Raw genomic sequence first — 57671 nt, 5'->3', positions numbered from 1 at the left:
GCCAACCCACGCCACCCTTGCAGAAAAAACTGGATTCCCTGGGAATGGGTGCGATCAGTGTGGATCAACTGGAAACCATCAATGACGGCAAGCAAGATGTATTGCACATTTCACGCACGCAAGCGGGCAAGGCACTTGATGAATCGCTGAACAAAGCGCTCGAAGCTGCCACCACCAAGCTGCCCATTCCAAAAGTAATGAGTTACCAGCGCCCCGATGGCAGCACCGTGCATTTTGTACGCCCTGCCCACCGCTTGATTTGCCTGCATGGCAACCACGTAGTGCCCGCGCAAGTGCTGGGTTTGGAAAGCGACCGCATCACCTTGGGTCACCGTTTCCTGAGCAGCGGCGTGGTGAACATTGCCAGCGCCGACAGCTATGAAGCGCAACTTGAAACCGAAGGCAAAGTAATGGCCAGTTTCGAGAAACGCAAAGCCGCCATTGAAAAAGCCCTGAATGATCAAGCTGCAGGCGACAAAGTGGTGCAGCCCGAAGACTTGGTCAACGAAGTGTGTGCTCTGGTTGAATGGCCCGTGGTGTACGAAGCCGGTTTCGAAAAAGAATTTCTGGAAGTGCCGCAAGAGTGTTTGATTCTGACCATGCAGGCCAACCAGAAGTACTTTGCCATTACCGACCAGAATGGCAAGATGAAAAACCGCTTCTTGCTGGTTTCAAACCTGCTGACGCACACCCCCGAACTGATCACAACAGGCAACGAACGCGTGTTGCGCGCACGTTTGGCCGACGCGAAATTCTTCTTCGATCAAGATCGTAAAAAATCACTGGAAAGCCGCTTGCCCGGCTTGGCCAACGTGGTGTACCACAACAAGCTGGGTACACAGAAAGACCGCAATGGCCGCCTGGTTGAACTGGCTGCAGCGCTTGCCCCAGTGTGCGGCGCCAATGTGGAGCAAGCCAAGCGCGCAGCAATGCTGTGCAAAGCCGACCTGCTGACCGACATGGTTGGCGAGTTCCCCGAACTGCAAGGCAATATGGGCGAACATTACGCCCGGCACGATGGCGAACACGCCGATGTAGCCCAGGCAATTGCTGACCATTACAGCCCCCGCTTTGCTGGCGACCAATTGCCCCGCAACCCGGTGGGTGTGGCTGCTGCGCTGGCCGACAAACTGGAAACCCTCGTGGGCATTTACAGCATCGGCTTAATCCCCACTGGGGACAAAGACCCCTTTGCATTACGTCGCCACGCCTTGGGCGTGATTCGAATGGTGATCGAAAAAAATCTGAAACTGGATTTAATTGATGCACTGAACAAGGCCAGCAGCCTGTTCACAGAATTTCCCGACTTCAAACAAAGCGTGGAAGGCATTGCCGGCTTTATTCAAGACCGACTGCGTGGCTACCTGAAAGACCAGGGCTACTCCACCGCCGAGGTTGAGTCGGTGCTTAGCCAGAATCCAAGCCAGTTTGCCGACTTGCCCAAACGCCTGGAAGCTGTGCGTGCTTTCTCGCAACTACCGGAATCGCAGGCATTGGCAGCTGCCAACAAGCGAATCACCAATATTTTGAAGAAGACAGAAGTCACTTCTTCCAAGGTGGACGCAACCCTGTTGCAAGTCGATGCCGAAAAAGCACTGGCCGCACAAGTCAAAGAAGTGGAACCAAGCGCCACCAAGGCATTCGAGCAAGGGGACTATCAACAGGCACTGCTGGTTCTCGCGCCCTTGAAGGCCAATGTAGACGCCTTCTTTGAAAACGTGATGGTGATGGACAACAATGAAGCACTAAAAAACAACCGCCTCGCCTTGTTGAAACACATGCATGGTTTGATGAACCGCGTGGCCGACATTTCACAATTGGCCGCTTAAGACCTGAACACTGAGCAAGGACAAGCCCATGAAACTCATCGTGCTGGATCGGGATGGCGTCATCAACGAAGACTCGGATGAATACATCAAATCAGTGGATGAGTGGATCCCCATTCAAGGCAGCATGGAAGCCATCGCACGGTTGAACCGCGGCGGTTATCGGGTGGTGGTAGCCACCAACCAAAGTGGTATTTCGCGCGGTATGTTCGATCTTGAAACCCTGTCAGCCATGCACAAAAAAATGCATGATCTCGCAGGCCAGGCAGGCGGCCATATCGAGGGCATATTCTTCTGCCCGCATGGCCCTGACGACAAATGCAACTGCCGCAAACCCAAACCCGGGCTGTTTCAGGAAATTCAGGCACGCACTGGTTTTAATCTTGAAGGTGTGCCTTGCGTGGGCGACTCGCTACGCGACCTGCAAGCAGGTAGCAGCCAGGGCTGCAGCACATTCTTGGTAAAAACAGGCAAAGGAAAAAAAACCCTGGAAAAAAGCAAAGAAGAATTGCCCAAAGGCACCTTGGTGTTCGACAATCTGACAGCTGTCGCCGAGCACTTGGTGCCTGACGATCCTTTCGCAAACAATCGATAACAATTAAAACTTTTCGGAGGCCTGTGGTGAGATCCGTCATTGGTTCTATCCTGTTTTTCGTCTACGTGGTGGTGTACACGCCCATTCATGCGACCTTGCTGCTGCTGGTTTCACCATTTATCTCAATTCGCAACCGCTATGTGTTTGCCTGTTGGTGGAATGCCTTGAACATTGAAATGTTGCGCCTGCTGTGCAACATTCAATACAAAGTAGAGGGCATGGAACACCTGCCCAATACCGGCGCAATCATTCTGGCCAAACACCAGTCGGCCTGGGAAACTTTTGGCATCCCCGCACGCCTGTTGCCACGCCAACTTTGCCTGGTTTACAAAAAAGAACTTCAATACGTGCCCTTTTTTGGCTGGGCCTTGTGGGTATTGCGCATGGTGCCTATTGATCGGAAAAATGGCGTTGAAGCTTTTGAGCAGGTCAAAACCATGGCCGGGCAACGCATGAAAGAAGGCGCCTGGATGATGTTTTTCCCTGAAGGTACACGCGTTCCTGTGGGTTACAAACGCCGCTATAAAACCGGCGGTACGCGCCTTGCAGTTGCAACAGGTACACCAGTGGTGCCAGTAGCGCACGATGCTGGCGAATACTGGAAGCGCAAAGGATTTTTCAAGAAGGCCGGCACAGTGACCTTGCGATTTGGCCCGCCCATTTCACCTGAAGGGCATGATGCCCAAAGCCTGATGGACGTGGTCGAAGAATGGATTGAAAACGAAATGCACAAAATCAGCCCACACCGCTACACCAGCGCTGAAACACCACTGGTGGGTAAAGGCGACCAATAAACCATGCGATTAACAGCAGCACCCAGCCCCACTGAAGTTCGCAGCATTGAACTGCCGTGGGGTTTGTGCAGCTATATTCTGAAACGCAGTAAACGCAAATCGGTCGGCTTTCTAATCGGCGATCATGGCCTGCAAATTTCGGCCCCCCTTCGGCTTTCCATCTCCGAACTCCAAAGCATCATCGCCTCCAAATCTACGTGGATCGAAAAACGCCTAAGACAATGGGAAACGCGAAGCAAACAGACAATTTCCTTGTCAAGCTTGCTCGATGAAAGTAAACCGATTCCGATTCGAGGCGAGCCCTACCAAATTGAAACCTTGCCAGCACGCAGCAAACCCATGCTGAATCCCTGGACAAAAAGCATTGCCCTGCCCGCTTGCGAAAATAGCGTGCAGCGAGACAAGGCCATTGAAAAATTATTGAAATCACATGCCAAAGAAGTGTTCACGCACATGGCCACCAAACTGTTTGAACGCCAGGCAGCGGCGCAGCGTTTGCCTCATTTCTCAATTCATTTGAGTAGCCCAAGTTCACGCTGGGGGAGTTGCAACAGCAAACGCGAAGTGCGCCTGAATTGGCGTCTGGTGCATTACCCGCCGCAACTGATCGAATATGTGATCGCACACGAACTGGCTCACCTTGTTGAAATGAATCACAGCGCGCGCTTTTGGGCTGTGGTTGAAAGCCTGATGCCCGATTACCAAACACCCCACAAAGCGCTGTCCAGAATGAACCCTGCCGAGGTACCCGTATTATGAGAATTCTTCACACCATGCTGCGCGTTGGCGACCTTCAACGCTCCATAAATTTCTACACGCAGGTCATGGGCATGAACCTGATCAGGACCACCGAACGACCCGATCAAGGTTATTCCTTGGCTTTTGTTGGCTATGGCAACGAACAAGACGGCGCTGTCCTTGAATTGACCTACAACCACGGTGTGGATAGCTACGATTTGGGCACTGCGTACGGCCACATTGCAATCGCAGTCAACAACGCTTACACACAATGCGAGCGAATTACCTCAGCTGGCGGAACAGTGACGCGCCCCGCCGGACCAGTGAAAGGTGGGAGTACCGTCATTGCGTTTGTTGAAGACCCTGATGGCTACAAAATTGAATTAATACAAATATCGCAATCACATTGATTTCAATACATAAAAGCCCTTGCATTTCCACAAGGCACGCAAGGCCTTGCGGCCCACTTTGACAAACAGAAGTCAAGTAAAAAATTTCCGGTTTTTTCCTGATTTGGGCTCGAATAAAATCGCCCTGCCCGTTACAATGGGCTGCTCGAAATTTGCTTAAATTTTGTGCAACGTGCGCATCGCCCATTTAACACTTCCAAACAATCTGTTCCTTGCTCCAATGGCAGGTGTAACCGATCGTCCCTTCCGCCAGTTGTGCAAAAAACTGGGCGCGGGTCATGCTGTGTCGGAAATGGCCGCGAGCAACCCTGCACTGTGGAAAACAGACAAAAGCACGCGCAGGTTGAACCACTACGGCGAAACAAAACCAATTGCTGTTCAAATTGCTGGCGCCGACCCGGAAATGATGGCGCATGCCGCCGCCTACAACATTGAACGCGGCGCGCAAATCATCGACATCAACATGGGTTGCCCGGCCAAAAAAGTGTGTGCGGTTGCTGCGGGCTCTGCCTTGCTGCAAAACGAAGGTTTGGTCGAACGCATTTTGAAAGCAGTGCACGCCGAATGTGAACAACGCGGTGTGCCCCTTACTTTGAAGTACCGCACCGGTTGGTCACCCGAACACAAGAATGCAATACACATTGCGCAAATGGCGCAGTCTGTTGGTGTGTCGCTTCTCACACTTCATGGTCGTACGCGCGCTTGCGGCTACACGGGCGACGCGGAATACGACACCATCAAGGCCGTGAAGCAGGCCGTCAACATCCCAGTGATCGCGAACGGTGACATCACCAGCCCCGAGAAGGCGAAATTTGTCTTGGATTACACGGGTGCAGATGGCCTCATGATCGGTCGGGCCGCACAAGGCAATCCCTGGATTTTTAGAGAAGTGCTGCATTACCTGAAAACGGGTGAACGCATTGATCCACCCACACTTGAAGAAGCCCATGAAGTCATGATGCATCACTTGCGTGATCACCATGAATTTTATGGAGAGAAAACGGGCCTGCTCACCGCCCGAAAGCATTTGCAGTGGTATCTTTGCGGCCCAGCCGGAAAAAACAACACCGTGGTCGACCAACTGATGTTGGCGCAAACCACAAGCGAACAATTGCGCATTGTTGATGAATTTTTTCTGAACTGGTTATCAAGCGGCCAGCAGTACTTCGCCGCTGCAAACGATTCACTCCAACCAACACCAAGAAGAAGATTGGCAGCATGAAACCCAATGACAGTGATCTAAGTCCCATCACCATTTCAGAGTGCATACGCAGCAATCTGGACAAGTTCTTTAACGACCTTGAAGGTGAATGTGCCAAGTCGGTATACGACATGGTGTTGTCTGCAGTTGAGCGCCCCATGCTGGAAGTGGTCATGGAAAAAGCCAACATGAACCAAACCATCGCAAGCCAGATGCTGGGTATTAATCGCAACACCCTGCGCAAAAAACTGCAACAGCACGGCCTCATCTGATTTTTAATTTTTACCGACCGCTTAACAACCGGCCCCCGATACCATGACATCAAATCCAACCATCAAACGCGCGCTACTCAGCGTGTCCGACAAAACCGGCATTCTTGAATTGGCCAAAGCACTGGCTGACCAAGGCGTGGAAATTTTGTCCACAGGCGGAACCGCCAAATTGCTCGCCGAGAAAGGACTCGTGGTCAAAGAGGTCAGCAGCCACACTGGTTTCCCGGAAATCATGGATGGCCGTGTCAAAACCCTGCACCCAAAAATTCACGGTGGTATTTTGGCGCGTCGCGATTTGCAAAGTCACCTGGACGCCATGGAAGAGCATGGCATTGGCGCAATCGATTTGGTGGCTGTGAATCTGTACCCCTTCGACAAAGCCACTGCCGGCGACAACGTGAAGCTGGAAGATGCGATTGAGAACATCGACATTGGTGGCCCCGCCATGGTGCGTGCCTCTGCGAAAAACTACACCGGTGTCACCATCATTGTCGACCCGGCTGATTACGGCAAAGTGATCGATGAAATCAAAAGCAACGATGGCGCAACCACGCTGAAAACACGCAGTGGTCTGGCGGCCAAAGCCTATGCGCACACCGCACGTTACGATGGTGCAATTGCTGCATTCCTGACCAGCCTGCAAGGCACCGAAGGCGCACTGGAAGACACACCCACACGCATTGAATACCCGGAAGTGCTCAGCATGCAGTTTCACAAAGTGCAAGACATGCGCTACGGTGAAAACCCACATCAAAGTGCCGCCTTTTACCGCGAGGCAAAAGCACCCGTGGGCCTGTTGGCCAACTACCGCCAACTGCAAGGCAAGGAACTCAGCTTCAACAATATTGCGGATTCCGACGCAGCTTGGGAATGTGTAAAAACCTTTGATGCCCCCGCCTGCGTCATCATCAAACACGCCAACCCTTGCGGTGTGGCCGTGGCCGAAGGCCCGTTGAACGCCTATCACAAAGCGTTCAAAACAGACCCCACCTCCGCATTTGGCGGCATCATCGCTTTTAATCGCCCGGTCGATGAAGCCACGGCACAGGCCGTTGCAAAACAGTTTGTTGAAGTGGTGATTGCGCCCGCGTTCGACGAAGCCGCACGCGCCGTATTCTTTGCCAAGCAAAATGTTCGATTGCTGGAAATTCCTGTGGAAACCGGCATGCACAAGTTTGATTACAAACGCGTGGGCGGCGGTTTGCTGGTACAAAGCCCCGATGAACGCAATGTGCTGCAAAGCGAAATTAAAGTGGTCAGCAAACGCCAGCCCACCGAGCAGCAATGGGCAGATTTGATGTTTGCCTGGCGCTGCGCGAAGTTCGTGAAAAGCAATGCCATCGTATTCTGCAAAGACGGCATGACCATGGGTGTTGGCGCAGGCCAAATGAGCCGTGTCGATTCTGCACGTATCGCATCCATCAAGGCACAGAATGCAGGCCTTACTCTGGCTGACAGCGCTGTTTCATCCGATGCGTTCTTTCCCTTCCGCGATGGTCTGGACGTGGTGATCGACGCAGGCGCAAGCTGCGTCATTCAACCTGGTGGCTCCATGCGCGACGAAGAAGTCATTGCGGCTGCGAATGAGCGTGACATTGTCATGGTGCTTACTGGTGTGCGCCATTTCCGCCACTAAACGCATCACGCCCCCTACCCTACCGTGATGCGTATCCTTGGCATAGACCCAGGCCTGCGCATCACCGGTTACGGCGTGGTCGACATCATTGAAAGCCAGCAAATTTATGTGGCCAGTGGCGTGATCCGTTCCAATTCCGATGCTTCCCTGCCCGACCGTTTGCACACCCTGTTTTCGGGTTTGTGTGAACTGGCGGAACTGTATAAACCCCAAGTGGCCGTGGTTGAAAAAGTGTTTGTGAACGTGAACCCGCAATCTACCTTGCTACTGGGGCAAGCACGCGGCGCGGTGCTTACTGCGCTCACTCACAGCGGTTTGGCAGTAACCGAATACACGGCGCTGCAAATCAAGCAAGCCATTGTTGGGCACGGCAAAGCCAACAAAGAACAGGTACAGGAAATGGTCAAACGCCTTCTAAAACTACCTGCCCACCCTTCAGCCGATGCAGCCGACGCACTGGCCGCCGCATTAACGCACGCGCAAAGCAGCAAACTGCTGGGCGCACTGGCAGCCAAAGACCTGCCCACCAGTATTTTCAAAACTCGCACTCGAAAGGGCCGCACGAGCTGGAAATGAAATCGCTTGGCGTATAATCAATTTCAGTTTACTGTGCATAAAAACAGTGTGGAGACGCTGCAATGATTGGTCGCCTGAAAGGCACTTTGCTTGAAAAAAACGCCCCGTGGATTTTGCTCGACGTGCAAGGCGTGGGCTACGAATTGCAGGTGCCCATGAGCACACTGTTCAACCTGCCCGAAATCAACGCAAGTTGCACGCTGTTAACCCACCTTGTTGTTCGCGAGGACGCGCATACCCTCTACGGCTTTCAAAACATTGCTGAAAAAAACCTGTTCAAAACCTTGATCAAGGTTTCCGGCATTGGGCCGCGCACCGCATTGGCCATTTTGTCATCCATTTCCACCAACGACTTTTTGCTTGCCGTGCAAAGTCAGGAAACGGCGCGTTTGGTAAAAATCCCCGGCATTGGCAAAAAAACTGCCGAGCGTTTGTTGCTTGAACTGAAAGGTCAAATCGTCGCTTTGGGCGGCACCGCGAACATTGCAGAAGGCATGCCATTGTCTGGCAGCAATCAAAGCGAAGTTGTTCAAGCCCTGTGTGCCTTGGGTTATTCTGACAAAGAAGCAGCGCTGGCCTGCAAAGGCCTGCCCGAGGGCACCAGTGTTACCGATGGCCTGAAACTGGCCCTGCGCAATTTGTCAAAAGGCTAACAGAGAACACCCACAATGATTGAACCCGATCGCCTGATCAGCCCCACCAAAACCACACATGCCGAAGAAGCGTTCGAGCGCGCCCTGCGCCCCAAGCATTTGGACGAGTATGTGGGGCAACAAAAAATTCGCGATCAACTCGACATTTTTATTGCTGCTGCACGCGCACGCAAGGAAGCGCTTGATCATGTGCTTCTGTTTGGTCCCCCCGGTTTGGGCAAAACCACTTTGGCGCATATTTTGGCCCGTGAAATGGGCGTGAACCTGCGTCAAACCTCTGGCCCGGTGCTTGAACGCCCTGGCGACTTGGCAGCGTTGCTGACCAACCTCGAAGCCAATGACGTGTTGTTCATCGATGAGATTCACAGGCTTTCGCCCGTGGTCGAGGAAATTTTGTACCCGGCGCTGGAAGACTATCAAATCGACATCATGATCGGCGAAGGCCCCGCCGCACGCAGCGTGAAACTTGATTTACAACCTTTCACACTGGTGGGTGCCACCACCCGTGCCGGCATGCTGACCAATCCGTTGCGCGACCGTTTTGGCATTGTTTCACGGCTCGAGTTTTACTCGCCCGAAGAATTGTCCCGGATCGTTGCACGCTCAGCCAGCTTGCTGGACACACCTGCCGAGGCCAGTGGTTGCCTTGAAATTGCCCGCCGATCACGCGGTACACCACGTATTGCCAACCGGCTGTTACGCCGAGTGCGCGACTATGCCCAAGTGAAAGCTGATGGGGTAATTACAGCTGAAGTGGCCGATGCGGCACTGGTAATGCTTGATGTCGACAAAGTGGGCCTGGATCCCATGGACCGCCGCTTGCTGGAGACCATCATTCACAAATTTGGTGGTGGACCTGTTGGCCTTGAAAGCGTGGCGGCCGCCATTGGCGAAGAAAAAGACACCATTGAAGACGTGCTGGAGCCCTACCTGATCCAGCAAGGCTACATTCAACGCACGCCGCGTGGGCGAATTGCCACGCTGAACACCTACGCACATTTTGGTCTGACTGCACCGGCCAGTTTGGCAGGTACGCATGCGGCGAATGTGCAGCAAGGCGACCTGCTGTAACACCGGCATTCAGGCGAAAGACCGGAACCCAATTTAATTGGGCTGTCCAACAAGCTGCGGGCGATCAATCCTCAGCCGCTTTCACCGGCTTACCCGCACCAACCTTGGCCGTGGCAGGCTTTCGAGCAACCGGCTTCTTGGCCACCGCCGGGCGTTTTTCACCAGCAGGTTTAGCAACTGCCTTGCTTGCAACAGCAGGCTCTGCTTTCTTGCTCTCCCACTTCACGCCCAAAGCCGCTTCAAGCTCTTCCAGTGCCTCGCCGGTGTACACCGACAAACGCTGCATGGAAGGCAAGGCATCGTGGTCACCGGTAAACGCCACATTGAACTGGCCGGAATAACTGACCACTGTAATGTTCAATGCCTGCCCGTGAGGAATCAGGGAAATCGGATAGAACTGTTCCAGGCGACAACCCGAAAAGTACAAGTCGCGCGATGGACCGGGCACATTGGAAATGACGGTGTTGAAAATTGGACGGGTTAAACCACCCAGACCCGACACCAATTGCAACATCATGGGGGCCATCAACATAATGGTGTAGTTGTTGATCGCTTCTTTGGGCATGGCCTGCAAATTGGCTTTTGCCAATTGTGTTGACCGACGGATCTCTTTCAGACGCGTCAAGGGGTCGCTTTCAGTGGTGAACAGGTTCGCAATGATGAAGCTGATGGCATTGCCGCCATCCAGGTCATCAGCAGGCCTTACCGACACGGGCAAGCCAGCCGTCAGAGACTCCGATGGCAAGGCATCGCGTTCCAGCAAATAGCGACGAATGGAGCTTGAACAAATTGCCAGAAAAATATCATTCACACTGACCTTGGCGGCCTCTGCAACAATCCGGATACGTTCCAGCGGATAAGTTTGAGTGGCCAATCGGCGGGCACCACCCACGCGTTTGTTCACAATCGACTTGGGTCCCGAGAACGGCGTAGCCAGTGCTGAGTCAGTGGGCTTGACCGCCTCCCGCATCAAATCCATCAAGGCTCGGCCAGCGGCGGGCAATGATTGCCCGTTGAGCTTTGCCGCTTCCCAAGCCTCGCGCGCCTGGTCTGCGAAATGTTGCTGTTCGGTATTTTTTTTCTTTTTGCTGATGGTACCCACCGACCAGGGAGCAGGCAGGGCCATGCTTTCTTTGGCAGACTTGCCAAAAATTCGCTCCATCAGTCGCATGCCGCCCACGCCGTCCATCAGCGAATGATGCATTTTGGTGTACAGGGCAAACCGGTTGCCGTAAAGCCCTTCAATCAAATGCATTTCCCACAGCGGTTTGCGAAAATCGAGCGGATGAGAATGTAAACGGGAAATCAAGGTTCCCAATTCACGCTCGCCTCCGGGCGCAGGCAAGGCGCTGTGCCGGAAGTGGTAATCCAGATCGATTTTGTCGGCCTCGATCCACTTGGGCATTAATGTGAGCAGGCGCGGACTGGACAAGCGGTAGTTAAAAGGCGGTGCGAATTCCAGAGAACTGCGAAGCATTTGGACAATTCGGGCAATCGCCTGCTGGGACGTTTCACCTTCGGGAACTGTAAAAACTGCCATGCTACCCACGTGCATGGGTGCTTCTTTTGATTCAACATACAGCCAGGATGCATCCAGCAAAGGGATATTTCGTGCCATGTCAGCGGTCTCCACTTCTCGTTGTTATTTGAATATGAATATTTAATTAATTTAATAGTGGCAGGATCCCACAACCCCAAGAGGCAGCCCTACTCCTGCTTACAATACCGTTAGCATACTAGAGACGGGCCATTTAATGACATTCAAGTATTCACTGCGTGTGTATTTCGAAGACACCGATGCGGGCGGCATTGTGTATTACGGGAATTACCTCAAGTTCATGGAACGCGCTCGAAGCGAATGGTTCCTTCAGCAAAGCATTGGCATGAAATCGCTGATGAATGACCATCATTTGGTCTTCGTTGTCAGCCGAACTGAATTGAACTACCTACGCTCTGCTAAACTTGAGGATATACTTGAAATATCGACGGAACTTACTGAACTTAAGCGAGTTTCTGCAGTCTTCAAACAAACCGTAACGCGCAACGGCGAAGTGCTGTGCGAGGGCAAAACCAAAGTGGGCTGTGTCAACACTGAAACTTTGAAACCCAGTGCAATACCGCCTGCCGTGTACGCGCAACTCAACCAATTGATGCCCTAGTGCGTTACAAGACTCAAATCATTTTCCTTACCGCGGATTGTTAATGGATATCTCTACCGACATGTCGTTCATTTCCCTGATCGCAGAGGCCAGTCTGGTTGTTCAGCTGGTCATGTTGATTTTGGTCATGATTTCCCTCATTTCCTGGGCCACCATTTTCAAGAAATGGGCGGTACTCAAGCGAACCAAGCAACAAGCCGACAAGTTCGAAGAAGAATTCTGGTCAGGCGGCGATCTCAACACGCTGTTTCAGCGAGCTGGCATGCGCAGAAACGATGCAGGCCCACTCGAGAGAATTTTCGAGGCCGGTATGAGCGAATTTCTTCGCGCTCGCGACAAAAAAGGCCTGACCGATTATTCGCTGATCATTGACGGCGCCCGCCGTGCCATGAAAGCCGCCTTTCAGCGCGAAAATGAAATCCTTGAACGCAACCTGCCATTCCTGGCATCGGCCGGCTCAGTCAGCCCCTACATTGGCCTGTTCGGAACCGTTTGGGGCATCATGCATGCCTTCGTGGGCCTGGCCAACGTGCAGCAAGCCACGCTTGCATCGGTCGCACCAGGCATTGCAGAAGCCCTGATTGCCACCGCAATTGGCCTGTTTGCCGCCATTCCCGCTGTTGTGGCCTACAACCGCTATGCCAACGACATTGATCGTTTGTCCACCCAGTTTGAATCTTTCGTTGAAGAGTTTTTGAATATTCTGCAACGTCAGCACTAATGCCAGTAATGAGCAACAGGAAATTTAATCGATGAAAGCCGAACTTGGACGAAAATCCAGACGCGCCATGAACGAGATCAATGTGGTGCCCTACATCGACGTGATGTTGGTGCTGCTGATCATCTTCATGGTCACGGCCCCAATGATCACCCCGTCGGTTATCGACTTGCCGTCCATGGCCAACACCAACCCGCCCAAACAAATGCGCCCCATTGAAGTCACCGTGCGCCAAGTGGGTAATTTGGTGGTGAAAGACATGAAAACAAACAAAAGCACTGAAGTGACGTTGGAGCAACTGGCCGCAGAAGTGAGAAAACTTCAGGCAGATGAACCTGATCGCCCAGTTGTAATTTCTGCGGAAAAAGCCATTCAATACCAGGCCGTGGTCGATGCGATGGATGCACTGCAAAGTGCGCAAATTCAGAAAGTGGGCCTGCTGGTGAAGCCAAAAAGCAAATGAGCACTGATTTAACCCGTCCACGCAACGGCTGGGAATTTACATCAGCCCATGAAGCACTGCTTTCCAAAATGAGCAAGGAAAGCGGGCTTGAGGCGCGCCTTGACCCACCAGTTGATCACACTGGTGAAAAGGCGGGCCTGACTGTGTCTGTGTTGGCTCATTTAACTTTGGTTGCGTTTTTTGTGGTGGGGCTCAATTGGAATACCGAAGAACCGGCCGCGTTTGAAGCGGTGTTGTGGTCTGAAATGCCAGCCAACGAACGAGTGGCTGTTCAACAACCCAAACCTGAGCCCGTGCCAGAACCACCCAAGCCCGAGCCTGTGGTTGAAACACCACCGCCACCAAAGCCGGTAGAACCTCCAAAAGCAGACATTGAATTGCCCAAGCCCGAGCCGAAAAAAAAGCCTGAGCCAAAGCCAGAACCCAAACCCGAGCCAAAAAAACCAGAACCGAAGCCTGAACCAAAGCCTGAGCCCAAAAAACCTGAGCCCAAGCCCAAGCCTGAGCCAAAGCCTGAGCCGAAGAAAGTTGAACCAAAAATTGATCCTGAATTGGCCAAAAAGCTTCGTCAGGAAGAACTGGCCCGCATTATGGGTGGTTCGCCAAACACGGGCAGCACCTCGGCTGGCACCAGTCGCAACAAGGCGCTGTACAGCGATCGAATTCGACAGTACGTGCGCAGCAAACTGGTGTTCCCTGGAGCCGACTCAGTCGATGGAAACCCAGAAGCAGTTTTCGAAGTCAAGCAACTTCCCAATGGGGAAATTGTCTCTATCACACAGAAAAAAAGCAGTGGGTTGCCAGCGTGGGACAGCGCTGTAGAGCGCGCCTTACAACGCTCTAGTCCACTACCCAGGGCCGAAGACGGTTCAGTTGAACCGGTGCTTGTCCTCTCATTTCGTCCAAAAGACGTTTAATTCATAGTGAAACAATGAACTACGCCAACCAAGCCATGTATTTACAACCGTCTAGTACCCTGTGGACCCGTTTTCGGCGTGCTGCATACACCCTCTTTGCCGCGGCCACTTTGCTGGCCACAACAACGCCTGCCCAAGCGCAACTGAAAATTGACATTACCGGCGTGGGGGCGAATCAAATCGCATTCTCCGCTGCACCATTTCAGGGCAACCAAGGTTTGCCCGAAGACATTAAAAAGGTAATTGAGGACGATTTGGTTCGCAGCGGCTTTTTTCGCTCGATCAACACCACCAGCAATGTGGAACTCAATGAGTCCACCCTGATCGACCCTTCAGCATGGAAATCAATTGGTGTTGATGCGCTGATCGTGGGTTCAGTCAAAAAGCTGCCAGACGGCAGACTGGATTTGCGCTTCAACCTGCACGACACAGCGCAACAAAAGTCATTGGGCAAATTCAGCTATGTGATCGCAGCGTCTGCCTTGCGCTTGCATGCCCACAAAATCGCTGATTTTGTATACGAGAAAATGCTGGGTGAAAAAGGCGTGTTTGCTACTCGCCTGGCGTATGTAGAAAAATCCCCAGGTCGCTATCGTCTGATTATTGCCGATGCCGACGGTGCCAATCCTCAAGTTGCACTGGCCTCCAAAGAGCCAATTATTTCGCCAGCTTGGTCACCAGACGGCACACAACTTGCCTATGTTTCCTTCGAAACTCGTAAACCTGTCGTATTTGTTCACACACTTGCAACAGGTCGTCGCAAGGCGTTGGCGAATTTCAGGGGCAGCAACAGTGCGCCAGCATGGTCAACGAATGGTCAGCAAATTGCTGTGGTGTTAACCAAAGATGGTGGGTCACAAATTTTCTCGATGAGTGCAGATGGATCTGGCTTGAACCGCTTGACCAACACAGGTGGAATCAACACCGAGCCCGTTTACAGCCATGATGGTCGAAGCATCTATTTCACCTCTGATCGCGGAGGTGGTCCACAAATTTACCGAATGGGTACAAATGGCGGTGATGCGTCACGCGTGACATTCGAAGGTGGATACAATATCTCGCCTCGAATTAGTCCCGATGACAAAACATTGACATATGTAACTCGTCGAGACGGGCAGTTTCGAATCGCCGCGCTTGATTTGGGGGGCGGCACAGAGATGCTGCTGACCAATACAGGGCGGGATGAAAGCCCAAGTTTCGCGCCGAATGGACGCTACATTTTGTATGCAACCAAGTCGGGCGGCAAAGGGACCTTGGCCGTGGTGTCAAAAGACGGACGAATCAAGTACACCTTGAGCAGTTCTGGTGCTGACATTTCGGAACCCACTTGGGGTCCATTCATTAATGATTGATTTTGCATTTGTTTTAACTGGTTTTACACTAAACATTCTTTAGGTCTGGAGAAAAATATGAAACACTCAATGGTCAAGTACCTGGCAATTTCCGCAATGGTGGCAGTATTGGCCGCTTGTAGCTCTGCCGTTCCTTTGAACGACAAGCCTACAGTTGAATCAAAAACTGGCACAGCCCCAGGTTCAGGTGACGGCCGCGCCGTACCCACAGTAACCCCAGGTGACGCCGACCCACTGAACGACCCACAAGGTGTATTGGCCAAGCGCAGCGTTTACTTTGACTACGACAGCTACTCTGTCAAGTCCGAGTATCGCGATCTGGTTCAAAACCACGCCAAATATCTGGTTGCCAACCCAAGCCGTAAAATCGTTGTTCAAGGCAATACCGACGAACGCGGCGGTGCTGAGTACAACCTGGCCTTGGGTCAGCGCCGTGCCGACGCAGTGAAAACACTGATGCTGGCTTTGGGCGTAAAAGAAGGTCAAGTTGAAACAGTAAGCTTCGGCAAGGAAAAGCCAAAAGCCACTGGCAGCAACGAAGCAGCTTGGGCTGAAAACCGTCGCTCTGACATCGTTTACCAGTAATCAAGGAACCCATTCGAGATGACTTTTAACTTCAAGCAACTTACCTGGGCAACTGCCCTGTTCTGCGCCTTTGCATCCAATTCCGCTTTTGCGATATTCGATGACACGGAAGCACGCAAGGCAATTCTGGACTTGCGCCAGCAGGTTAAAGTACTTGAAGATCGGGTTGCTCGAATGGAGGCCTCAAATCAGGGGCAGCTATCACTGGCCCAATCCCTGAGTGAAAAAGACCGAGAGATCGCCCGCTTGCGTGGTGATCTCGAAGTCGCTAATAACAACATTAGAAAACTACAAGAAGACAATCGAATTCTGTATACCAATCTTGACGAACGCATCAAGCAATTGGAACCCAAGGCCGTTCAACTGGATGGCGAAGAGCTCACAGTTCCCCCAGAACAATTCAACAATTACCAAGCTGGCCTTGATCATTTCAAGGCAGGAAATTACAAAGACGCTGCCCTGCAATTTCAGGATTTCCTGAACAAATACAAACAAAGCAAGCTTGAGCCACAGGTTCGCTACTTTCTGGGCAGTACACAGTTCGCGCAGGGCGAGTATAAATCGGCACTGATTACCCAACGCGATTTGGCGAAAGACTTCCCGGACAGCCCTCGTGCTCCCGATGCATTGCTCAGCATGGCCAGCTCTCAACTGGAGTTGAAAAGTATTCCAGGCGCCAAGAAAACGCTGGGTGAGCTGATCACCAAGTACCCAGGCAGCCCCGCAGCGGCGAGCGCGAAAGCGCGACTGGAAGCACTGAAGTGATCGCACCAAACTAATCACAGCCTGCACGCCCGCAAGTGTGCAGACACAGTTAAAATACTGGCACTTCAATCCAAAGGTGCCGGTTCATGGAAGAAATCAACCTTAGCAGTATCCAAAGCACTGTGCTTTGGGCCACATTCGCGGTTGGCCTGGCCTTCGGTGCCATTTCCCACCGCACGCACTTTTGCACCATGGGTGCAATTGCCGATGTAGTCAACTTTGGCGACTGGAACCGGATGCGCATGTGGTTGCTGGCCATTGCAGTTGCAGCACTCGGCTTACAGGGCTTGAGCATCACCGGCCATGCGAATCTGAACGACACCATTTTCCTAAACAGCCAATGGTCTTGGTTGTCCGGCATTGTCGGCGGTTTGCTTTTCGGCGCAGGCATGGTGTTGGCCTCGGGTTGCGGCAGCAAAACACTGATTCGCCTTGGCGCCGGCAATTTAAAGGCACTCATGGTGTTTGTCATTATGGGAATTACGGCCTACATGACGCTTAAAGGCGTATTTGGCGTGTTCCGCGCCAATTACCTTGACCCGGTTCGTTTTGAATTCAGCAGCAGCCCCTACCTCCCCGAACTCCTGGCCAATCTGATCAGCGCCGAGTCAGGCACCCTGGTTCAAATTCTGGCCATTGCCTTGCCCGCAGCCTTGTTGATCGGTACTTTGGCCAGCAAATCTGCCTGGAACAAAGAAGTGATTGTGGGTGGCGCAGGCGTGGGGCTGACCATCTTGGCAGCGTGGTGGATTGTGTTTCAGGTGGCCTACATTCCAGAACATCCGGATACCCTGGAGGCAGCCTATTTGGGTAGTTATGCAAACCGTGCCGAAGGCTTCAGCTTTGTGGCCCCCTATGCGTATACCCTTGAATGGCTCATGTTTTTCTCAGACATCACACGCGTGCTCACAGTGGGTGTAGTGGCTTGTTTCGGCGTGATTCTGGGTGCCACGGCCAACGCCTTGCTTGAAAAATCTTTTCGCTGGGAAACGTTTCAGGGCGTTGAAGACACAGCCAACCACACGGTGGGGGCTGTGCTGATGGGTGTAGGCGGGGTGCTGGCCTTGGGCTGCACAGTGGGCCAGGGTTTAAGCGGTGTAAGCACCCTTTCACTGGGATCCTTTGTGGCTTTGGGCAGCATTGTTGTTGGCGCCATGGCGGCTTTGAAATATCAAATGTGGCGTGTTGAGCGCATGGTTTAAGTTTGATCACAAAGAAGTGAAGAAGCGCTTCTTTTTTTGAGAAAGCTCAGTTATAATCTCGGTCTTCGGCGAATTAGCTCAGCCGGTTAGAGCGACGGAATCATAATCCGCAGGTCCGGGGTTCGAATCCCTGATTCGCCACCAAACAAGAAACCCCTCAGTGAAAGCTGGGGGGTTTTTTCTTTTCTGCTTGCCTGTTGACTTTGCTCACAAATCCTTCTCAAAGAACATCCAAATGATTGCCTGATATACGTTGCATTACTGTTTTTTAATAGTATTGCAACGATTGTTCAAAACCATAATCACGGTTATTATTTTTAGAAAGATGCATCTAAAAATGCACTTCAACAGTAACAACTGTTAACACAGGCAAGGAAGAGCAATCGCAGTACCAAAACAGCTGCGCCTGGTCTTTCTTCTACAAAAACAGCTTGCTAGGAGGAGATGACACGTGTTCAAGCTGAATAAATTATCTGCAGTAATCGCCATTGGATTGGGAACTGCTCTACCCGTACAAGCCGGTCTTCTTGATGACCTGATCGGTGCGAAATTCAACCCCGTAAGCACAAACAAAGGTGTGGCAGCTGAGGGCCAAAAAGGCTCTTTCACCAAGCCTTTCGCTGAGCCGTTCGTGTACGAACGCTCTGTGGGCGACGACAACAACCCAGACCTGCAAGGCTTCCGCACTGACAACAAGTGCGAAGGCATTGGCGCCAATGGGAAGCTTCGCTGCAAACCTGCCGCCGGCACCATTTCATTGCTGCCAAACGGAGACTTCCTGTACTTCAACGCCCTTGAAGGAACCGAAGATTTCGAATTCAGCATTTTGCTTGATTTTGGTCAAAAAGCCATTAACGACCAGACACGCATGATGCGAATTCCAGAGGGAGCAAACGCTGCCAGCCTGTGGACTCGCCCAACCGACGTGGATTCTGGTGCAAACCCCGACGGCTATGAAATTACTGAACTCATTCCTGGCCTGTCCAACAAAGAAACCAACAGCGCGGATGGTGCCCTGTTCTGCGCCGACGTGGCCATGCTGGCCGACGGTCGCATTATGGCCGTGGGTGGAACCGCCTACTACAGCGAGCCAGGCAGCAATTTCATTGGCTACGGTTTGACTGAACTGGAAGGCTTGAAGAATAGCCGCGCCTACAATGCCAACACCAATACATGGAGCCAGTTGGCGGACATGAACTTTGGCCGTTGGTACCCTGCGCTGATTACGCTGCCCGATAGCAAAATGTTCGTGGCCAGTGGCGTCACAAAGCTGATCAAACCAATTTATCCTAACGCACCAGAGCAAAGCGGCAGGAATGTGGTTCAAACCGAAACCTATGATCCAGTTACGAACAAGTGGACGGTAAACGCGCAAACAGCTCAACGCTCGCTTCCCTTGTACCCAAGAATTCACCTGCTGCCCAACGGCCATGTTTACTACAACGCGGGCGGTCAGGCATTCAACCCGAATGGTCAGTCTTATGACCAGCCACTGTGGAATATTTCTGCAACGTACAATCCAGCAAACCAAACCTGGTCTGATCTGGCATACGCGGGTTTTCCGCTGAAATTCAGCGACGCAGGTCTTGAGTCCCTGACTCAAATTCTGAATCCACAAACTGCTCCCAACGCAGCCATGAGCGCCCTCACCAAAACATTGATGAGCGCACCCATGAAAAGCCCTCAAGCATTGCAAAAGCTTTTGAGCACGGCGAACCCTGGGGGCAACCCTGAGCAAATGGTTCAAAAAATCGTTGGTTCAGGCATGCGTGGCTCCACATTCTCCGTCATGATGCCGCTGCGCCCCAATGCGCAGGGTCAGTACAAGGAAGCCAGCTTCCTGACAGCAGGTGGCGTTTTGCCGCTGGTTGGTGCTACTTCGCCCGGTGGATATGTGGCAGTTGCAGCTTCACGCATCGACACAGTGAAAACTGATGGTGACAATATTGTCGACTATCAAAGTGAAGTAACTGGTTCGCTGAATGAAACCCGCTGGTACGGTTCAGGCGTATTGATCCCCGATGATTCAGTCATGGTGTTCAGCGGCGGTGACCGCGACGGTGTTGCAGCCCCTGGCGTGGAATTCCCCCGCAAAACTGCAGAGCGTTTTGATCCGGTTACCAAAAAGTGGACCCAAATGGCTGTGGCCAACAACCCCCGCACTTATCACAACACTGCCTTGCTAATGCAAGATGGTCGCGTGTTGATCGGTGGCCATGCGCCAATTTCCACCTTGTACCTGAAGAACATCAATTTGGCAGCATTTGGCTTTTCACCCAACGATGGTCGTGATCCCTCTTTCGAGATTTACTCACCACCCTACGTGAACAATCCAAACCGCCCCAACTTGATTGGCTTCGCCGGTGGCAATGCAACACCTGTAGGCAACGGCAAAACAATGATGCGTGAATTCCGCAAAGGGCAACAAGTAACACTGGAAATGGCACCGGGTACAGACATGAGCAAAATTGACTCAATCTCCCTGGTTCGTCATACAGTGACAACCCACTTGACCGACGCTGACCAGCGCACTGTTGTCATTCCCAAAAATCAACTGACTGTGACCGGTCAAAGCATTCGCTTTAACATTCCAGATCAGGCAGCTGTAGTTCCACAAGGTGCCTACATGACATTCGTACGCGCCAAGCAAGCGGATGGTGCACTGTTGCCATCCAAAGCTGTCAGCTTCATGTTGAAGCATGACAATGGACAAGGAGTGATGACCGCCAATGCCCGTCGTTAAAACGAACTGGGTGAAGAAAACGCTGGGCGCCTGCCTGGCGTTTTCTTTTTCTACCCTGCTAATTTCCAGCCCATTTGTTACAAACACAGCTTTCGCGCATGCCGAGCATGGTTCGGAAGGTGGCATTCCCACCGTCAGTCCGAAAGCCAAATTACCCAAAGGCATTTCACTGCAAGTCGTGAAAACCAACGCCTATCAATTTGCATTGGCCACCGATGGACAACAGCAAATCGAGATCCTGGGAGAAGACAAACGCGCCTTTTTGCGCTTTGATGGCGACAAACTGTACGCGGATCTGAACGCGACAGGCTGGCACCGTTCCCGCCAGCCCGGTGGTGGCCCTGTGCCTGACCGGCTAAAAGACAATCCAAAAATGAAACCCAACTGGGTACTGTTGAACAAGCAACCCGGCTATGGGTGGTACGACCCGCGCTTGATCAAGGAGGACGTTGCTCATTTCAACTTAAACCTGTTGAGTAACGGCAAACCGCTCAATGTCCGGATAGAACGTATTGAGCCAAAACCCATGACGGGTTACTGGCGCCCTTTGTTGATCAATGAGCCCGACTTCACCGGCTTGAACGCCATGGTACCCGGCCTGAGTGGCAACACCTTCATGTTAAGCCGTCTGGGCACGGCAAAAGGAGAGTTCCAGGTGCTCGACGACCAGGGGCAACCATTCCTGGAACTTCGCAAAGATGGAGTTTGGCTAAACAGCATGCATGCCTGGGCAAACTCTGTAGAACTTTTCCACAACCCTGGAACAGACCAATCGCCCTGGGTCAAAGTGTCGGAAACCGGAACTGTGACCTATGCCGATCCACGCCTGGACAACAAACCCGAAAAAACCTCAGAGACTGGCAGTTGGGTTATTCCTGTCAAACTTAAAGACGGTGAGCAGCAAAGCACGCTGAACGGCGAGCTTAAATGGCAAGCGATTGTTGACAACGAAAAATAATCTTTAACCGCTTGGTGTGGACTAATTGAATACACCAATGTCACCCAGGCGGCACTCTTCCTCGAATCCATACTTGCGTGCAAACGGACAATCCAGAACAGGCAAAGCCGATGGGATTTGGTAATACTTTTCCACGGCCTCCCGCAGCACCACATCCCTGAACCGCTGATAATTGAAATTGCTGCCATCCACAATCGTGAAAGGCACGCCACCAATGGTCTGCGTTTTTACCGAGATATCGCTGAGATAATCCGTGTAAAGCGATGGGTCAATCGGCTTGGCCTTGGCCACGATCCGAATGGGCTTGCCATCCATTTGCCGCCAATCCACAAAGGTATCGTCGTTGCGTGCATGGTATTTTCCTGGACCGAACACTGGTACCACTTGGCCATAGTGGTAGGTCATTAACGCGGCGGGTGAATAGGCTATTGTGGTCAGCACGCCATTGGCTGGCATGTCGCGTGTAAACTCGGCGAGAATTTCAGGCATGTTTCTGTGGAAAAGCACATCTTCCTGAAAATCCTTTTTAGGCCAGACAGAAACATCGGCATGCATCAACAAGCCAAACAAAACCAGATGCGGAACAGACAAAAAAGCATTGAACCAAACGTAACGTTTCATCCAGATGCCCTGAGTGCACAGAGCCAGCAGTACAAAAGCAATGGGCAGAAATCCCAGCACCCAATGCAAACCCACCGTTTTCTCGAGCGAAATAACCAGAAACAAAACCAAGGGCACAAGCAAGGCGAAGGCCAAGGCGCTTTGTCGCAGCCACACACGGCTACCCTTGAGTAAACTCCACATGGCCCAAGGTGTGATCAGGTAAAGCATCATCCCCAGGTAGGTGAGCACAGTACCCCAGCCCAACTGGGCATCCTCATGCCGGTTCACCAGGTTGAACATAATGTTGTTCCAGCAATTGTGCAGGTTGTACCCAATGTTCACGCTTGCAAACGGCAAGACACCCGCAAGTAGCAAAAACAGGTACTTGAAGCGCTGCCGCTGAAACATCAAATGAAAACCAAATGCAACACCCAGCAACACTGCGAAATATTTGGACAGAAACGCCAGCCCCAAAAAACAACCCGCCAGAAAAATACCTGCGCCCGATTCAGACCGAATTGCTTTTACATACGCATAGATGGCAAGACCCATGAAAAATATCAAGGGCGTGTCGGTGGTTACAAACACAGCGAACCAGGATGCTGGCATTGACAGGTACACGGCTCCTGCCAGCCAGGCCCGGGACTCTTGCTCACGGGGCAACAACTCGCGGGCCAGCAGCACCACCCCACCTGCAATTGCGGTGGTCAGCAACAGGGTCAGGCTGCGAATTACAATCGGCTCATTGCCCAAATGGCTAAGTGCCCACAACCACCACCCCACCATGGGAGGGTGATCGTAATAACCCCAATTCAGGTCAGTCGACCACAAATGAAAGAAGGCCTCATCGCCTGTCATCGGGAAAAACCAGGCCAACCAAATTTTGATGACCGCAGTGATCACCACAATCCACCCAAAAAGGCTTTTCGCGGTTTTCAGGGTCAACTCTGGTCCGTGTTGATCGGGTCGGGAAAAGTGACTTGGCATGTGTGTAATGGGTCTTAAGAGGCCAAATAGACGAGCACACCCACGGAAGCCAGGAAGCCCCAACTGATGCGATCGTGAATGGCGAAATGCACTGGGTCGTCGATCATTTCCTTGCGGGAAGTCATGATCCAGATCCGCATCAACCAGTACAGGAACAAGGGGCAAATACCCCACAAAAACTCGGGTGTTGCATACAACATGGAGCCATTTTGACTGTCTACATACAAGGCCAACACCAGTACAGCCACAAACCCGCTGGAAATCCCCATGGACACCAGGTAGCTGAGGTCGGTCATGCGGTACCCACGCCCCTGTGGTTGAGTACCCTCAAGTTGCAAAAACTCGAGTTCAGCGCAACGCTTCACCAATGCCAAACTTAAAAAAACAAACAGGGAAATGGCCAACAGCCAACTGGATAGTTCAATGCCAGTGCCCACACCACCTGCAATCACCCGCACCGTGTACAGCATGGCCAACAGCAAAACATCCACAAAAGCCGTTCGCTTGAAAACAAATGTGTAAAGCAAGGTAACCACGGTGTAAACCAACAACACCAAGGTAAATTGCCAACCCACTGCAAACCAGGCCACAGCAAAACCCAAAAGGCCCAAAAGCTTCATGAACACAAAGGCTTTGCCGATGCCAAGCGCACCACTGGCCATGGGGCGATGGCGCTTGCGCGGATGTTGGCGATCCGCGTTCAAGTCCATCAGGTCATTCCAGATATACGTCGAGGACGCCAAAAGGCCAAACGCCAAAAAGCCCCATGCCATTTTGCTCCACAGAACGATGTCAGTTTCATGGGCAGCAATCAGCGGTAAAAACAGCAATCCGTTCTTTGCCCACTGTTGCAGGCGCATTGCTTTGAACCACACTTTCAGGCCTGTGCGGCGTGTATCAAGGCGGTTCAACTGAATGCCTGCTGCTGCAGCCTTGCTGCGGGTACTTCGCCCCGTGTTCACACCAAAAGCGAGCGCCGCCCGCTTCCAGATCGGAATGTCCACAGTGGCATCGCCAAAATACATAAAGGGCTGACCTTGGCTGTCTGCCTGAATGGCTTGCAGTTTCTGCTGCCCTTTCAAATTGCTGTGTTCGCTGGCAATAACCCTGGCAAACACGCCCAGACGAGTAGAAATTTTCAGCACATCGCGCCGCATGGAGGCACTGGCCAAGACCAGTTCGTGTCCGGCAGAGCTCAGCTGATTCAAGCGCTCAAGTACCAAGGGATCAATCGGCAAGTGATCCAAAACCGGGTCGATTCGTTTGGCCAACTCGGTTTTAAATACCCAGGCTCCGCGAATTGCCCACACCAACATTGGAAACACGTAAAAAATATTTCGCTTGAGAAGCAACAAGCAACTTTCAAGCAGCACATCCGATGGGCTCAGCGTGCCGTCCAGATCAACGTAAACAATAGGCTTGGTCATTTTGGTTTGGACAAACCACTGAGAAGTGACTGCGTTGGCTCTTCTTCCCAATGGGCAGCACCAAGAAACACCATCACGATCTGCTTCACAAAATTGTCGAGCATCTCTTTCTCAATTTGTGGTTGATCAGCCCTGACATCCAGAAAGTCAGTGGCCGAGTTCATCATCAAAGTAACCACCAAACTACAAATCAAGGTAAGGGTGTGTGTAGAAAGTCCGGGGAAAATATTCAACAGACGCAAGTCGCTGGCCATCTCATTGGTGAAATGTGCAATTTCATTTCGAATCGCATTTCGCAACGATTGCGAACCGCCTGATCTTTCGGAGCTGATAAAACGCCACTCCAGGTGATGTTGCTTCAGGTAAGTCACAAACACACTCACGGAATGGCGAATCATGTCCTCACCAGGCAAACTGGCCTGCCTTGCTTCACGAAGCAAACGCCGCAAGGTAATACCACCGTCCTCAACAAGGGCCAGACCCAATTCATCGGTGGTCTTGAAATGTCGATAAAACGCGGTCGGCACCACGCCAGCCTCCCGGGTAATTTCCCGAATGCCCAAGGCGGTGAAGCTGCTCCCGTTGCCCACAAGGGTAAGTGCAGCCTGCATCAAATTCTGGCGTGTTTGTTCTTTGCGTCGCACCCTGGCCTGTGTTTCATCCACTGGCTTGGTCGCGGCGCTTAATCTTGTTCTCATGGTTCTTGCTCGAGCCTAGTCTGGATCAGACAACTTCCTGATCTACCCCGTTATTGTAATGAAAAGCAGCCTGTTCACAGCTTAACAGTCTGCAAGCCTGTGAAATAGGACCTGAACACACTGAAAAGAAGCAACAGAACTAAGCCATTTCGAGAATTATTACTGTAATTACGGGTTTTGCGTATTGACTGCATGAACCCAAGACGATTAACTCCCCCTAAAGAGGGTTGGAAAAAGGTGTTAATCCAATAAAGATGTTTACATGCTCACATCTGGTGACACCTTTTCAACTAGCTTTTCCTCGGGAGGAGACATTCATGCCATCAAACCAAATTTTGGTTATTGAGGATCACCCACTTTTCGCAACAGGCATTAAAGACCTGGTCGAATTCGTGGCAACCAACGCAGACATTCTCTGCGCGGCCAGCATCGCTCATGCCAAAGAACTGTGCGCCAAGAATTCGCCGGCGTTAATCATCACCGACCTGCGTCTACCCGACGGTCAAGGGCAAGAGGTGATCGACGCCCTGGCCTTGATGAGTGCTAACCTGCCCACGTTAATCATGAGTGGCGATGACACACTTCTTCACTCTGTGATACCGAACCAGCATGCCCCATCGTGGACACTGTCCAAATCAGAAGGGTTTGAGCAAACCTCAGCTGTATTGCTAGAGGCGCTTACCCGTGCAGGCGTACAGGTTCAGTGGCGCCCCAATGCCCTGTCAAATCGCCAAACCAACGGCGAACATATCACCGGGCGACTGGGTCAGAACAACGGTATTCAGTTAACTCACAAACAACAACAAGTCATGCATTTTCTGGCCTCGGGTCTTTCTAACAAGGAAATTGCCCGAAAGCTCGATTTGTCACCAGAAACAATAAAAACACACTTGCGCGAGATTTTCACGCGCATGAATGTGAAAAACAGAACCCAGGCCGTCAGTCTTTATCGCAAAATTCCGCGACTCAATGCGTCAGCCATGGCATAGAAACCAATAGCCGGCAACAAGCCGGCCAATTCTAATAACTATAAAATGACAGACAGTTCACTATCAGGGTTAGCCGTACTGCTGGGTATTGCCTTATACCCATTCTTTGCAAATCACCTTCCCAATCAACGGCAGAACGCAGCCGCCGTGATTGGTGTGGTTCTGCTGGGATTCATCATTCTTGGTTTCGACACACAACCAGTACTTCAACATGGTGATCCGGTACACGCCGCCTTTCAATTGCTTTCATTTTTGTTTTTTGGCAGCGCTTTTCTGGGTCGAAAACGAGGCCTTGTCTCCGCAGAACGACCAGCTTTGGTGCCCTTTTCAATTGCGTGCATTACAGCGCTTGCCGATATGTTCACCACCTCTGGCCTGGTCTACACCGTATTTATTGGAATTCAAGCGGTCTGTTTATTGACCATTACCAAAACCTACAGCAATTTGCCCAAGGTCACGTTAATCAAGGCCGTGTATTTCAGTGTGCTGTATTGCATCGTCAACGGACTCTTCCATGCCTCTACGTCCACAGATCTGGCCTTGCTTATCGACTACTCTGTGGTCAAGGTTCTGTTTTACATCCTGCTCGGTACCTGTGTTTTTCACATGGTGTTTCAGGATTTCTCACGTACACGTACCAAAAAAGGGCTTGAAGGACAGACAAGAATTGATCAAGACATCATGAAGTTCGCATTTCGGGGACGACGGGTTTTAAAAGACTTTCGGCATGACCTGCGCCAACCCCTTAGCACCTTGGGAATATTGGCCAGCGTGGGGAAAGCCATCTCGAAAGACCCAGAGGTAACCGCTCGGTATCAGCACATTCAAACGGCTCAAAAAGCACTAAAAAACATGCTTGAGGATTTTTTTGATCAATTGGGCAATGCAATCAAGTACCCCCAGGTTGAGCACTCAGCCCCAATGGCCCCAGTCGCAGTTCATGACATTCTTGCGCCGCTGATTGAAGAATACCGGATGCTGGCGGACGTTAAAGAACTTCAAATTCGATATGTACCCAGTGAAATCACAGTCATGAGCAACAAAGAAGCTCTGTCGAAAATAATTCGCAATGGACTGGACAATGCCATCAAATACACCAACAAAGGTGGCGTGGTCGTAGGACTGCGAAGACGAAAAGGGCGGGTGAGCATTCAGATCGCAGACACAGGTTCGGGCGTCGAAAACAACAAAGTGGCTGCGCACAACAAAGGCTGGGGGCATGGCTCCAACATCGTTCGAGACCTAAGCGAGCAGATACTTGCCAAAACAGAATGCCGCAACCGGTATTACAACGGTAACCTCGCCGGTTCGGTATTCGAAGTGATATTGCCCGAAGAGGCTGAAGTCAACCACCGCAACAAGCGACCCGCTTTGACTGCCCAAATGGTATTTGAAGCCCAAGTAATGGCCATGAGCAATGAGCATTTGCTCGAAATTCAACGAAAGCTACCCGTTCAAGGGTTCGACAAGGTGGAGTTCAGTCGCAACGGTGCCTATCGAGCTTACCTTACCGCCCTGCGCAAAGGCATGTCACCTGTTTACATACTGTATGCAGGCGACCCGGCGCAAAAGGTAAGTGCCATTGAGCAACTGAAACTTCTTGGATCTCTGCTTGACTATGAGCCCTGTTGTATTTTGATCTACAACGCGAGCCAGGAAAACAATCCTCAAGTTGAGTTTGGACATGAAATGATTCGAATTCCGTTGATCCCAGGTCAAGCTGACGCCTGTCTTAGCGTGATATCCGAACTTTTTCCACACAGGGAGAAAACACCGCCAGAATTCAACACCCCGCAGAGCGATTCAAAAATTGCCGGCAAAAATATTACTAATTCACTGATACCAAACTAACCACCGCCAGGTTTTTTACTTGGCCGTATGCAAAGCACCCAGAACTGCGGGTCTGCTTGCACCCGTAACCGTAGGGCAGTTGCCCGCCAGGTTCAGTAGATACTGCACACCCAACCAGGCAAACGCAGTTGCCTCAACCGCCTGTGCTGGCAGGCCTAGGTTCTCAATTGGCAGCACGTCGGCCGGTGCGCATTCACAACGCAACTGGCCAATCAAAGTGCTGTTTCTCGCGCCACCGCCACACACATACACTTGTTCAACCAACACGGGCAAACACGACTTCACCGCCCTCACCGTCAAGGCCAGCAACGTTGCCATTATGTCTTCGGAAGAAAGTTGATTCGAATCGGCAAGGCATTGCTCAAACCACTGCGCGCTGAAATCATCACGACCCGTACTCTTTGGCCAGGATTGATGAAAGAAAGGATGCGCCCAAAAACGTTCAAGCAGGTCCGTGTCTGGACTACCCATGGCAGCGATCTCGCCATCTTGATCCATCGGCAAACTGAAGGCACGTTGAGCCCACAGGTCCATTAAACAGTTGGCGGGACCGCAATCCCCCCCTGTCAGGGCCTGACCTTGCCCATTCAGCACAGTCAAGTTTGAAAAGCCACCCAGGTTCAAGACCGCAGTTTGATCGTAAACACCCTTACCATTCAACCAGGCTTGGTGAAAGGCCGGAACAAGGGGAGCACCCTGCCCGCCCAATGCGATATCTTTAGACCGAAAATCATGTACGACATCAATGCCTGTTTGGCTGGCCAGCAAAGCCCCATCGAGCATTTGATAGGTATACCCAAGATCGGGGCGATGACGAAGTGTTTGCCCATGGGCACCCAGTACCCGCACATCGCCAGAGTCAAGTCCAAGAAAAGACAGCAATTCATTGACCGCGCCAACGTATTGATCTGTCAGATCTTTCCGGGCCTGTAAAAGCGTGGCGATTGGGTCAATATTGGGTGCAAAACGAGGGGGGATTTCCTGTAGGGACAACAGTACTTGCTTTAACTCAGGCGGAAACTCGGCACTGAACACGCCGAGAAACCGCATTTCCTGAGAGTCTGGATCAATTTGAACTGCCGCAACGTCAACACCGTCTGTACTGGTGCCAGACATGGCGCCCAAGGCAATCATGGCTTATTGGGCACGGGCCAAACGTTGCGCGGTAGCCAACTCCATGCGACGATCCAGTGCCAACTGTACCCGCTTGAACTCACCGAAGGAGTTGCGATCCAGCGGCTCGGCCTGTGCAACGGTAATACTCAAGGGATTTTTAGGAACGCGGTTCACACGGAACTCATAATGCAGGTGCGGGCCGGTTGCCCACCCAGTGGAACCCACGTAACCAATTACATCGCCTTGCTCAACTTTCTGCCCCACGCGCACACCTTTGCCAAAACGGGATAGGTGCGCATACGCAGTGCTGTAACCACTGTGATGCTGTATTTCAACAAAATTTCCATAACCGTTCTGGGTGCCGGCGAACTTGACCGTACCACTTGCGGTGGCCATGATGGGCGTGCCCGTGGGCGCTGCGTAATCAACGCCGTTGTGCGCTTTCCAGCGCTGTTGGATCGGATGGAAACGACGGGGGGTGAAACCCGAGGAAATGCGTGAGAATGCGAGGGGTGACCGCAGGAAAGACTTTTTCAGGCTACGGCCTTCCTCGTTGTAATACCCCGCATTGCGGTTACCGCTTGGCGCAAACCAATAGGCCTTGAACGGCTTGTTGTTGTTCACAAATTCTACGGCCAATACCCGACCCGCTCGCGCAGAACGGCCTTCGAGGGTCAGGTCTTCATACACAACCTTGAACTCGTCGCCCTTGCGTAGCTCACGGTGAAAATCGATGTCAGAGCCGAAAATTTCTGTCAGCTGAATTGCGACTGAATCTGGCATCCCGGACTTGTCAGCCGCAGCGAACAGGGAAGACTCAATTTGCCCAGAACGAAATACGATTTGCTTCTGAAAATTTACAGATTCAAGCTTGGCGGTGAATTGACCATTTGTTTTTTGAACCAGAATCGATTCCTGGCTGTCTTCATCGATACCGCTTTTGTAGCGCAGCCATTGCAAATCACCGTCGGCAGTTTGTTGAACCGTGAGCACTCGCCCGGCGCGCAAATTAACCAGGTTACGTGCTGTTTTGTCTTGCCCCAAAAAAGCCGCCAAGCCGCTGGTGTTTACGCCCATTCGGTCAAGCAAACCCACCAGGGTATCGCCCCGACGAATACGTTCTTCAGCCACCAAAGGGTCAAAGGTGTACACGCCCTGTTCGGCCAAATTCAACTCCACAGCCTCGATCACGACCTCGGAGTTCAACAGGGCGGAATCGACCGGGGAATTTTGAACAGAGCCAGCGATTGCAACCACTGCACCAAGAACAGGGAACGAAAAAAACCCTACAATGACCCACTTTCTATGATTGTGAGATTGGGGAAGCGCGGAGTCGGCATATTGCCACCCCGACTTGATAAGGTGCTTGGTAAGAGAAAAACCCTGTCCCCATGCGGCGATTGCTCGCTCTAGTAAATTCTGAAGCATCATGTTTTAGTTTTAGAGGTGTGAAAGTTCACGAGCCGATCGCCCACAATCAGCTTTATTTTCAAAAATACAACACTGAAGTTTGCAAGAGTGTAACAAAGGATTGCCAAATGAACCAGTCACCTGATAGAAGCCCCCCCAAAATTACGGAAATTACTGAGAATTTGTCTGATTCCGTTCGGCACGCACTTGAAGTGACCAAGCGCGGCTGCGAAGAACTGTTAATTGAATCGGAGTGGATTCAGAAACTGGTTCAAAGCGAAAAAACAGGCAAACCCCTGCGCATCAAATTGGGATTGGACCCTACGGCACCCGACATTCATTTGGGTCACACCGTGGTACTCAACAAGCTTCGCCAACTTCAAGACCTGGGCCATCAGGTTATTTTCCTGATTGGCGACTTCACCTCGATGATCGGCGATCCTTCCGGTCGAAACAGCACACGCCCACCGTTGACTCGCGAGCAAATTCAGGAAAACGCCAAAACCTACCATCAGCAAGCTGTGAAAATTCTGGACGCTGACAAAACTGAAATTCGGTTCAACAGCGAATGGTGCATGCCCTTGGGCGCCGATGGCATGATCAAACTGGCTTCCAGCTACACAGTTGCAAGAATGCTGGAAAGGGAAGACTTTACAAAGCGATATCAAGGGGGTATTCCGATTGCTATTCACGAGTTTCTGTACCCGCTGATGCAAGGCTATGATTCCGTGGCCCTTCAATCGGATCTGGAAATGGGCGGCACCGACCAGAAATTCAACTTGCTGGTTGGCCGTGAACTTCAGAAACAACACGGGCAGGCCCAGCAATGTGTTTTGACCATGCCGTTGCTGGTGGGCACGGATGGCGTCGACAAAATGTCAAAGTCCAAGAACAACTACGTGGGCGTGACCGAAACCCCGTCGAACATGTTTGGCAAGGTGATGTCGATTTCAGACAATTTAATGTGGAACTGGTACACCCTGCTCAGCTTCAAATCAATTGCGGAAATCGAAACCCTTAAAACCGCCTGTGCCAATGGGGAAAATCCGCGCAATGCAAAGGTGGCCCTGGCCCAGGAACTGGTGGCCCGTTTTCACAGCCAGCAAGCCGCTGTGGACGCCCTGGCTGAATTTGAAGCCCGCTTCAAGCAGGGTGTTCTTCCCGACGACATGCCCGAAGTGGTTTTGGAATTGCCGGAGGGTGAAACCGACGCAGGCTTGGCGTGGGTACTGAAATCAGCCGGGCTGTGTGAAAGCAGCAGCGACGCCAACCGGAACATTCAACAAGGTGGCGTAAAAGTTGAAGGTGAAAAGGTGACTGACAAAGCAACCCGCCTGCCCAAAGGTAGCCATGTGATTCAGGTGGGCAAACGCCGATTCGCAAGGGTGCAGTTGAATTGAGTACACACGCCTCGAATTTCCGAACCGTTGTCAGCAAAAAACCCAATGGCACCCGTTTCATTCTGGTGCGCCATGGCGAAACAGACTGGAACAAGGAAAAACGTTTTCAGGGGCACACCGACATTGCCCTGAATACCCACGGCGTGTTGCAGGCCCAACTTGTTCGGCGTTATTTTGATCTGCTGGAAGCGGCTGGCATGCAGCTTTACGAATATTGCGTCAGCAGCGACCTGGGCCGCGCCCACACCACCGCCAAAACAATTCATGGCGACAAAACCCCCGCAATCGTGTTGAGCAACAGCCTGCGCGAACGAAACTACGGGCACCTGTCCGGGCTGACTGGCGATGAAATGTACGAGAAAAGCCCAGAAGAATTTGCCAGTCTTCGCAACCGCGTACCCGATGCACCCTTGTTGGGTGGCGAAAGCCTGGAGCAGTTTTACCAGCGCGTAGTATCTGCATTTCAACAAATCGCAACTGAACAACAAGGCCGTACCACGCTGTTGGTGGCCCACGGCGGTGTACTGGATTGTATTTACCGGTACTGCGCAGGCGAACCGCTTGAAAAACAACGTGACTGGCAACTGCCCAACTGCGCCCTGAACGTGATCAACATTGAGCCTTCAGGCGATAAAAGCGTACCCGTGTGGGCCTGGCTGGGGCATTTGAACAACGATAAACCTGGCCAAAACATGGACGAAGTCGATGGTCGAATCGCTTGAAATCATTTAGAATGTTGGGCTTGTCTTGAACCCAATCCTTTCCGGAAATCGTTATGTTTGACCGCCAAAAGGGCATCGCCCAAACCGACCCAGAATTGTGGACTGCCATGCAGCAGGAAACCACCCGCCAGGAAGACCACATCGAGTTGATCGCGTCTGAGAACTACGCGAGCCCAGCCGTGATGGAAGCCCAGGGTTCACAGCTGACCAACAAATACGCCGAGGGTTACCCTGGCAAGCGCTACTACGGCGGTTGCGAGCACGTGGACGTGGTTGAAGACCTGGCCATTGAGCGCCTGAAAAAGCTTTTTGGCGCTGAAGCCGCCAACGTGCAGCCCAACTCTGGCTCGCAGGCCAACCAGGCCGTGTTCTTCGCCTTGCTGCAGCCTGGCGACACCATCATGGGCCTGTCGCTTGCTGAAGGCGGACACCTTACACACGGCATGCCACTGAACATGTCTGGAAAGTGGTTCAACGTGGTGTCCTACGGTCTGAACAAGGAAGAAGCCATTGACTACGACCAGGTTGAAGCCCTGGCCCGTGAACACAAACCAAAAATCATCATCGCCGGCGCGTCAGCTTATGCACTGCGCATTGATTTCGAACGCTTTGCAAAAATTGCCAAGGAAGTGGGCGCCTACTTCATGGTGGACATGGCCCACTACGCGGGTCTGATTGCAGCGGGTGTGTACCCCAACCCGGTGCCACATGCTGATGTATGTACATCGACCACGCACAAATCACTGCGTGGCCCACGCGGCGGTATCATCTTGATGAAAGAAGAACTGGCCAAGAAAATCAACAGTGCGATTTTCCCTGGCATTCAGGGTGGCCCTTTGATGCACGTAATCGCCGGTAAAGCTGTGGCTTTCCACGAAGCCCTGCAGCCTTCATTCAAGGAATACCAGCAACAAGTGGTATTGAACGCCAAAGCATTGGCTGAAACACTGGTCGAGCGCGGTTTGCGCATTGTCTCTGGTCGCACCGAAAGCCACGTCATGCTGGTTGACCTGCGGGCCAAGGGCATTACCGGCAAAGCAGCCGAAGCGGCTTTGGGCAACGCGCACATTACCGTGAACAAAAACGCCATTCCAAATGACCCTGAAAAACCATTTGTAACCAGCGGCATTCGCTTGGGCAGCCCGGCCATGACCACTCGCGGCTTCAAGGAAGAGCAAGCCCGCGCGGTTGGCCACTTGCTCGCCGACGTTTTGGAAAACCCAGAGGACGAAGCCACATTGGCCACCGTTCGTGCCAAGGTCAAGGAATTGACCAGCCAGTTCCCTGTTTACAAGTAAGCAAGGGGCGGCGGCGTTATGAAATGCCCCTTCTGTGGCAACGCCGACACCCAGGTGGTCGACTCGCGTACGTCTGAAGAAGGCGACGCGATTCGCCGCCGCAGGCAATGCAGCAGTTGTGGCAAACGATTCACCACCTACGAACGGGCAGAACTGTTTCTGCCCGCCATCGTCAAAAAAGACGGCTCCCGAGTTGAGTTTTCTCGCGACAAATTGCGTGGCAGCTTAATGCTTGCCCTGCGCAAACGCCCCGTTCGCGCCGAGGCCATTGATGAAGCCATTTCAAGTATTGAAGAAAAACTGCTGGTGAGCGCAGCGCGCGAGGTCGACACCAAGTTTTTAGGCGAGTTGGTGATGCAGCAACTCAAACAACTGGATACCGTTGCCTACATTCGCTTTGCATCGGTCTACAAAAGCTTCGAAGACCTGCAAAGTTTCTCGGAAGAAATTGCCCACCTGACCGCACCTGCCGAGAACGTAGCAAGCGCACCCAAACCCAAAGCCCGTTCCACTGTCAAAAAAGGCGTTTAAAAGTAACTGAGGCCATGGCTAGTATTCATCACAACGACGAACACTGGATGCAGCAGGCGCTGAACCTGGCTTGGAAGGGCCAGTACAGCACCACGCCAAATCCACGCGTGGGTTGCGTGTTTGTACGCGATGGCGTTGCCATTGCTGAAGGCTTTCATGCCAGGGCAGGCGAAGGTCACGCCGAAGTGCAAGCCATCGCCGACGCCAAAGCGCGCGGTATTTCCCTGCAAGACAGCACAGCCTATGTCACCCTTGAACCCTGCGCACACCATGGCCGCACAGGCCCTTGCGCAGAAGCGCTGGTGGGCACCGGTGTAAAACGGGTTGTTGCCGCCGTACTCGACCCCAACCCACTGGTGGCAGGCCAGGGCATGGCCATTTTGCAAGCAGCAGGCATTGAAACGTCCCATGGCGTTTTAATTGAAAATGCCCGTTGGATCAACCGGGGCTTTTTCAGCCGCATGGAACACAAGCGCCCCTGGGTGCGATTGAAAGTAGCCAGCAGCGCAGACGGCATCAGCGCGCTGAACAATGGCGTAAGCCAGTGGATCACCGGCGAAGAAGCGCGACTTGACGGACACCACCTGCGTGCGCAGGCCTGTGCTGTACTCAGCGGCATTGGCACAGTGAAAGCGGACAACCCACAATTGAATGTGCGCGGCATCGACACCGAACGCCAGCCACTGAAGGTGGTCGTGGACAGCAAGCTGGAAATAGCGCCCGATGCGCGATTGCTGCAAACCGGCAAGGTGCTGATTGCCCACACTGAGCTGCAGCCACCCGCATGGCTGAGCACCCACCCCAATGCCGTCAATATCGAAGCACTGAACGTGGCGCCTGTTGCCGCGGGCCTGCATGCAGGCAAAGTAAAAACCGACCTGTTGCGGCTGTTGCAAGAACTGGCCGCACGTGGCATCAATGAACTTCATCTTGAGGCAGGTTTTGGATTGAACGGGTCTTTCCTGCAAGCCGGGTTGGTGGATGAAATCGTTCAATACATTGCCCCGCGCTTCCTGGGACCAGGCCAAGGCCTGTTCCGCCTGCCTGAACTTGATGCCCTGCCCGCCTATGTGGACTGGACCATTCATTCGTTTGAACAAAAAGGACAAGACCTGCGCATTACGTGGGTTCGAAATAATCAGGAGTAGTAGCAAACATGTTCACCGGCATCATTGAATCAATTGGACAAATTAAAACTGTAGAGCCCCTTCAAAACTCTGCATACGCGGGAGTTCGACTCGCTGTGCATGCACCCACGCTCGATTTTTCAGATGTAAAACTGGGTGACAGCATTGCCATTCAAGGCGCTTGTATGACAGTGGTGGCCATGGAAGCTCAAACCTTTCACGTCGATGTATCGCAGGAAAGTTTGTCGAAAACCGTGGGCTTGAGCCAGCAGGGAGAGGTTAACCTTGAAAAAGCAATGCGATTGTCTGATCGAGTGGGCGGGCATTTGGTAAGCGGTCATGTCGACGGACTGGGTGACGTGGTTGATTTTTCACCCGTGGGTGAAAGCTGGCACCTGCAAATTCGCGCGCCGAAAACCCTGTCGCCGTTCTTTGCCTACAAGGGCTCAGTGACAGTAAACGGCGTTAGTTTGACCGTCAACAAAGTGGACGACCATGCCACAGGTGAATGCGACATTCACATCAACCTGATTCCACACACCGTTCAAATGACCACGCTCAAACACTTGAAGGCTGGCAGCCCGGTGAATCTGGAAATTGATCAGATTGCGCGCTACTGCGAACGAATTGTGAAAACCATGAATTTGAATCAAGGCTGAACTGGCGTGTTCACTGTGCATTGAGACTACCAAACAAGGCTTTGGCTTTCGACTTGGTATTGTCTGAATCGGCACCCAACGCAATGGCGGTGAACATCACGGGGCCTTCCGGCAATTCTTTGCCGAAGGCTTTCTGCGCATCGGCCTGCAAATCCCTGTTCTCGGAAATCAAGCCGGAGGCGCTTGCAGCATCACGAATCACGATGTTTTTCACTCGATCGGTGTAGGGGTTGTCAAACACTTGCCCTGTTTTCTCACCTGGCGTTCCCCACACATAACACAAGGTTGCAGCGGGCAAACGCTCACCGGATAAAGTACGCGCCGCAGCCAAAGCGAGGCGAGTTCCCAAACCGAGTTTTCCTTCATCAATCTGAATAAAAGTACACACCTTCGCTCCGGCATCATCGCCTGCCTTGGTTTGTAAATTGGCCTTGGTCGGCTGCATCAATACTTGCCAATCCCAACTCAAAGTTTTCAGCACCACCGGCTTGGAAAACGGATGCACCAAGGTCCCGTAGGCCATATCAGCCTCCGCTTGCAACACCGTCTGATCACCCTGCTTCAACAATTTGAATTGAGTATGCGCAGCAATATCCGGGTGGTACTGCGCCTTCCAGGGTACAGGAATTCCCGCAGCGGGTTCCGCAGGCCAAGGCTTCAATGAACTGATGTCCTGAGCATTCACACCACTCAACACACCCATCAAAGCAAGCAATGCAGGTACTTTAAAAACACGTGCTTTTCGCGCCAAAATGATCATAAAAAAACCTTTCGTCATTTCTATTCAGTCGCTTGATAACGCACTGGCCAATCAACAGGTAAACAACCCAATTCAATCGCCCGGTCAAGATCAGCGGGTTCATCGATGTCCAATTGCGAAGGCAACCACACAGCAGACAAGTGGTGCTGCTGCAGTGCCGCGCGGGTTTGCTCAGCCACACTGGCGGTACCCCATGCAATGGAGGCAGAGAAAATTTCAGGCACATTGCGGTTGCACGCCAGGGCCACATAACCGCCATCGTGTGCGGGCACAAACGCCAGTCCGCACTGCCTGGCGGCTCTTTGCAATTCATGCAAATCGGCCTGGGTAAACTCGATCGCATCTGGCCCCAGTAGCACCACCAGTTCACTGCGCTTTAAATGAGTTTCAACGGCAGTTTGCATTCGTTTGCCCAAATGCCCTTCTGGCTGCACACAACGCTGCACTGCCCTGCCACGCAGCAACTCAGCCCATTGCTGATCACTTCCGCCGTCGGTCCACAAGACCACGTTCATGCCTTGTAGTTTATCCAAGGTACTCAACAACAGGTATCGCGCAAATGCGGCGCATTGTTCAGCACCGAGCAATGGCGCCAATCTTGTTTTAACTCGCCCAGGATACGGGTACTTGGCAAATACGGCCACCGTCAAAGGTGACTTTTGCCGAGTGTCTGCATACAGCTTTGCCAAAGTCTCAGCCGACACACCGCGCCAATACAAAAATCGGAAACGCCACATCAATAGAATAGTTGCCCAAGCACCATTTAAATCCCAGCGACGCCCCGAGGTGAATACCGGAGAGGAAATGGCAAGGAATTGTCGCGGTGCGACTCGCTTCAGGCGCTTGCACAATTCAATGTCTTCCATCAAAGACTGATCCGGAAACCCCCCAACGCGATTGAAAAGCGCTCGGCTAACAAACAAGGCCTGATCACCTGTACCAATTTTGCTGAGCCTTGATCGACGATTCATGAACCAGGCCACCACGGGCAACCAGGCACTTTTGCCTTCGATGCGCACGTCAAACCGACCCCACAGGCATTCATTCAGCTTCGTCAACAAAGCCGACCAGGCTTCAGAATTCAACACGGTATCGGCATGTAAAAACAAAAGAACCTCGCCACGGGCTTGAGCTGCACCCGAATTCATTTGTTGCGCGCGCCCCTTACCGCTTTGAATTAGAGTCACTTGCGGGTGAACAGCCAACAATTGCAAGGTGGCCCAACTGTGGTCAGTGGAGCCCCCATCGACCAACAACAACTCGTCGCCCTGCCTCAGCAGTTCAATAAGTGCATGAATTCGAACCGACAATGAATCGTCACCGGGGCCCGGCACCTCGTTGTACACCGGCATGACGATAGAGACAAAAGGCATGTGCTGCCGCAGCCTTAAAAGAACAGGGAGGCCAGTCCCAGGAAGATGAAAAAGCCCATGCTGTCGGTCGTGAATGTCAACAGCACCGATGAGCCCATGGCAGGATCACGGCCCATTTTCTCGAGTCCCAATGGAACCATGACCCCAATCAAGGAACCAACCAAAAGGTTTAGCATCACTGCAAGTGTCATCAACAAACCCAACATGACCGCATTGGGCGACCCGAAGTACAGCCCCCAGGCCGCCAGGCCCGCCACACTGCCCCACACCAATCCATTCAACCCGGCGATCGCCAGTTCTTTTTTCAACAGCAACTTGAAGTTGGCTGCCGTGACCTGACCCAATGCCAGGGAGCGGATCATCAGGGTCATGGTCTGGTTGCCCGAATTACCTGCAATGCCAGCCACAATAGGCATCAGGGTGGCCAAGGCCACCACTTTCGCAATTGTGCCTTCAAATGTATCGATCACACGACTGGCAAAAAATGCAGTGCAAAGGTTCAAACCCAACCACAACCACCGGTTTTTGGCCGACTCCCACACCGACGCAAACAAGTCTTCTTCTTCACGCAAACCGGCGCTCGAGAGCAAATCAGCTTCGCTTTCTTCACGAATCACGTCCACCACTTCGTTCACGGTCAAACGGCCGATCAACTTGCCCGATGGATCGAGTACAGGGGCAGACACCAGGTCGTATCGCTCGAAAGCCTGGGCAGCCTCATAAGCATCGTCCAACGCTGAAAGCATCAGCACCTCGCGGCTCATCACCTCGCTTACCAAGGTTTCGGGCTCGTTCACCAGCAAGCGGTCCAAAGGCAAACTGCCCTTGAAATGATCCACGCGGTCCACCACAAACACCTGGTCGGTTTGATCAGGCAGCTCGTCAAACCGGCGCAAGTAACGCAACACCACTTCAAGCGTTACGTCGTCGCGAATGGTCACCATGTCGAAGTCCATCCGCGCACCCACGGTGTCTTCGGGGTAGCTCATGGCGGCGCGCAATTGTTCGCGCTCCTCAAGGCTCAAGCTGCTGGCCAGTTTCTCCACCACATCGCGCGGCAGGTCGGGGGCAAGTTCCGCAATTTCATCGGCATCAAGCGACTCAGTGGCAGCGAACAGTTCTTCGCTGTCCATGGACTTGATCAACGTTTCCCGAACTGCATCACTCAACTCGAGAAGAATGTCACCGTCGCGGTCAGAACGGACCAAGCCCCACACCAACATACGGTCTTCTTGCGGCAGGCTTTCAAGCACATAAGCCACGTCTGCGGGGTGCAACAAGTACAACTTGTTACCAAGTTCGGTCAGGTGTTGGCGGTGCACCAGCTCCTCGACCAAACTTTGCCGCTCGGGATTTACGGTAGTTTGCTGATTGTGAACAACACTCTCGATTACTCTTTGTTTGCGCAACATGGCCTGCACTTCGGCCAAAGCCCGCTGTGCATCATCGAGATCATGAGGCAGCTCGATGACTGGCTCTTGATCGTGATAATCGATGTTTTGTTCGCTCAAAGCAAAATTCCCGAAAGCGGTTTAAAAGAACTGAAAAGCTACAACTGCCACCAGCGTAGGGGCAAGTGCGGCTAAAAACAACTTGCCAGCATTAATTGATCCATCGTTGAAATACTTTTGCAAAATGGCAAAGCCTGCAGGGTTTGGCGCGTTGGCAATTACGGTCAAACCGCCACCCGTTACCGCGCCAGCCACCAGCGCATACTTAAACTGGTCATTCACGCCCTCGACCAGCGAACCAAGATAGGTGAGTGCCGCGTTGTCGGTAATCGCTGTCAATGCAGTTGCCCCATAGTAAAGCGCGGTCGGGCTCATGCCTTTCAATGTGTCTTGCAGCCACCACGCTTGCATGCCTCCCAACACCACCAAGCCTGCCAGGAAAAACGCAACCATCAAACCTTCTTTCAAAATCAATTTGTCTTGATAACGGCTGTAAGCCGACGTGTAACCAAGGAAGAAAAGAAATAAACCCATGAACATGGCTGCGTGGTGAGCAAACACCACCACACCAACCAAAAATAGCAAGTGCGTAGCGATGACCCAAAATGGCATGTCTTCTTTGGGGCCGTTTTCAGCGGGCTTTTTCATGGCTGTCAGTTCTTTGGCAAACAGAAAGGTGAGTGCCGTCGCATTCACAAACACGGCAATCGCTGCTTTCCAGCCAAACATGGTCAGCATGTACTGCATGTCAAAACCCCACTTGGCAGCCACCATCAGCACGGGCGGTGCGGCAAAAGGGGTCAATGTTCCACCGATTGAAATGTTCACGAAAAGCACACCCAATGTGCCGTACATCAACTTGTTGCTAATGCCCTGCGTGTAAAACCGGTCACGCAACAAAAAGGCGGCAAGGGTCATGGCCGCAGGCTCGGTGATGAAAGAGCCCAGCAGCGGCACAATCGACAAGGTGGTGAAAAAGTAAGCCACTTGCCTGTCGATCGGAATGAGCGATGCCACCACACGCACAATGCGACCAGCCAGCACCAGAATTGGCTTGCTTCCAGCAATCACCATAATGGCAAACACAAACAAAGGTTCGGTGTAATTGCGCGTGTCAATGTACTCAACGGCACCACTTTGCCCAATGATGAAAAACATGAACACCACAAGCACCATGGCCCAGAAACCAAATACGGCCTCGACCTCACCGAGCAAATGCCACAGGCCAGCGTGATTGGGTTGCGTGTGTGCCAGGCGCTCAAAGTATTTGGTAGAAAAAGTATGAATGACTGCGATGGCAAACAAAATTGCGCCAATCAGTTCTATGGTGGTCGGGTTCATTTCACATCCCTTTTTGATTATTATTTATTTTTAGTTGGCAGAAAAAAGCACCGAGTCATGTGCATCAACCACTTTTGCCACGGGCACCCAGCCTCGCAAGCTATTGATCAGCCACACTTCATCAGCGCGTTGCAAGTCTTGCACATTCAGTGTGGTTTGCCGAATCGTATTTTCCCTTAAAAGGTGCCCCCGCAACACCCCGGGTAACAAATAAGTATCGGCACTTTCACTAATTTGTGGCGTTAACCACTCGCCACCAATTTTCAGCACCACATTGCACCGGCAGGTTTCGGTAATCAAACCCTGGGGGCTGAAGAGGAGCACATCGAACGCGCCATTGGACTGATTCTGAAAATACGAATACTCAGGTCGATAGGTGGTTTTGTGAAGAACGAACTCGGGCTTGCCCCGCATGGGTGAATCAGCCAACCGCACAACAACGGGCAATGGATTCACATTGAATTCATGCAACTCGACGGTCAACTCACCCCGGGCATCCAGTAAACAACGCGCGCGAAAAAGACCTTGGGCATTCTCGCTTGCGATGTCTCCTAATTTCTGACGGATCAAGTGTTCTTCACACAGAAAAGAAAACCGATTGGCCGAAGCCGACATTCGACTGACATGCTCATCGAGATTGAGCCACTGCCCTTGTTCCAGGCGCAAGGTTTCAAGCACCTGAAAATCGCAAGTGGCTTCCCGTAGAAAAGTGGTTTTCTGCCACCACTCTTTTTTTTCATCTCGCGCTGTGGAATACCAGGTAATGCCGCTACCCACACCGTATTCCAACGCATCGGCTTGCTCTATAACTGTACGAATGGGCACATTGAAATGTGCATGGCCGCCCGGGCTCAACACGCCCAAAGCGCCGCAATACAATTTTCGTGGGGATCGCTCCCACTGCGAAATTCGCAGCATGGCCTGCGACTTGGGCGCACCAGTCACACTGCCGCAAGGAAACAAGGCCGCAAACAAATCGGCCAAAGTAGCATTTGGCAAAGTTCGCCCGGAAATACTGGACGTCATTTGGTCCACTGTGGGCAAATGCATCACATCGAAAAGCGAACGCACCTGCACCGACTTGGGTTGGCATATTTTGGCCATGTCGTTTCGCAACAGATCGACAATCATGACATTCTCGGCACGATCCTTTTCGCTGTCGCTAAGCACATCCAGACTACCCGCCACAGGTCGGCGGGTTCCCTTCATCGGCGCAGTCTGCAATTCGCTGCCATCCCAGCTAAAAAACAACTCGGGCGACAGGCTGATCGCATTGAATGTGCTTCCGCGCAAAAACAGACTTTGAGGTGCAGGCTGACTGGCATAGAGGTGCTGAAATAACGCCCACGCATCCAACTTGGGATTGTCTGCTTTCAGCCGCGTCGTCAGGTTGATTTGGTAAAACTCGCCCGCCTCAATGGCCTGCTGCACCTGCTGGTAGGTGTCATGATAATTGTCGTAGTTTTGTTGATCCAGCCACGGCAACAATGCGTGGTCAAGAGGAAGACGTTGCAAGTCACACCTACCCAGCAAACTCACCTGAGTCGGCGCAAAAGCATGAAATTCCAGCAAGGGGAAGTCGGGTGAGTCACAAACAATCAAGGCAGGATCGAATGCTGACGCAGCCTCGTAACTTAAGCCGCCCACCACATACAAACCTTGATTGGACAAATCGTGCGCTTGCTCGATCAGGGTGCGCACCTGACCTGGGTCAAAGGTACTGAGCACTCGAACAGGCTTGCCATGCGCCACACAAAGGCCATCCGCACCTTCGGCGTGAGTCATCCTGGCATGCCAAGCAGCGGAAACCAAAGGTGAGTACATGGAAAGAAAACGCCCGAACTGCCTCGAAGCGTCAATTGTAACGCGGCTTTGCGCGGAACTCAGCGGCCAGACTGACCCAGATGAAAGAACTCGAACACGGCCTCTCGCTTGGCAATCGTATCGGCGATACCCATGCGAATCAGCTCGCGCGTGTAATTTGACTCGAACAGCAAATAACTGGCCAATGACGAACCACTGGCCTCGGTAGCTCCCAAAGCGGACAACAAGGTACGCACTGGTCTTGGCAGGTCTTGAGTGTGACGTGCTGCAATCTCATCAATTCGCTCCGAGGGCGAAATGACCAACAACTCGATCGGTTTCAATGTGGTTTTGTCCGCCATCTCGGGCGGCAACAAACCCAAGGTTTTATTCACCCGGCTCAGGCGCTCAATGTCAATCGACAAACTGTCCAGGAAAATGGACGCCATTGCATGGCCCGCAATTTGAGCCAAGCTGGGATAAGCGTTTTGAACTTCAACAGGCTGGGTATGGTCCTTGTCTGACTGACTCGAACCAATCACCATCACCCGGTTTGCCCCCAAATGAATCGCTGGACTAATGGGTGCAAGCTGACGAATGGACCCATCACCAAAATGCTCCATTTGCCCTTCAATGTTCAGTTTTACGGCTGGAAATACAAAAGGAATTGCTGCGGAGGCCAAGAGATGCTCAACCGTGATTCGGTCTGGCAACGCCACACGCTGCGTTCTCGCCCAACTTTCGATGGCTCTCTGGGTTTGGAAAAAAGTCACGCTGCGCCCCGAACTGTAACTGGATGCAGTCACAGCCAAGGCGTGAATGGTACCGTTCTCGAGCGCCTCGTCCAACCTGCGAAAATGCAGCAACTGGTGCATTAAATGAGACAGGGGGGAATTGTCGAGCAAACACTTCGGACGCTTGCGCAACATCCAGCCAATTGAAAGCGCCGACAACCAGCGCGCGCCTGTGCGAATAATGCCAAGCGAATCAGACCGGAATACTTGCTCAGAACTGAAGTTTTCCCAGACCTTGAGCATTCGATCAGTGGACTGGTAAAAGTTGCGCCCAGCACATGCAAGCGCTGCGGCATTGATTGCCCCGGCCGACGTACCACACAAAATCTTGAACGGAAAATCAAACTCGCGCTTGTTTTCTTGTTCAAACCACTTGGCAAGCTGATGCAGCACACCCACTTGGTAGGCGGCCCGCGCACCACCGCCTGACAACACCAGTCCGGTGATGTCATCATGGTCTTCACTGTGAAATGTGTCGTGTTCGCTCATGAAACCATTGTGCGACACATTTTGGGTAAGTTAAAACAAAAACAGGCGTGTCTTGCACGCCCATTTGTTGTTTTAAAGTACGGGTTTAAATTGAACTAACCCGCTCTGAGTTTGAGTCGAGCACTGTCAGTGCGGTCATGTTGACGATACGACGAACCGTGGCCGACGCCGTCAAAATGTGAACCGGTTTGTCAGAGCCCAACAAAATTGGACCCACCGCAATGCCATTGCCCGCAGCTGACTTCAGCAAGTTGTAGGAAATATTGGCCGCGTCAATATTTGGGCATACCAGCAAATTGGCTTCACCAGTCAGGGTAGAACCCGAGAAAATGGTGTTACGTACCTGTTCGTCAATGGCGCAATCGCCGTGCATCTCGCCGTCGACTTCGAGCCATGGCGCAATGTTGCGGAGAATTTGAAGCGCTTCACGCATTTTCACGGCAGAGGGTTGATTGCTCGAACCAAAGTTGGAATGGGACAGCAATGCGGCCTTGGGTTGAACACCCAAACGCAACATTTCCTCAGCCGCCATCAATGTAATTTCAGCAATTTGTTCGGCAGTGGGGTCGTAGTTCACATGGGTATCGACCAAAAACACCTGACGATTGGTCAACATCAGGCCATTCATTGCACCGTAGGTATTGCAGCCTGCACGGCGACCCAGCACTTGGTCTACGTAATGCAAATGCAGGGAATGGGTGCCGAAGGTGCCACAAATCATGCCGTCTGCATTGCCTTTGTGAATCATCATTGAACCAATCAGCGTATTGCGACGACGCATTTCAATTTTTGCGTAAGCCTCGGTCACACCCTTGCGCTTGGTCAAGTCGTGATACATGCGCCAGTAGTCTTTGTAGCGCTCATCGTACTCGGGGTTGATCAACTCAAAATCAACGCCCGCTTTAATGCGCAAACCAAAGCGCTCAAGACGACGCTCAATCACTGCGGGGCGACCAATCATGATGGGCTTGGCAATGGCTTCATCCACCACCACCTGCACTGCACGCATCACGCGTTCGTCTTCACCTTCAGCAAACACAATGCGGGAGGTTTGCGGTGTTTCAGCCACACAACGTTTGGCCACCGCAAAAATCGGCTTCATGAAGGTACCGGAATGGTACACAAACTGCTGCAACTGATCTTTGTAAGCTTCCAGGTCTGCGATTGGGCGGGTTGCAACGCCGCTTTCCATGGCTGCTTTGGCAACCGCTGGCGCAATGTGAACAATCAGGCGAGGGTCAAAGGGTTTGGGAATCAGGTATTCAGGACCAAAACTCAGGTTTTGGGTTCGGTACGCAGAAGCGACCACATCCGATTGCTCTTTACGAGCCAGCTCTGCCACGGCACGAACCGCTGCAATTTCCATTTCCTTGGTAATTGTGGTTGCACCCACATCGAGTGCACCCCGGAAAATAAAGGGGAAACACAATACATTGTTCACCTGGTTCGGATAGTCGGTGCGGCCTGTACACATAATGGCGTCGTCGCGAACTTCCTTGACCTGCTCGGGCAGAATTTCAGGTGTGGGGTTGGCCAGCGCCAGAATCAAAGGCTTGGCTGCCATGGCCCGCACCATGTCTTGCTTCAGCACACCGCCGGCAGACAAACCCAAAAATACATCCGCTTCTTTGATTACGTCGGCCAAAGTGCGAGCTGTGGTGTCTTGTGCAAATAAATCTTTATCAGGGTCCATATTGGTGGTGCGGCCTTTGTAAACCACGCCATCAATGTCGGTGACCCACACGTTTTTGCGCGGCAAGCCCAACTCAACCAGCAACTCCAGGCAAGCCAATGCCGCAGCACCCGCGCCAGACACCACAAATTTCACTTCATCCAGTTTCTTGCCGATCACCTCGAGGCCATTCAAAATGGCTGCACCCACCACAATTGCGGTGCCGTGCTGATCGTCGTGGAACACAGGAATATTCATGCGCCCACGCAAGGCACGTTCTACCTTGAAGCAATCAGGCGCCTTGATGTCTTCAAGGTTGATGCCGCCAAATGTGGGCTCCAGCGAGGCAATAATCTCAATCAGCTTGTCGGGGTCGTTCTCGTTGATTTCAATGTCAAACACATCGATACCGGCGAACTTCTTGAACAACACCGCCTTGCCTTCCATCACTGGCTTGGCGGCCAGTGGGCCGATGTTACCCAAACCAAGCACGGCCGTACCGTTGGTGACCACACCCACCAGGTTTGCTTTGGCGGTATAACGCACCGCAGTAGACGGGTCTGCTTCGATTTCTTCGCAGGCTGCTGCAACACCGGGAGAATAGGCCAAAGCCAAGTCACGCTGGTTGACCAAGCTTTTAGTCGCCGAAATCTGCAATTTCCCAGGCTTTGGAAATTCATGATATTCAAGGGCGGCCTGCCTGAAGCGCTGATCCATTGGTTGAGCCATATAATCTTCTCTTTGAGGTGAACAACAGAACCGAAAATTATAGGCTCAGCCAGAGAGGCTGTCCCTAGGGGTTTCCACAAATCGCGCAACTTGTTGGCGCCACTCACTAACAATGGTGAAGAATTGAAGCAGTCCAGCCTTAGTCATCTTGTTCAACCCTTCCATGTCATGGAACTGGTGAAAGCAGCCGACGCCTTGCAAGCCGAGGGAAAACCGGTCATTCACCTTTCTATCGGTGAACCCGACTTTCCCATGCCCGAGCCCGTTGAGCAGGCATTCGCCCGGGCGATCTCGGCACACAAAACCCGATACACTGCGGCTTTGGGCCTGCCCGAGCTGCGCGAAGCCATTAGCCAGTATTACCAGACTAATTTTCACGTTCGGGTACCAGCGCATCAAATCGTGATTACCTCGGGCGCATCGGCTGCGCTCATGTATGCCTGCCTTGCCCTTATCAACCCAGGCGAGGAAGTGTTACTGGCCGACCCCGGTTACCCCTGTAACAAAACTTTTGTGCAAATGGCAGGCGGAACTCCCGCCTTTGTACAAACCCAAGAGGCAGAAAATTTTCAACCTGCCTGGACCGATCTTTCCAGCCAATGGACGCCGAAAACGGCGGGCGTACTTTTGGCATCACCCAATAACCCCACCGGCACTCAACTCAGCCCCCGGGCCATGCGGGAAATAGTCGATGGCGTAACTGCCCTCAATGGCTTTGTAATTGTTGACGAGATTTATCAGTCACTTTGCTACGACAGTCCGCCACAAAGCGTGCTGCAAGTGACTGGTGCACCCAACACACAAAACCCCTTGGTGGTGATCAACAGCTTCTCCAAGTACTTTGGAATGACAGGTTTGCGCTTGGGGTGGATGGTGGTGCCAGACAGCCTGTTGCCAGCAATTGAACGATTTGCCCAAAACCTGAGCATTTGTCCAAACACCCCGGCACAATGGGCCGCCCTGGCCTGTTTCACACCCGAAACGCTGGCGATTTGCGAAGAGCGACGTTTGATTTTCAAGGCACGCAGAGACTTTATGGTCAATGCACTACCAAAGGCTGGCATCGAACTGCATTCAACGCCCGATTCGGCGTTTTACATTTACGCGAAGTCACCCTACAACAGCGAGCGCTATTGCAAAGAATTGCTGGAGCAGGCTTTGGTATGCGCCGTGCCCGGCAAGGATTTTTCAGAATTTCGGGGGGAGGAAATGATGCGATTCTCGTATGCCAATTCGATGGACAGGCTAGAGACTGCCATCGAACGGATACAATTTTTTAATCGAAGTTGACCTGAGAGATCAGCCTTCAGAGCCTGGCACTGTTACAGCGGATACTTTTTCGCTGTTCTCGCGGGACGCCACCAGATGACCTTGCTGGTAGGTTGAATCAATGCGTGATTTAAGCGACAGCACTTTGCCAGGATAGCCACCGTCATTGCCATGAATGGCTGCACCCACATACCAACGCAAACCGGCACTAACGGAGCCTGTACGACGTGTGTACTCGCGAATGATTTTGGCACCCACTCGCATGTTCATTTCAGGGTTCAAAGGGGACCAGTCACCGGGTGACAATGCTTCAAATTTGTCTTTGTGAATTTTAGGCATCACCTGCATCAAGCCGCGAGCGCCAACCGGACTGGCAGCAAAAGGATTGTAGGAAGATTCAATACCCACGATCGCCAGGATCAGGGTTGGCTCTACCTTTTCTTCCTTGCCTACCTTGTAAGCCAATCGAACAATCGACTCCACGGCTTCAGGCGACACGCTGTAGCGTTTGGCCAGGTAAGAAGTAACCTGTCGCTGACCTGCTGTCAGTGGTTTGCTCGAATCAACCGAGTTGAACTTCACTGGCATCAGGTTTTTAGAACCGGATGAATTTGCAGGTGACTTGGCAGTGGTATTTACAACCTCTGCGCCACCAGCCGCAAGGCCAGTACTAAGCAAGTCAATTTCAGTGGCGAATATTGCCTGCACTGGGGCAGAGAAAAACACCTGGCTGCGAAGTTCGGCATTGGACAGCAATATTGCTATTGCACCCGCTACCAGAACCGATGTGGCCACACCAAGACCGGTGACGGCGTTTTTCAATGATTGAATCAAGTTCGGGGTCTGGACCTGCTGGCCATTGACGCTCAGAACGGTTTCGTACTGCTTCATGCAACCTCCTCTGCTACGCAAACGCAGGCTTAACCCTGCATTGTTTGACTCAGCGGTGCATCTGCCTCCATTTTGTCCGTGAGGCAGAACGTTCTGCTTTAACCATTTACTACTTGCACTACATGGTCAAAGCACTCTTAAGATGAAGTTAGGCTGACTTAAGTTCCCTTAAGTTTTGCCCTCCAACTGCGTTTGTGTGACTTAGGTGATACCTGTCACAAAGCTGAGCGGATTCTAGGGTCAACCCGGACAGGGGTCAATGCAAAATCTGGTAGAGTCTTTCTACTCAAAACAAGAACATACCCCTAAAACGAGGCCTTATGCGCTTTTGGGGGGCTTGAAAAAGCCCTCTAGGTATGGGTTGTAATTTCTTGTTAACTGTTCCTTCCGGACCACAAACAGGTAGTTTTTTTCACAATGCGATACAAGAACCTTCGAGACTTCATCGATTTACTCTACAAAGAAGGTGAACTTCAACGAGTCCCCGAATCAGTCAGTCCAGTTCTGGAAATGACCCATCTTTGCGACAAGGTATTGCGCGCTGAAGGCCCCGCCTTGTTGTTTGACGCACCGCAAGGCTACAAACACCGTGTATTGGGCAATTTGTTTGGCACACCAAAACGGGTGGCCATGGGCATGGGCGCCAGCAACACCGAAGCACTAAGGGTCATCGGCCGCACCTTGGCCTACCTGAAAGAACCTGAGCCACCCAAGGGAATGCGCGATGCACTGGACAAGTTGCCTTTGGTGAAACAGGTGCTGTCGATGGCCCCCAAAGTGGTCAGTAAAGCACCATGTCAGGAAAACGTTGTCGAGGGCCCAGACGTTGACCTTAACCAGATTCCGATCTGGACATGCTGGCCCGACGATGCTGCCCCCCTGTTGACCTGGGGTTTGGTGGTCACCAAAGGGCCCAATCGCAAGCGGCAGAACCTGGGTATTTACCGACAACAACAAATTGGAAAAAACCGCCTGATCATGCGCTGGCTGGCCCACAGGGGTGGCGCGCTCGATTTCCGCGACCACGCCTTGAAACATCCAGGCCAACCTTTCCCGATTTCAGTGGCCTTGGGCGCCGACCCAGCCACTATCCTCGGCGCGGTCACGCCGGTGCCGGATACGCTCTCTGAATATCAATTTGCCGGTTTGCTGCGGGGTAGCCGAACAGAACTGGTGGCCTGCAAGGGCAATGATCTGCAAGTGCCTGCAGAGGCGGAAATGGTGCTGGAAGGCCATATTTACCCCTACGAACACCCGATTGCCGTGGCCGCACGAAAAGGCAGAACCGATGGCGAGGTGCCGGAAATACGGGAAGGCGTTACCGTGTTGCGCGAGCCGCCACCAGTACCCGAGTACTTGAAGGGTTGGGACTGTGCGCTAGAGGGCCCTTATGGAGACCACACCGGCTATTACAATGAACAAGACTGGTTTCCCGTGTTCACTGTCGACAGGATCACCCTGCGCGACGATGCCATTTACCACAGCACTTACACCGGCAAACCGCCGGATGAGCCCGCTGTGCTTGGCGTGGCACTGAATGAGGTATTTGTACCCATCTTGCAAAAGCAGTTTCCGGAAATTGTGGACTTCTACCTGCCGCCCGAAGGTTGCAGCTACCGCATGGCCGTAATCTCAATGAAAAAGGCCTACGCAGGGCATGCCAAGCGCGTGATGATGGGCGCCTGGAGTTTCTTGCGTCAATTTATGTACACCAAATTTATTGTGGTGGTCGACGACGACGTAAACGCCCGCGACTGGAAAGAAGTGATTTGGGCAATCACCACGCGAATGGACCCGGTGCGGGATACCGTGCTGATTCAAAACACGCCGATTGATTACCTGGACTTTGCAAGCCCGGTGAGTGGACTGGGTGGGAAGATGGGTTTGGATGCCACGAACAAATGGCCGGGTGAAACCACTCGGGAGTGGGGCCGCAGCATTCAGCCCGATCCCAAACTGGATGAACGCGTGCGTGAACTTATGAGTCGTTTGGGTCTGTAGAAGACTCGGCCACTGAACGGGAAGCCCAAGGGCTTCTCGTTTGAAACCAAAACATGCCCGCAGCCAGCGCCACGGCACCCAAACCAGCGCGCAACGCCACTTTGGAAACCGGTTTGCGAAAACGCAGCAAAGCAGTCGAGGCCAACATGCCGAGCAGCGGGTACTTTTTCAGGCCCTCCTGCCAAACCTGGCCTCCGAGGCTGACCACTGGCCCAAGCGCCCGCATATTGCGCTTGCCCAACCAGCCGCCAAACTGGCGAAACATATTGACCCAGGCGAATTCTTTTTTTAACGCATCAACCTGACCGCCAAACTCCATGCGCTCAAGTTGAGCTTTCATCATCAACAATTCTTTGCGCGCTTCCAGAGCATCGAATTTTTTACTCATGACGACTCCCCTGGGGTGTCACCACTGCTCAAACTGTCCAGCACAGCTTGTTTGTCGCGACCCAATTCAGCCAGCGTGGCTTCAAACAAAGGAGGTTGTGCGGCCAAGGTGTCTTTCAGTTGCACGTAAAAATACACGCCCAGCACCAAATAGAAAGCAGCACACCCGGCAATGGCCAGGAATCGGTGCGAATCCCAAGCCAAAGCAATGACAAGCAGGCAAATAAATAAAGAGGCAAACGCTGCTGCCAATGCGGTCAGCAAAGACCAAATCACGGTGCGAACCGTGGCCTGGCGGGCCTGCGCCAACTCGACACCCGCCAATTCAATGCGGGTTTGGGTCATGCCCAACAAGCTGGCGACAACCCGTTTTAGTGCTGCCCTCGCATTTGGATTTAGCACAGCCAACCTTTAACGACGGTTAATGATCAAACCCAATACAAAACCCACCGCGGCGGCAATACCCACGGCTTTCCAGGGGTGATCGTGCACATAGTCATCCGTGGCACGTGCAGCTGCCTTGCCTTTTTCAAGCACAGCCGACTGGGCGTCTTGCATCACTTCCCTGGCTCGGCGAAGGCTGACCAAGGCCTTTTCGCGAAGTTCGACCGCACGCTCGCCCGACGATGAGGCCGCGGCTTTCAACAGATCTTCGGCGTCGCTCAATACGATTTTCATGTCACTAAAGAGTTTGTCTTTGCTGTTGTCCATATGTTGGCCTCGTGCTGTTGGATGAGAATAATGAATCAGTCTAACAAAGGAAAACCCAGATTGGGAAAGGCTTGCGGGCAAGCGCATCATTTTTGCCTTGAATTATTCCGCTCTGTATATAAACTCGAGCAAGCTTTCCATGGGTCCCCAACTGTCGTAGGCCCTTGGGCTTTTCACCAACACCCCAACGGCCCACAACTGCCCCTCGCGGTCTCGCAAGTAACCGCCCAGAGCACGTACGCCGTTCAAGCTTCCGGTTTTCAAGTAAGCAAACCCGTCTATGTTGTTCACACGCCTGTGAAGCGTACCGTCTGCTCCAGCGCGTGGAAAGCTGGCCAGGTAATCAGGAAAATCGGATCGTGCAGCCATGTTTCGCAAAAACTCTGCAAGGCCTTTGGCATCAATCCGGGTACCGCGGGACAAACCTGAGCCGTTCTCGAAAAACCAGTCACTTGAAGAAATCCCCTGCTGCTTCAGCCAGTCCTTCAGTTGTGCATTAAATGCTTCGGGGGTTCCAGCCACTGCCAATTCGAGATGGCGAGCCATCACGTTGCTTGACCATTTGTTGATTTGCTTGATCAAGTCGCCAAGCGGCTTCCCATAATGCGTGTACAAGGCAATGGTGTTAGCCGGGGTGACTCCTTTGATCACTTGCCCGCCTTGTGGCCCGGCAAATTTGCCCCCCAACTGCAACCAGATCTCTTTCACCCACGATTCCCACAGCCAGTCCTGTGCGGGAATGCGAATGGGCAAGCGGGATTGCCCACAGCGGCGTGGGTAGTTGCCCTTCACAGTCACCACTACGTTTCGACCTGCTTTCGAAAAATCCACCGACATGCCGTTCTTCCAGGCACCGCAACCGCCAGCGGTCAAATTGATTTCTGACACGAACGCCCAGTCTTTGGGCGCCTCTTCAGGCAGCACAACCACCGTATTCTCATTGATTTTCAAGTCAATCGACATGGCACCAAAATTCAGCAACAAGGCATCGGGCTGGGCATGGTAAGCACGGTGAGGTGCATCATCAAAGGCGTCGTCTTCGGCAAGACCAAGGCTGGGCATTTGTTCCGTAAATGCGGTGTCGTCCAGCACAACTGGACCGTTGATCACATCAACCCCCTTCGTTCTCAGTTGTCGCAATGAAGCCCACAGGTCTGCACTTAAAAACGCTGGATCACCGCTGCCTTTGATATACAAGGGGCCGTTCAACATGCCATCGACAGGCTCGGAATCTGCATGAAAACCCGTCTTGAATCGATATGTGGATTCAAGCTTTTGCAAAGCAAGGGCTGTTGTAAACACCTTGGCCACAGAAGCGGGATTGACCAACTGACTGGAGCCATGTGCATAAGCCTGCGGCTTTCGATGAACAAAAGGTGAAATTGGTAGGGCGTAAGCCGTGAAGTCGTCCGCCGCAATGCCTTTTTTTACGAAGGCCTGAGTGACATTTGAAGGAAAGGTCCGCACCTGGGGCTCGGCCGCATTTGACCAAGAGGCTTGCGACAAAACCAGATTAAAAAGAATTAAAACTCCGCCAATTTTGCGAACAGACACGCGTGAAATCCTGAAAGTCAATTGTGAACTTTCAGGATATCACCCAAGCCATCTTGTGCCGCGCACAGTGTGCCGTCAGGTGTGTTTCTTCGGATCCTTTTTACGCTCCCAAGGCCTTGCTGGTGATTCAACAGCAGGTGCCTCTTTGGCAGCAGGTATGTCTTCTGGACTTGTTGCCGGGGCTGTTGCTGCGGTCTCTGCCTTGTCTGCCGCAGCCGGCGGAGTCACTGCAGACTCATTCATGGCCGGATTTTCTACACCCTTGGGTAACCAACGTTGCCGCCCTTGGGCCAGAGGTACGACTTCCTGGGGGGTGTCCAAGGCCGCAGACCCGGACTCAACGGGTGTACCAGGTAACACAGGCGAGTCCAATGACGTCTTTTCCTGCCTGAAGGCAGAATTTCGAATTTCAGGTTTTACCACTTCGATTTCATTGGCCAGCATGTAGTCGTTCATGTCACGCCAGCCCTCGAACACACCGGATTGATGCGAACTGGGGTTCAGCGTAAAACAATCCTCCAGCGCGCGGCCTGAATGCCTGCACGCCGCGCCCACCGCTTTGCTGTCCTCCATTGACAACTTGCCTGTCAAGCCTGGTATCTGCGACAGATCGCACGAACTCAGCATGGTCGCAGCGCCCGCCACCATCAATATCTTTAGTTTTCTCATAATCCAGTCCTGATTGACTACCTCTATAGGTGATAACGTCCGGATTCTGGAAAAATTGATAGGCAATTGCGGGGATGTTGGTGTTTTTCTTCTAATTGTGGTTTTACCCACAATCTTTTCTTGTGCATTGCACCCAAACCCAGTAGACTTCGCTCCAGATTGCAAATCAACGGGTCGTTTTACGATTCTCACCATTGGACCGCGTTGGGTTGCCTTTGTTGGCACAAGCTCTTGAAGCTGTGCTTTGCCCATCGCCGCCAGTTCTCTTGCGACCATCCGGAACAACCTAGTTCCCAGCCGCGTCGTCTTATTTCTGTTCGTCGATGAATTTTTAAGTCCACATCGAATTGGAACTTTTATCATGTCTATGTCATTTGATGACATGGGTCTTGCTGCGCCTTTGCTGCAAGCCCTGAATGCTTTAAACATTACTGCCCCTACCCCCGTTCAAGCCGAAGTGGTACCACTCGGCAAAGAAGGCGGCGACCTGATGGTGTCCAGCCAGACAGGTAGCGGCAAAACTTTTGGTTTCCTGCTGCCCGTGATGCACCGCATGATGAGCGGCGAACAAAGCCCCATGGAAATGCTGGCCGGTCCAGAATGCTTGGTGCTGTGCCCAACCCGTGAACTGGCACAACAGGTTAGCCAAGACGCGATCAATCTGGTGAAATTCACCAAGGGCGTTCGTGTAGCAACTGTTGTAGGCGGCATGCCTTATGGCAAGCAAATGGCCAGCCTGCGTGGCGCACGCATCGTTGTCGGCACCCCCGGCCGCTTGCTCGATTTGGCCCAACAGGGCAAATTGGACCTGAGCACAGTAACTACATTAATTGTTGACGAAGCTGATCGCATGCTTGACCTGGGCTTTTCTGAAGACCTGGAAGCAATCGACCACCTGTGTGGCAACCGAATTCAAACATTGATGTTCTCCGCCACCTTTGCCAAGCGCATTATTGGCTTGGCTGAAAACATCATGAACAACCCCAAGCGCATTGAAATGGCGGCTCAGAACGAAGCCAACACCGACATCGCCCAGAAGCTGATGTGGGCCGATAACCGTGGCCACAAACGCAAACTGCTGAACCACTGGCTGGAGCACCCAGACATGGTTCAAGCTGTCGTGTTTACAAGCACACAAATTGACGCAGAAAACCTGGCCCGTGACTTGGCCGACGAAGGCGTTCGTGCCTGCGCCCTGCACGGTGGCATGCCACAGGTGGTTCGTAACCGCCGTTTGGCCAGCGTTCGCAAAGGCGACATCAAGGTATTGGTTGCAACCGACGTTGCTGCCCGTGGCCTGGACGTGCCTGCAATTTCACACGTGATCAACTACGGTATGCCCATGAAGTCGGAAGACTACGTGCACCGTATTGGCCGTACCGGCCGTGCTGGCCGCAGTGGCGTGGCAGTTACCTTGGCCGAAGCCTGCGACATCATCAGTGTTCGCGGCATCGAGCGTTTCATCAACTCACGCATTCCTGAAGAACAGGTCGAAGGCCTGGAGCCACGTGGCAACTTCACACAGGCGCCACGCGGTGGCAAGCCAAGTGGTGGCCGTGGTCGCTCTGGCGGTGGCGGTTACGCTGGCAACAGCGGTGGTCGTTCAGAAGGCCGCAGCTTTGGCGGTGGCGAGCGCAAATCGTACGGCGACAAGCCTGCATTCGGTGAGCGCAAGTCGTATGGTGACAAGCCATCTTATGGCGGTGAACGCAAATCATTCGGCGACAAGCCTGCATTCGGCGAGCGCAAGTCGTACGGCGACAAGCCTGCATTCGGTGAGCGCAAGTCGTACGGCGACAAGCCTGCATTCGGTGAGCGCAAGTCATTTGGTGATCGCAAGCCTTACGAAGCACGCGAAGAGCGCAGCTTTGGTGATCGCAAGCCATTTACCCAAGGTGAAGAGCGCAGCTTCGGCGATCGCAAACCCTTTGGTGACCGCAAGCCTTACGGCGACAAGCCTTCATTTGGTGACCGCAAACCCTTTGGTGAGCGCAAGTCGTTTGGCGACAAGCCTTCATTTGGTGATCGCAAGCCTTCCGGTTTTGGCGGCAACTCGGATGCGCCAAAAAAGTGGAATCGTGACGCAGAGCGCCCAAGCTTCCCCCGTTCTGAAGAACGTGCACGCCCGGCCTTCCGTGCCGAAGGCACTGCACCTTCGGGTCCAAAGCGTGAACACGCCTCGGGCGCCCGCAAAGAACAGGCTGCACGCAACATGGGCGATCGTGGCGGCTTTAGCCGACGTCGCACTGACTAAAAAAGTGGCGTAAAAAGCACCACGGGGGAAACCCCAAGAAAAACCCTCAGCCGAAAGCCTGAGGGTTTTTTGTTTTTATGCGACAATTTGGAGCTTGCTGACCAACAAAACAGGAAGACTCCTACAGTGCGGCCCAATTCCAAAAACAAGTGGCTGGCGCAAAGCGCTCGACTTTCACGCTTTATGGCTGACCGGGGCATGATCGTCTCTGTCATCTACGCCTTTTCCCTGCTGGTTGGTTTTCTCGCAGTGGGGTTTGCCTGGATGTCTGACTTCGCAGGTGAATGGAACAAAGAACTATTCGCCGAGCACATGTGGATCGCGCTGCTGTTGCCACCGGTGGTGTTTCCAATTGCCCTTTGGCTGGTCAACACCGTTTTCTGGGGCTCGGGCGGCAGTGGCATTCCGCAAGCAATCAAAGTCACCAAACACCCAAAACCCAGGCTAGTGGAACGGCTGTTGGGGCCACGCGCTTTTTTGGGCAAATTGCTGATCACGCCTTTCGTGATAGCAGCGGGTGCCGCTGCGGGGCGTGAAGGCCCAACCGTACAAATTGGTGCCGCACTGATGGCTTACGCAGGCCGCTTTCCCAACATTGCCAAGCTGTTCGACACCCGCTCACTGATTATTGCTGGCGGTGCTGCAGGGGTCGCGGCGGCTTTCAATACACCCTTGGGTGGGTTGATGTTTGCCTTTGAAGAATTGGGCCGACGAAAAACAATGCGACACACCTCGGCGCTTTTGATGGCCATTGTGCTTGCAGGTTTGGTGGCATTGATTCTTCAGGGCAACTATTCGTACTTTGGTTATTCAAATGCCACGATCGACTGGGGACAGGAATGGTTCATCATTTTCGTATTGGCGATACTTACAGGCATCGTGGGCGGCCTTTACGGGCGCAGTATGTTGATCCTGGTGTCGAGCACCAGCTATTTGGGTGGTTTGCGCAGTCGTTTCCCCTATCGATTTGCAGCGGGGTGCGGCGTGGTGCTCTCACTCATGGCACTAATTTTTGGTGTTGAAGTTTTTGGTGCGGGTTACGAAGAAACCAAGGCTGCCTTGCAGGACAGT

52 protein-coding genes and 1 tRNA gene (2 of these 53 only partly in view) are annotated in these 57671 nt (G+C 52.5%); 34 read left to right on the top strand and 19 right to left on the bottom strand.

Translation table 11 applies throughout. The annotated features are described in order from the left end of the window. The 11 genes from glyS to ruvB all read left to right on the top strand — a co-directional run. Window positions 1–1829, top strand: the 3' portion of a protein-coding gene (gene glyS, locus ACVL1J_RS11065) for a glycine--tRNA ligase subunit beta (protein WP_341236270.1). 256 nt of this gene lie to the left of the window's left edge; the window shows 1829 of its 2085 coding nt (coding positions 257–2085); the start codon falls outside the window, past its left edge; its stop codon occupies window positions 1827–1829. Between the two features lie 28 nt (window positions 1830–1857). Continuing rightward, window positions 1858–2421: a D-glycero-beta-D-manno-heptose 1,7-bisphosphate 7-phosphatase gene (gmhB, locus tag ACVL1J_RS11060; RefSeq protein WP_159568292.1), complete on the top strand. Its 564-nt coding sequence runs from the start codon at window positions 1858–1860 to the stop codon at window positions 2419–2421. Between the two features lie 26 nt (window positions 2422–2447). Continuing rightward, complete coding sequence (locus ACVL1J_RS11055) at window positions 2448–3215, top strand: lysophospholipid acyltransferase family protein (protein ID WP_236550779.1); 768 nt, start codon at window positions 2448–2450, stop codon at window positions 3213–3215. Between the two features lie 3 nt (window positions 3216–3218). Continuing rightward, entirely contained in the window at window positions 3219–3974 is a 756-nt protein-coding gene (locus ACVL1J_RS11050; RefSeq protein WP_341236271.1) for a M48 family metallopeptidase, read from the top strand. Next, complete coding sequence (gloA, locus tag ACVL1J_RS11045) at window positions 3971–4363, top strand: lactoylglutathione lyase (protein WP_159568290.1); 393 nt, start codon at window positions 3971–3973, stop codon at window positions 4361–4363. The genes ACVL1J_RS11050 and gloA overlap by 4 nt, the downstream gene beginning before the upstream one ends. A 172-nt stretch (window positions 4364–4535) precedes the next feature. Then, window positions 4536–5585, top strand: coding sequence for a tRNA dihydrouridine synthase DusB (gene dusB, locus ACVL1J_RS11040; protein ID WP_341236272.1), 1050 nt, complete (start codon window positions 4536–4538; stop codon window positions 5583–5585). Then, entirely contained in the window at window positions 5582–5836 is a 255-nt protein-coding gene (locus tag ACVL1J_RS11035; protein ID WP_159568288.1) for a Fis family transcriptional regulator, read from the top strand. Before dusB ends, ACVL1J_RS11035 begins: the two co-directional genes overlap by 4 nt. Before the next feature lie 43 nt (window positions 5837–5879). Then, window positions 5880–7472: a bifunctional phosphoribosylaminoimidazolecarboxamide formyltransferase/IMP cyclohydrolase gene (gene purH / locus ACVL1J_RS11030; RefSeq protein ID WP_159568287.1), complete on the top strand. Its 1593-nt coding sequence runs from the start codon at window positions 5880–5882 to the stop codon at window positions 7470–7472. 27 nt (window positions 7473–7499) lie between these two features. Beyond that, window positions 7500–8048 carry a crossover junction endodeoxyribonuclease RuvC gene (gene ruvC, locus ACVL1J_RS11025; RefSeq protein ID WP_159569561.1) on the top strand — a complete coding sequence of 183 codons (549 nt, stop codon included), beginning with the start codon at window positions 7500–7502 and terminating at the stop codon, window positions 8046–8048. A gap of 62 nt (window positions 8049–8110) precedes the next feature. Continuing rightward, entirely contained in the window at window positions 8111–8701 is a 591-nt protein-coding gene (gene ruvA, locus ACVL1J_RS11020; RefSeq protein ID WP_159568286.1) for a Holliday junction branch migration protein RuvA, read from the top strand. A gap of 15 nt (window positions 8702–8716) precedes the next feature. Beyond that, window positions 8717–9772, top strand: coding sequence for a Holliday junction branch migration DNA helicase RuvB (gene ruvB / locus ACVL1J_RS11015; protein ID WP_159568285.1), 1056 nt, complete (start codon window positions 8717–8719; stop codon window positions 9770–9772). Between the two features lie 64 nt (window positions 9773–9836). Here the strand turns inward: ruvB and ACVL1J_RS11010 are convergent, their stop codons facing one another. Continuing rightward, entirely contained in the window at window positions 9837–11390 is a 1554-nt protein-coding gene (locus tag ACVL1J_RS11010; protein WP_159568284.1) for a WS/DGAT/MGAT family O-acyltransferase, read from the bottom strand. A gap of 136 nt (window positions 11391–11526) precedes the next feature. Between ACVL1J_RS11010 and ybgC the strand changes: the two genes are divergently transcribed. The 11 genes from ybgC to ACVL1J_RS10955 all read left to right on the top strand — a co-directional run bounded on the left by ybgC (window position 11527) and on the right by ACVL1J_RS10955 (window position 21634). Next, window positions 11527–11931 (top strand): tol-pal system-associated acyl-CoA thioesterase, encoded by a 405-nt coding sequence (gene ybgC / locus ACVL1J_RS11005; protein WP_159568283.1) that lies wholly within the window; start codon window positions 11527–11529, stop codon window positions 11929–11931. Between the two features lie 43 nt (window positions 11932–11974). Then, the gene (tolQ, locus tag ACVL1J_RS11000; RefSeq protein ID WP_040513351.1) at window positions 11975–12652 is read left to right on the top strand and encodes a protein TolQ; all 678 of its coding nucleotides are present in this window, start codon (window positions 11975–11977) and stop codon (window positions 12650–12652) included. A gap of 31 nt (window positions 12653–12683) precedes the next feature. Continuing rightward, the gene (tolR, locus tag ACVL1J_RS10995; RefSeq protein WP_341236273.1) at window positions 12684–13112 is read left to right on the top strand and encodes a protein TolR; all 429 of its coding nucleotides are present in this window, start codon (window positions 12684–12686) and stop codon (window positions 13110–13112) included. Beyond that, window positions 13109–14029 (top strand): energy transducer TonB, encoded by a 921-nt coding sequence (locus tag ACVL1J_RS10990; RefSeq protein WP_341236274.1) that lies wholly within the window; start codon window positions 13109–13111, stop codon window positions 14027–14029. The genes tolR and ACVL1J_RS10990 overlap by 4 nt, the downstream gene beginning before the upstream one ends. A 14-nt stretch (window positions 14030–14043) precedes the next feature. Continuing rightward, window positions 14044–15381: a Tol-Pal system beta propeller repeat protein TolB gene (gene tolB / locus ACVL1J_RS10985; protein ID WP_341236275.1), complete on the top strand. Its 1338-nt coding sequence runs from the start codon at window positions 14044–14046 to the stop codon at window positions 15379–15381. Between the two features lie 57 nt (window positions 15382–15438). Then, the gene (gene pal, locus ACVL1J_RS10980; protein WP_159568280.1) at window positions 15439–15966 is read left to right on the top strand and encodes a peptidoglycan-associated lipoprotein Pal; all 528 of its coding nucleotides are present in this window, start codon (window positions 15439–15441) and stop codon (window positions 15964–15966) included. Between the two features lie 18 nt (window positions 15967–15984). Further along, complete coding sequence (gene ybgF / locus ACVL1J_RS10975) at window positions 15985–16731, top strand: tol-pal system protein YbgF (RefSeq protein ID WP_341236276.1); 747 nt, start codon at window positions 15985–15987, stop codon at window positions 16729–16731. Between the two features lie 86 nt (window positions 16732–16817). Beyond that, window positions 16818–17933, top strand: coding sequence for a YeeE/YedE family protein (locus tag ACVL1J_RS10970; protein ID WP_341236277.1), 1116 nt, complete (start codon window positions 16818–16820; stop codon window positions 17931–17933). A gap of 67 nt (window positions 17934–18000) precedes the next feature. After that, window positions 18001–18077 (top strand) — tRNA-Met (locus tag ACVL1J_RS10965). Between the two features lie 307 nt (window positions 18078–18384). After that, complete coding sequence (locus tag ACVL1J_RS10960; RefSeq protein WP_341236278.1) at window positions 18385–20676, top strand: galactose oxidase-like domain-containing protein; 2292 nt, start codon at window positions 18385–18387, stop codon at window positions 20674–20676. Continuing rightward, window positions 20663–21634 carry a hypothetical protein gene (locus ACVL1J_RS10955; protein ID WP_341236279.1) on the top strand — a complete coding sequence of 324 codons (972 nt, stop codon included), beginning with the start codon at window positions 20663–20665 and terminating at the stop codon, window positions 21632–21634. Before ACVL1J_RS10960 ends, ACVL1J_RS10955 begins: the two co-directional genes overlap by 14 nt. Window positions 21635–21655: 21 nt before the next feature. Here the strand turns inward: ACVL1J_RS10955 and ACVL1J_RS10950 are convergent, their stop codons facing one another. The 3 genes from ACVL1J_RS10950 to fabR are packed head-to-tail and all read right to left on the bottom strand — an operon-like array spanning window position 21656 to window position 25349. Then, a complete protein-coding gene (locus tag ACVL1J_RS10950; RefSeq protein ID WP_341236280.1) occupies window positions 21656–23224 on the bottom strand; it encodes an ArnT family glycosyltransferase in 1569 nt (522 codons plus the stop codon). A gap of 14 nt (window positions 23225–23238) precedes the next feature. Next, a complete protein-coding gene (locus ACVL1J_RS10945; RefSeq protein ID WP_159568274.1) occupies window positions 23239–24651 on the bottom strand; it encodes a UbiA family prenyltransferase in 1413 nt (470 codons plus the stop codon). Then, window positions 24648–25349: an HTH-type transcriptional repressor FabR gene (gene fabR / locus ACVL1J_RS10940; protein WP_159568273.1), complete on the bottom strand. Its 702-nt coding sequence runs from the start codon at window positions 25347–25349 to the stop codon at window positions 24648–24650. The genes ACVL1J_RS10945 and fabR overlap by 4 nt, the downstream gene beginning before the upstream one ends. A 317-nt stretch (window positions 25350–25666) precedes the next feature. Between fabR and ACVL1J_RS10935 the strand changes: the two genes are divergently transcribed. Together ACVL1J_RS10935 and ACVL1J_RS10930 are read left to right on the top strand one after the other, a co-directional pair. After that, entirely contained in the window at window positions 25667–26338 is a 672-nt protein-coding gene (locus ACVL1J_RS10935; protein ID WP_159568272.1) for a response regulator transcription factor, read from the top strand. Window positions 26339–26383: 45 nt separating this feature from the next. Further along, window positions 26384–28189, top strand: a complete 1806-nt coding sequence (locus tag ACVL1J_RS10930) for a sensor histidine kinase (RefSeq protein WP_341236281.1) — start codon at window positions 26384–26386, stop codon at window positions 28187–28189. A 15-nt stretch (window positions 28190–28204) separates the two neighbouring features. On the opposite strand, the gene ACVL1J_RS10925 is transcribed toward ACVL1J_RS10930, so the two are convergent. Both ACVL1J_RS10925 and ACVL1J_RS10920 read right to left on the bottom strand, forming a co-directional pair. Then, window positions 28205–29323, bottom strand: a complete 1119-nt coding sequence (locus tag ACVL1J_RS10925; RefSeq protein ID WP_341236282.1) for an anhydro-N-acetylmuramic acid kinase — start codon at window positions 29321–29323, stop codon at window positions 28205–28207. A 3-nt stretch (window positions 29324–29326) separates the two neighbouring features. Further along, on the bottom strand, window positions 29327–30562 hold the full coding sequence (locus ACVL1J_RS10920) for a M23 family metallopeptidase (protein ID WP_341236283.1): 1236 nt from the start codon (window positions 30560–30562) through the stop codon (window positions 29327–29329). 281 nt (window positions 30563–30843) lie between these two features. Between ACVL1J_RS10920 and tyrS the strand changes: the two genes are divergently transcribed. The 6 genes from tyrS to ACVL1J_RS10890 are packed head-to-tail and all read left to right on the top strand — an operon-like array spanning window position 30844 to window position 36452. Beyond that, complete coding sequence (gene tyrS, locus ACVL1J_RS10915) at window positions 30844–32115, top strand: tyrosine--tRNA ligase (protein ID WP_341236284.1); 1272 nt, start codon at window positions 30844–30846, stop codon at window positions 32113–32115. Next, a complete protein-coding gene (locus ACVL1J_RS10910; RefSeq protein ID WP_341236285.1) occupies window positions 32112–32837 on the top strand; it encodes a histidine phosphatase family protein in 726 nt (241 codons plus the stop codon). The genes tyrS and ACVL1J_RS10910 overlap by 4 nt, the downstream gene beginning before the upstream one ends. Before the next feature lie 53 nt (window positions 32838–32890). After that, window positions 32891–34135 (top strand): serine hydroxymethyltransferase, encoded by a 1245-nt coding sequence (glyA, locus tag ACVL1J_RS10905; protein ID WP_159568266.1) that lies wholly within the window; start codon window positions 32891–32893, stop codon window positions 34133–34135. A gap of 18 nt (window positions 34136–34153) precedes the next feature. Continuing rightward, complete coding sequence (gene nrdR, locus ACVL1J_RS10900; RefSeq protein WP_159568265.1) at window positions 34154–34666, top strand: transcriptional regulator NrdR; 513 nt, start codon at window positions 34154–34156, stop codon at window positions 34664–34666. Window positions 34667–34680: 14 nt separating this feature from the next. Next, window positions 34681–35814: a bifunctional diaminohydroxyphosphoribosylaminopyrimidine deaminase/5-amino-6-(5-phosphoribosylamino)uracil reductase RibD gene (gene ribD / locus ACVL1J_RS10895; protein WP_341236286.1), complete on the top strand. Its 1134-nt coding sequence runs from the start codon at window positions 34681–34683 to the stop codon at window positions 35812–35814. A gap of 8 nt (window positions 35815–35822) precedes the next feature. After that, window positions 35823–36452, top strand: a complete 630-nt coding sequence (locus tag ACVL1J_RS10890) for a riboflavin synthase (protein WP_341236287.1) — start codon at window positions 35823–35825, stop codon at window positions 36450–36452. Between the two features lie 10 nt (window positions 36453–36462). On the opposite strand, the gene ACVL1J_RS10885 is transcribed toward ACVL1J_RS10890, so the two are convergent. The 7 genes from ACVL1J_RS10885 to ACVL1J_RS10855 all read right to left on the bottom strand — a co-directional run bounded on the left by ACVL1J_RS10885 (window position 36463) and on the right by ACVL1J_RS10855 (window position 46864). Further along, on the bottom strand, window positions 36463–37212 hold the full coding sequence (locus tag ACVL1J_RS10885; RefSeq protein ID WP_341236288.1) for a DUF3047 domain-containing protein: 750 nt from the start codon (window positions 37210–37212) through the stop codon (window positions 36463–36465). A gap of 20 nt (window positions 37213–37232) precedes the next feature. Further along, window positions 37233–38585 carry a TIGR04283 family arsenosugar biosynthesis glycosyltransferase gene (locus ACVL1J_RS10880; protein WP_341236289.1) on the bottom strand — a complete coding sequence of 451 codons (1353 nt, stop codon included), beginning with the start codon at window positions 38583–38585 and terminating at the stop codon, window positions 37233–37235. Window positions 38586–38599: 14 nt separating this feature from the next. Then, window positions 38600–40096 (bottom strand): magnesium transporter, encoded by a 1497-nt coding sequence (gene mgtE / locus ACVL1J_RS10875; protein ID WP_236550925.1) that lies wholly within the window; start codon window positions 40094–40096, stop codon window positions 38600–38602. A gap of 21 nt (window positions 40097–40117) precedes the next feature. Then, entirely contained in the window at window positions 40118–41377 is a 1260-nt protein-coding gene (locus ACVL1J_RS10870) for a putative Na+/H+ antiporter (protein WP_159572923.1), read from the bottom strand. Window positions 41378–41407: 30 nt separating this feature from the next. Further along, a complete protein-coding gene (locus ACVL1J_RS10865; RefSeq protein WP_341236290.1) occupies window positions 41408–43162 on the bottom strand; it encodes a chorismate-binding protein in 1755 nt (584 codons plus the stop codon). Between the two features lie 98 nt (window positions 43163–43260). Then, window positions 43261–44463, bottom strand: coding sequence for a patatin-like phospholipase family protein (locus ACVL1J_RS10860; RefSeq protein ID WP_341236291.1), 1203 nt, complete (start codon window positions 44461–44463; stop codon window positions 43261–43263). 85 nt (window positions 44464–44548) lie between these two features. Beyond that, a complete protein-coding gene (locus ACVL1J_RS10855; RefSeq protein ID WP_305773823.1) occupies window positions 44549–46864 on the bottom strand; it encodes an NADP-dependent malic enzyme in 2316 nt (771 codons plus the stop codon). Between the two features lie 123 nt (window positions 46865–46987). Between ACVL1J_RS10855 and ACVL1J_RS10850 the strand changes: the two genes are divergently transcribed. After that, window positions 46988–48154 carry an aminotransferase class I/II-fold pyridoxal phosphate-dependent enzyme gene (locus ACVL1J_RS10850; protein WP_341236292.1) on the top strand — a complete coding sequence of 389 codons (1167 nt, stop codon included), beginning with the start codon at window positions 46988–46990 and terminating at the stop codon, window positions 48152–48154. 9 nt (window positions 48155–48163) lie between these two features. Here ACVL1J_RS10850 and ACVL1J_RS10845 read toward each other — a convergent pair whose 3' ends face one another. Next, the gene (locus tag ACVL1J_RS10845; RefSeq protein ID WP_159572917.1) at window positions 48164–49024 is read right to left on the bottom strand and encodes a lytic transglycosylase domain-containing protein; all 861 of its coding nucleotides are present in this window, start codon (window positions 49022–49024) and stop codon (window positions 48164–48166) included. A gap of 417 nt (window positions 49025–49441) precedes the next feature. On the opposite strand from ACVL1J_RS10845, the gene ACVL1J_RS10840 reads away from it, so the two are divergent. Then, window positions 49442–51025: a UbiD family decarboxylase gene (locus ACVL1J_RS10840; protein ID WP_491665338.1), complete on the top strand. Its 1584-nt coding sequence runs from the start codon at window positions 49442–49444 to the stop codon at window positions 51023–51025. Here the strand turns inward: ACVL1J_RS10840 and ACVL1J_RS10835 are convergent. From ACVL1J_RS10835 to ACVL1J_RS10815, 5 genes are all read right to left on the bottom strand, one after another. Beyond that, entirely contained in the window at window positions 51003–51413 is a 411-nt protein-coding gene (locus ACVL1J_RS10835) for a hypothetical protein (protein WP_159572913.1), read from the bottom strand. The two genes, ACVL1J_RS10840 and ACVL1J_RS10835, sit on opposite strands and share 23 nt — an antisense overlap. Next, on the bottom strand, window positions 51410–51814 hold the full coding sequence (locus tag ACVL1J_RS10830; RefSeq protein WP_341236295.1) for a phage holin family protein: 405 nt from the start codon (window positions 51812–51814) through the stop codon (window positions 51410–51412). Before ACVL1J_RS10830 ends, ACVL1J_RS10835 begins: the two co-directional genes overlap by 4 nt. Window positions 51815–51823: 9 nt before the next feature. Further along, entirely contained in the window at window positions 51824–52123 is a 300-nt protein-coding gene (locus ACVL1J_RS10825) for an ElaB/YgaM/YqjD family protein (RefSeq protein ID WP_138518742.1), read from the bottom strand. Window positions 52124–52225: 102 nt separating this feature from the next. Then, a complete protein-coding gene (gene dacB / locus ACVL1J_RS10820) occupies window positions 52226–53677 on the bottom strand; it encodes a D-alanyl-D-alanine carboxypeptidase/D-alanyl-D-alanine endopeptidase (protein ID WP_341236296.1) in 1452 nt (483 codons plus the stop codon). Between the two features lie 75 nt (window positions 53678–53752). Next, complete coding sequence (locus tag ACVL1J_RS10815; protein ID WP_341236297.1) at window positions 53753–54346, bottom strand: hypothetical protein; 594 nt, start codon at window positions 54344–54346, stop codon at window positions 53753–53755. Window positions 54347–54707: 361 nt separating this feature from the next. On the opposite strand from ACVL1J_RS10815, the gene ACVL1J_RS10810 reads away from it, so the two are divergent. Further along, window positions 54708–56600: a DEAD/DEAH box helicase gene (locus tag ACVL1J_RS10810; RefSeq protein WP_491665337.1), complete on the top strand. Its 1893-nt coding sequence runs from the start codon at window positions 54708–54710 to the stop codon at window positions 56598–56600. Window positions 56601–56726: 126 nt separating this feature from the next. Continuing rightward, window positions 56727–57671 carry the 5' portion of a chloride channel protein gene (locus tag ACVL1J_RS10805; RefSeq protein WP_341236299.1) on the top strand. Its footprint extends 438 nt past the window's final position, so the window shows 945 of its 1383 coding nt (coding positions 1–945); the start codon lies at window positions 56727–56729; the stop codon falls past the right edge of the window.

The sequence above is a fragment of the Limnobacter sp. G6BE5S genome (assembly GCF_058448965.1).
The sequence above is the reverse complement of the archived record's forward strand: the minus strand, read 5'-3'. Positions and strand labels throughout refer to the sequence as shown.

What these genes read in the sequence shown, in the direction of transcription:
- ACVL1J_RS10935 (WP_159568272.1), top strand. Translation starts at nt 25,667, where the DNA reads ATGCCATCAAACCAAATTTTGGTTATTGAGGATCACCCACTTTTCGCA.
- ACVL1J_RS11035 (WP_159568288.1), top strand. Translation starts at nt 5,582, where the DNA reads ATGAAACCCAATGACAGTGATCTAAGTCCCATCACCATTTCAGAGTGC.
- purH (WP_159568287.1), top strand. Translation starts at nt 5,880, where the DNA reads ATGACATCAAATCCAACCATCAAACGCGCGCTACTCAGCGTGTCCGAC.
- ACVL1J_RS10890 (WP_341236287.1), top strand. Translation starts at nt 35,823, where the DNA reads ATGTTCACCGGCATCATTGAATCAATTGGACAAATTAAAACTGTAGAG.
- nrdR (WP_159568265.1), top strand. Translation starts at nt 34,154, where the DNA reads ATGAAATGCCCCTTCTGTGGCAACGCCGACACCCAGGTGGTCGACTCG.
- ACVL1J_RS10970 (WP_341236277.1), top strand. Translation starts at nt 16,818, where the DNA reads ATGGAAGAAATCAACCTTAGCAGTATCCAAAGCACTGTGCTTTGGGCC.
- ACVL1J_RS10825 (WP_138518742.1), bottom strand. Translation starts at nt 52,123, where the DNA reads ATGGACAACAGCAAAGACAAACTCTTTAGTGACATGAAAATCGTATTG.
- pal (WP_159568280.1), top strand. Translation starts at nt 15,439, where the DNA reads ATGAAACACTCAATGGTCAAGTACCTGGCAATTTCCGCAATGGTGGCA.
- ACVL1J_RS10810 (WP_491665337.1), top strand. Translation starts at nt 54,708, where the DNA reads ATGTCTATGTCATTTGATGACATGGGTCTTGCTGCGCCTTTGCTGCAA.
- ACVL1J_RS10880 (WP_341236289.1), bottom strand. Translation starts at nt 38,585, where the DNA reads ATGCCTTTTGTCTCTATCGTCATGCCGGTGTACAACGAGGTGCCGGGC.
- ACVL1J_RS10840 (WP_491665338.1), top strand. Translation starts at nt 49,442, where the DNA reads ATGCGATACAAGAACCTTCGAGACTTCATCGATTTACTCTACAAAGAA.
- ACVL1J_RS10860 (WP_341236291.1), bottom strand. Translation starts at nt 44,463, where the DNA reads ATGAGCGAACACGACACATTTCACAGTGAAGACCATGATGACATCACC.
- ACVL1J_RS10845 (WP_159572917.1), bottom strand. Translation starts at nt 49,024, where the DNA reads ATGAAGCAGTACGAAACCGTTCTGAGCGTCAATGGCCAGCAGGTCCAG.
- ruvB (WP_159568285.1), top strand. Translation starts at nt 8,717, where the DNA reads ATGATTGAACCCGATCGCCTGATCAGCCCCACCAAAACCACACATGCC.
- ACVL1J_RS10990 (WP_341236274.1), top strand. Translation starts at nt 13,109, where the DNA reads ATGAGCACTGATTTAACCCGTCCACGCAACGGCTGGGAATTTACATCA.
- ACVL1J_RS10815 (WP_341236297.1), bottom strand. Translation starts at nt 54,346, where the DNA reads ATGAGAAAACTAAAGATATTGATGGTGGCGGGCGCTGCGACCATGCTG.
- tolB (WP_341236275.1), top strand. Translation starts at nt 14,044, where the DNA reads ATGAACTACGCCAACCAAGCCATGTATTTACAACCGTCTAGTACCCTG.
- ACVL1J_RS10955 (WP_341236279.1), top strand. Translation starts at nt 20,663, where the DNA reads ATGCCCGTCGTTAAAACGAACTGGGTGAAGAAAACGCTGGGCGCCTGC.
- ybgF (WP_341236276.1), top strand. Translation starts at nt 15,985, where the DNA reads ATGACTTTTAACTTCAAGCAACTTACCTGGGCAACTGCCCTGTTCTGC.
- ACVL1J_RS10835 (WP_159572913.1), bottom strand. Translation starts at nt 51,413, where the DNA reads ATGAGTAAAAAATTCGATGCTCTGGAAGCGCGCAAAGAATTGTTGATG.
- ACVL1J_RS10885 (WP_341236288.1), bottom strand. Translation starts at nt 37,212, where the DNA reads ATGATCATTTTGGCGCGAAAAGCACGTGTTTTTAAAGTACCTGCATTG.
- ACVL1J_RS10945 (WP_159568274.1), bottom strand. Translation starts at nt 24,651, where the DNA reads ATGACCAAGCCTATTGTTTACGTTGATCTGGACGGCACGCTGAGCCCA.
- ACVL1J_RS11010 (WP_159568284.1), bottom strand. Translation starts at nt 11,390, where the DNA reads ATGGCACGAAATATCCCTTTGCTGGATGCATCCTGGCTGTATGTTGAA.
- ACVL1J_RS10925 (WP_341236282.1), bottom strand. Translation starts at nt 29,323, where the DNA reads ATGATTGCCTTGGGCGCCATGTCTGGCACCAGTACAGACGGTGTTGAC.
- ACVL1J_RS10855 (WP_305773823.1), bottom strand. Translation starts at nt 46,864, where the DNA reads ATGGCTCAACCAATGGATCAGCGCTTCAGGCAGGCCGCCCTTGAATAT.
- ACVL1J_RS10865 (WP_341236290.1), bottom strand. Translation starts at nt 43,162, where the DNA reads ATGACTCACGCCGAAGGTGCGGATGGCCTTTGTGTGGCGCATGGCAAG.
- tolQ (WP_040513351.1), top strand. Translation starts at nt 11,975, where the DNA reads ATGGATATCTCTACCGACATGTCGTTCATTTCCCTGATCGCAGAGGCC.
- ruvA (WP_159568286.1), top strand. Translation starts at nt 8,111, where the DNA reads ATGATTGGTCGCCTGAAAGGCACTTTGCTTGAAAAAAACGCCCCGTGG.
- gmhB (WP_159568292.1), top strand. Translation starts at nt 1,858, where the DNA reads ATGAAACTCATCGTGCTGGATCGGGATGGCGTCATCAACGAAGACTCG.
- tolR (WP_341236273.1), top strand. Translation starts at nt 12,684, where the DNA reads ATGAAAGCCGAACTTGGACGAAAATCCAGACGCGCCATGAACGAGATC.
- tyrS (WP_341236284.1), top strand. Translation starts at nt 30,844, where the DNA reads ATGAACCAGTCACCTGATAGAAGCCCCCCCAAAATTACGGAAATTACT.
- ACVL1J_RS10930 (WP_341236281.1), top strand. Translation starts at nt 26,384, where the DNA reads ATGACAGACAGTTCACTATCAGGGTTAGCCGTACTGCTGGGTATTGCC.
- gloA (WP_159568290.1), top strand. Translation starts at nt 3,971, where the DNA reads ATGAGAATTCTTCACACCATGCTGCGCGTTGGCGACCTTCAACGCTCC.
- ACVL1J_RS10870 (WP_159572923.1), bottom strand. Translation starts at nt 41,377, where the DNA reads ATGAACCCGACCACCATAGAACTGATTGGCGCAATTTTGTTTGCCATC.
- ACVL1J_RS10950 (WP_341236280.1), bottom strand. Translation starts at nt 23,224, where the DNA reads ATGCCAAGTCACTTTTCCCGACCCGATCAACACGGACCAGAGTTGACC.
- ruvC (WP_159569561.1), top strand. Translation starts at nt 7,500, where the DNA reads ATGCGTATCCTTGGCATAGACCCAGGCCTGCGCATCACCGGTTACGGC.
- ybgC (WP_159568283.1), top strand. Translation starts at nt 11,527, where the DNA reads ATGACATTCAAGTATTCACTGCGTGTGTATTTCGAAGACACCGATGCG.
- glyA (WP_159568266.1), top strand. Translation starts at nt 32,891, where the DNA reads ATGTTTGACCGCCAAAAGGGCATCGCCCAAACCGACCCAGAATTGTGG.
- fabR (WP_159568273.1), bottom strand. Translation starts at nt 25,349, where the DNA reads ATGAGAACAAGATTAAGCGCCGCGACCAAGCCAGTGGATGAAACACAG.
- ACVL1J_RS11050 (WP_341236271.1), top strand. Translation starts at nt 3,219, where the DNA reads ATGCGATTAACAGCAGCACCCAGCCCCACTGAAGTTCGCAGCATTGAA.
- ribD (WP_341236286.1), top strand. Translation starts at nt 34,681, where the DNA reads ATGGCTAGTATTCATCACAACGACGAACACTGGATGCAGCAGGCGCTG.